This is a genomic window from Microbacterium sp. 67-17, assembly GCF_001898325.1.
GTDB classification, from domain to species: Bacteria; Actinomycetota; Actinomycetes; order Actinomycetales; family Microbacteriaceae; genus Microbacterium; species Microbacterium schleiferi.
Genome location: NZ_MKTR01000024.1, coordinates 57,672 through 114,438, shown reverse-complemented (window position 1 = coordinate 114,438; position 56,767 = coordinate 57,672). Strand labels below are relative to the sequence as shown.

The following is a 56,767-nucleotide window of genomic DNA, read 5'->3' as shown; positions in this document are numbered from 1 at the left end:
GGGAAGGCTTGAACCGGGCCGCATCAGCGGCGCGCAATGCCTAACCCGGGCCGCATCAGCGGCGCGGAATTCCCAACCCGGGCCGCATCAGCGGCGCGGGTTGCTTGATGCCGCGCCGAGCATCTGAGATTCTTCTCGGCCAGCCGCGCTCTGCTCGCTACTCTGGCCGAATGAGCACCCCAGACGCGGCGACGGTCGCCGGCACTGCGCGATCGACGTCCACACGCGCCGCGGTGTTCGCCGCCTACGCGGCTCAAGGACTCGGCTACGCCGTCGTCGTCACCTCCCTCCCGGCGCTGAAGCAGCGCCAGGGAGTCGATGACACTGTCGTCACCCTCATCGTGCTGGGTGTGGCTATCGCCGCAGCCGGCGGGTCCGTGCTCGCCAACGCCCTCGCCGTGCGGTTCGGAAGCCGCACCGCCCTTGTTGTGGGACTTCTCCTTCAAGCTGCGGCCCTCCCCGCGATTGCGCTACCGACACCGTTCCCGCTCTTCGTCTCGCTCTTCGCGGTGTACGGCATCGGCCTCGGCTGCGTGGATGCAGCGACCGCCATGCAGGGGGTCATCGTGCAACGCGCGCACGGCAAGCCGCTCCTCGGCGGCTTCTTCTCGGCCTATACGGCTGCCGCGATCGCCGGAGCCCTCCTCGTATCGGCAATCGCGGCGTCACCCTTCGCCGCGGGCGTGGCGATCGGGACGGCGGGCGTGGCGATCCTCGTGGTGGCTGTTGTCGGCATCCGTCTGTTCGCCCGCGAGGTGCCGATCGAGACCGCTCTCCCGGCGTCCGAGCGCGCTCGGCTCCCCCGGGCAGGCATTTGGGCGTTCGGCTTCGTCATCCTGGCGGTGTTCGTCGTCGACTCCGCCGTGAGCACCTGGAGCACGGTCTACCTGCAGGACGACCTCGGGGCCCTGCCCGCTCTCGCGCCGCTCGGATATGCCGCTTACCAGGTGTGCGTGCTGATCACCCGCTTCGCGACTGACAGGCTCCTGGGCATCATGAGCAGGCGCCGGCTGGTCGCAGGCGCGATCGTCGTCTCGGTGGTCGGTGTCGTGGCTGTCGCTCTTCTGCCGTTCGAGATCGCCGCGATCGTCGGCTTCGCGCTGGCCGGCGCAGCCACCGGCATCCTGATCCCGGTCACCTTCGGTGCGGCCGGCGACCTCGCACCCGCCCACTCCGACCAGGTGATAGCCCGGGTCAACATCTTCAACTACGCGGGAGCGATCCTCGGCGCCGTCATCGTCGGCGTCCTCGCTGACGGTCCAGGACTTGCTCTCGCATTCCTCATCCCGGCGGCGGTGCTCGCGGCATCCCTGTCGGTGGTCCACTGGTTCCGCACGGATTCACGCGCCTCCGCCGAGGCGGATGCTGCACCTGAGGCTCGCTAACCTGAGAACGTGAGTTCGCCCGACCGCAAGAGCCGCGACACCGCACGCGCGGCACAGCAGCAGGAGGAGACCCTGCGTGCGCGGTGGGAGGAGACCCAGGAGCGCCTGCTCACGCGGTTCGAGGAGCCGATCTCATTCGCGACGCGGGTCACCAAGCGAACGCTGGCGTGGTTTCCGGTTCGCGTGTGGCGCCACTTCCTGATCGCCAACGGGTTCCTTCTGGCCGCGGGAGTGAGCTACCAGGCACTGTTCGCGATCTTCGCTGCTGTCTACGTCGCCTTCGCGCTCGCTGGGCTCTGGCTGGGCGGCAGCGAAGAGGCCATCCAGAGCCTCATCGACATGATCAATCGGTACATCCCGGGGATGATCGACCAAGACGGACCGATCACCCCCGACGCGGTATCGGCGATCGCCACCGACTCGGCGAGTCTGTTCGGGATCACGGGTGCGATAGCTCTCGTGACCTTGATCTGGACCGCGATCGGCTGGGTGACGTTCTCTCGACGCGCTGTCCGCGAGATCTTCGTGCTGCCCCCCGACCGGCGGCCGTATCTGTTGCTCAAGAGCGGCGATCTGCTGGCGGCGGCGCTGTTCGGCATCCTGCTGCTGGTCGGCGGCGCGCTGGGTGCCGCTGGGACCTGGGCACTCGACATCGTGTTCTCGCTGCTGGGGCTGGATACGGGGTCGGTGTGGTTCTCGATCGGGGTGCGCGCCGCGACCCTTCTGATCTCCTTCGCCATCAATGCCGCGGCGCTGGCCGCACTCTTCCGGTTCCTCACCGGCACGAGTCTGCGGTGGCGCACGATCTGGCCCGGAGCCTTGCTCGCCGGAGCGGCCGTTACGGTGCTTCAACTCGGCGCCGGATGGCTGCTCAGCTACACGCCGACGAACGCACTGCTGGCGACCTTCGCAATCTTCGTCGGTCTGCTGCTCTGGTTCCGCCTCATCGGAATCATCATGCTCGTCGGGGCATCGTGGATTGCGATCTCTGCCCGCGACGAGAACATTCCGCTGCTGGAGAAGACCGAAGCTGAACAGTTGGCTGAGGAGCACGCGGCGCTGCTCCTTGCCGCCCAGGTGCGCTTGCGCACCGCCCAAGAAGCACGGGATGCCGCGCCATGGCACGCGCGATGGGCAGCGACCCGCAACGTGCGACGTGCCGAAGAGGAACTGCGCGAAGTTGAGGCATCCACGCCGCCCGCGGTACGTGGCCCCAGCGCGATCGACGGCTTCGCCTGACCGGCCGCGCGCCGGTGAAGGAGCCTCGGCGCACCGTGTCGGTCACGACGCCTAGGCTGAAGCTCGTGCCTCGAACCGTCCGCATCGCCTCCATCAACGTCAACGGCATCCGCGCTGCCACGCGCAAGGGAATGCTCGAGTGGATCGACCAGTCGGATGTCGACATCATGGCCCTGCAAGAGGTCCGGGCAAACGAAGAACAGCTGACAGCGGCTCTTCCCGGATGGCGGATCGTGCATCATGAAGCGCTTCAGAAGGGCCGCTCGGGTGTTGCTGTAGCGAGCCGGGTGGATGCCGGGGCCGTCCGGACGGTGCTCGGCCCCGAGCCGCTAGACCAGTCGGGTCGGTGGATCGAGGCCGACTTCGACATCGACGGCGAGACCCTCACTGTCGTGAGCGCATATGTGCACTCGGGTGAGGACGGCACCCCCAAGCAGGACGCCAAGTACGCGTTCCTGGACGCGATGCAGGCACGTCTCCCCCAGCTCGAGGCCCACTCCCCGCTCGCTGTTGTCATGGGAGACATGAATGTCGGGCACCGCCAGCTCGACATCCGCAACTGGAAGGGCAACCTGAAGAAGGCCGGGTTCCTCCCCCGCGAGCGCGCCTACTTCGACCGCATCTTCGCTCCCGCGGGTGCCGAGATCGAGTGCGTCGACGGAACCACCGGCATCGGGCTCGGGTGGGTGGATGTCGGGCGCCGCTTCGCCGGCGAGGTCGACGGACCGTACTCCTGGTGGTCCAACCGCGGACAGGCCTTCGACAACGACACCGGCTGGCGCATCGACTACCACCTCGCCACCGCTGCGCTGGCCGAGCGAGTGGCGGCGTACCGCATCGACCGGGCGCCATCGTGGGACACCCGGTGGAGCGACCACGCACCCGTCGTCGTCGACTACACGATCGGCGGGTGAGCGAGCCGGCCGCCATCTCGCCGCGGCCTAGGATTGTCGGGTGACCAAGCCCCGCCTGTACTCCGGAATGCAGCCCTCCGCCGACTCCCTCCAGATCGGCAACTACATCGGAGCGCTCATGCAGTGGCGGGACCTGCAGGAGGCCTACGACGCGTTCTTCTCGGTCGTCGACCTGCACGCACTCACCCAGCCCAATGATCCGGCTGAACTGCGCGAGAAGACCCGGCGCACTGCTGCCCAGTACATCGCCGCGGGCATCGAACCGTCCAAGTCGACGCTGTACGTCCAGTCGCACGTTCCGGCGCACGCCGAGCTCGCGTGGGTGCTTTCGACGCTCACCGGCTTCGGCGAAGCGGGGCGGATGACCCAGTTCAAAGACAAGTCACAGCGTTATGGCCAGGACGCGACATCCGTCGGGCTGTTCACCTACCCCGTGCTCATGGCAGCCGACATCCTGCTGTACCAGACCGACATCGTGCCCGTCGGTGACGACCAGAAGCAGCACGTCGAGCTCACGCGGGATCTCGCCGAGCGGTTCAACGGACGCTACGGCACCACGTTCCGCGTTCCCATGCCCGTCATCCAGCAAGACACCGCCCGCATCTACGACCTGCAGAACCCGACGGCGAAGATGTCGAAGTCGGCCGAGTCGGATGCCGGCGTGCTGTGGCTCCTGGATGAGCCGTCCAAGAGCGCCAAGAAGGTGATGCGGGCGGTCACCGACAGCGAGGGCTCGGTGCGTTACGACCGCGAGAACAAGCCCGGGGTCTCGAATCTGCTCGTCATCTACGCTGCCCTCACGGGTCGTCAGATCCCCTCGATCGAAGACGAGTACGCCGGCCGCGGCTACGGCGACTTCAAGAAGGGTCTCGCCGACGTCGTCGTGAACGAGTTCGAGCCGGTGCGTGCTCGGGCCCTGGAACTGCTCGATGACCCGGCCGAACTCGACCGGGTCCTGGCCGCCAACGCCGCACGGGCTGAGTCTGTCGCCCGCGCGACCCTCGGCGACGTATACGACCGGATCGGGCTCCTCCGCCGCGCCTGAACAGCCCGCGTCGCAGCGGTCACCAGACCGTCACGCCTCACCACACTCTCTCTCCCCGGATGACGACGTCGCTTCCCCCGTCGACGAAAACCACCTGGCCACACAGGTGGGAGTTCTCGGGCCCCGCCAGCCATGCGAGGAGCCGTGCGACGACAATCGCTTCTGCGAAGCCGTTGAGCGGCATGGGCACAGCCTGCTCAATCATCGAGCGGCCCTCGTCAGTCGCCAGGAGCGGCGCGACCATCGGCGTGAGGATGACGCCGGGAGCGACAGCGTTGAGCGGGATGCCTGCACCGGCCCACTCCGGCAGGGCGGCGTGGCGACGAATCCATCGCGCGAAGCCGACCTTCGTGGAGCTGTAGATGAGATTCGCCGTCTCGGCTCCCGCGGCCAGCTCGGCTGCCCGGGCAAGCGCGGCAGGTTCGTCGCCAGCCAACTCGAGATCGACAAGCCGAGTATCGGAAGGCTGCAGGCTCGCCATCGATGAGACCCCGACGGCTCGAGGGGCGTCGGATTCCAGCAGCAAGGGACGCAGGCCCTCGAGTGTAGCGACCATACCGAAGTAATTGACGCCGACAGTCGCAGGCGCAGGCACGGCAAGGCCGGCGATCGCGAGGACGCCATCAATCGATCCGCCGGAGAGGCGGTTGACCTCCGTGACGAGTCGCTCTCGCCCGTCGGCCGTCGTCAGGTCGACCTCGACATCAGCATCGCGCAGGTCCACGCCGATCACCCTGTCTCCTCGCTCCACGAGGAGGTCGGCGGTTGCCTTGCCGATACCGGAGGCAGATCCGGTGACCACATACGTACGCATTTCAGAGTCCTTTCTCCGACGCCAGAGCGCGGAGCGCTCCGTAACGCTGCGACTGCGACGTTACGCCGACCCGGGGTACCCCGCGAGAGACGAACGTCCCGAGAAGCCGCATAGGGTGGGGCGATGGATGTCGTCGTGCTGCGCACCGAGCGGTGCGAGCTCTCGCCACCGACCGACGCTGACGTGGATGCGATCTTCGAGGCGTGTCAAGACCCGGCGATCCAGCGCTACACCACCGTGCCTTCGCCGTATCTGCGCGAGCATGCCGAGCAATTCATCCCGCGCGTGGAGCGCCACTGGGCCGAGGGCCGCGAGGCGACGTGGGGCATCCGTCACGACGGACAGCTAGCGGGGATGATCGGGCTATACCGCCGCGAGCCCGAGTCGGCGGAGCTGGGGTTCTGGATGTCGCCCTGGGCGCGGCGACGGCGCCTGCTCATCGAGGCCGCCACCGCTGTGGTCGAGTTCGGCTTTCAACGCGTCGGCATGTCGCTGGCTCGCATCGAATGGCGTGCGGTCGTGGGCAACACCGGCTCTGCACGTGTGGCCCGGGCGCTCGGCTTCCGCTACGAGGGGACGCTCCGGCACGCACTGGCGGGCCCGTCGCACCGCGACGATGCCTGGATCGCGGGCCTTCTCGCCGGCGACGATCGCGCGCCGGTCGCCTGGCCGATCCTCGATGGAGGCCTGCCGCCGCTTCCCACCCCGTGACAGGATGTCGCCATGCCCGAGATGCCAGAAGTGCAGGGACTTGTCGATTTCCTTGCCGGACGCCTGCCGGGTCTCACCGTCACCCGCGCGACGGTTGCGAACATCGCGGCGCTCAAGACCTACGATCCGCCGCTGGATGCGCTCGTCCGCACGCAGGTCGTGTCGGTGTCGCGCCACGGGAAGTTCGTCGACATCGAGACGGCGACGGGTGCTGCGTCCTCACTGCACCTCGTCTTCCACCTCGCGAAGGCCGGGTGGCTCCGCTGGTATGACCAGCTGCCGAGCACGATCATCCGGCCCGGCAAGACTCCGATCGCGCTCCGCATCGGCTTCTCGGATGGCTCGGGATTCGACCTGACCGAGGCGGGCACAAAGAAATCCCTTGCGGTGTACGCAGCCCGGAATCCCACAGATGTGCCGGGCATCGAGCGGCTCGGCCCCGATCCGCTGGATCCGCGATTCGATCGTGACGCTCTCGCCGCGCTCCTTGCGGGGCGCCGGACCCAGATCAAAGGCGTTCTGCGCGACCAGTCGATCATCGCCGGGATCGGCAACGCCTACTCCGATGAAATCCTGCACGCGGCACGGATGTCGCCCTACGCCCTGGCAGCGAACCTGACCGACGCCGACATCGACACCCTCTTCACCGCGATGCAGCAGACACTCGCGGAGGCGATTGCGACGGCGTCCGGCAAGCCCCCGGCCGATCTCAAGGACGCCAAGCGACGCGGGATGCGGGTGCACGGCCGTCGGGGCGAGGCGTGCCCCGTCTGCGGCGACGAAGTGCGCAGCGTCTTCTTCGCCGATAACTCGCTCGAGTACTGCCCCACGTGCCAGACCGGCGGAAAGCTGCTCGCCGATCGCCGCCTCTCCCGCCTCCTGAAGTAGCACGCGAGTGAAGCGAACTGCTTACCGCGGGGCAGGCAGAAACTGACGCACGGCATACCAGACCGCCCGATGGTCTACGCAGGAGCGAAGCGAACTGCCCAGCGCGGGGCTGGCACCGGGTCTGGCGGGAGCCGGCGCAGCCGGCGAGGGCATGTCCCCGCGCTGGGCAGTTCGCGTAGCGGCACCACTTACTGCAGCGGCACCACAACAACGGGTCAGTCGCCGAGCGTATCCATCAGCGTCCGAGCATCGTCATCCACCCAATCGAGGGACTTCGTGACGGCCTTCTTCCACAGCCGGTAGCGGCGAGCGCGTTCCTCCTCAGACATCTGAGGTTCGAACCGGCGATCCACTTGCCAGTGTTCGCGCAGTTCGTCGAGTCCCGACCAGACGCCGACTGCAAGGCCTGCCGCGTAGGCGGCGCCGAGCGCCGTCGTCTCGACCACGCGCGGGCGTACGACGGGGATGCCGAGGATGTCGGCCTGGAACTGCATGAGCAGATCGTTCTTCGTCATTCCCCCGTCGACGCGCAGTTCCGAGAGATCGCGGCCGGCATCCCCGACGACAGCCTCGATCACGTCCCGGGTCTGGAAGGCCGTCGACTCGAGAGCGGCGCGGGCGATGTGGGCGCGTGTCACGTACCGGGTGAGGCCGACGATCGCACCGCGGGCATCCGGTCGCCAGTAGGGAGCGAACAGGCCCGAGAAGGCTGGCACGAAGTATGACCCGCCCGCGTTCTCGACGGTCATCGCGAGGGTTTCGACATCCTGTGCGCGATCGATGATCCCGAGGTTGTCTCGCAGCCACTGCACGAGCGATCCGGTGACGGCGATCGAGCCTTCCAGCGCGTAGTGGGCGGGGCCATCCCCCAGCCGATATGCGACGGTGGTGATGAGTCCGTGACGAGACCTGACGATCTCGGTCCCGGTGCCCACGAGCAGGAAGTTGCCGGTGCCGTAGGTGTTCTTCGAATCGCCCACGCCGAAGGCAGCCTGCCCGAAGGTCGCTGCCTGCTGGTCGCCGAGGATGCCGGCGATCGGGAGTTCGCGGGCGGTGCCGGGCAGCGCGAGTTCGCCGACGACATCCGACGATGACCGGATCTCGGGCATCATCGCGCGGGGAATGTTCCACAGCGCGAGCATCTCGTCCGACCAATCGAGCGTCTGCAGGTCCATGAGCAGGGTCCGACTCGCGTTGGTGACATCGGTCACGTGCGCCCCACCGCTGGTTCCGCCCGTGAGGTTCCAGACCACCCACGAATCAGGGGTGCCGAACAGCAGATGGCCGGCTTCGGCATCCGCCCGCGCCCCCGGCACGTGGTCGAGGATCCACGCGACCTTGGATGCCGAGAAGTAGGTGGCAAGTGGAAGACCCGTCACCTCGGTGACGCGATCGCCCACGCCCTCATGGGCGAGCGCATCCAGCCGGGGCTGTGTGCGGGTGTCCTGCCACACGATCGCGTTGAAGATGGGCTGACCCGTGCGGCGATCCCACACGATCGCGGTCTCGCGCTGGTTCGTGACACCGGCGGCCGCGATGCCGGATGCCTGCAGATGGGCCTTGCTGAGAACGCCAGAGATCACCCACTCGGTATTCGTCCAGATCTCCATGGGGTCGTGCTCGACCCACCCCGCACGAGGAAAGATCTGCTCGTGTTCGCGCTGGGCGGTTGCCACCACGGTTCCGGCTCGATCGAAAACGATCGCCCGTGTCGAGGTGGTGCCTTGGTCGATGGCTAGGACGTGTTCGGCCACGATGCCTCCCGAAGTGTTGAGCGCCTCCAGACGATGGATGACGCGCCGCTTAGGCTACCGGTGCCGCTGCGGGCTGCCAGGTCGGATCGGCGGCGTGGACAGCGGCAAGGGCCGCGGCGACCTCTGCCGTGGCGGCATCCTCGTCCCATCCGAGCACGGGCGCGACGGCGTCGGCGATCTCGGCGACGACCTCGGGCGTGGCCTCACCGAGGAACGCGATGCTCGTGCGACGCAGCAGCAGATCAGCCAGGTGCACGACATCCTCTGCGCTCGCGAGGTAGCGCAGCTCGCCGGTGCTGTAGGCGGGAAGGGCCTCCAGTGGCCGGTCCTCGGCATCCTCGTCCACGAACGCGATGATCTCGCGGGCCGTCGTTCCGTAGCGTTCGAGGAGAGTGGCTGCTGCATCCTTGGAGAGCCCGCGGCGGTTCTCAGCCACCCACTGGTGCCGCGCCCGTTCGGTCACCGGGTATCCGGCGCCGCCACCGATGGCGCGGCCGCGGGTCGTGACGACGCGGGGCCGGGCAAGCAACCCGAGGGCGTCGTCGGTCAGGTGGGCGGCGGAGGCACGGAAGGTCGTCCATTTGCCGCCGACGAGGCTGATCACCGTGGTGTCCGCCGACCCGGGGAGCTGCTCGGTCTCGACACGGTAGTCGCGCGAGACGAAACCGGGGGCGAGATCGCCGTGGCCGGGAAGCGGACGCACACCCGAGAAGCGGTAAACGATCTGCGAGCGATCGACGGTGATGTCAGGGAAGACGTGCCCGATGAGGTCGATGAAGTAGTCAACCTCTGGCTCGGTGCACACTGCGGGCTCTGCCATGTCGTGCTCGAGGTCGGTGGTGCCGACCATGACGCGTCCCTTGAGCGGGTAGATGAGGACGATGCGACCGTCGCGGTGCTCGAAGAAGATCTCGCGACCGGCCGTGGCCGCCAACAGCTCGGGGTTATCGAGCACGATATGCGAGCCCTTGGTTCCGCCCATGAAGCTGGTCGGTGCGCCGAGTGCGCGGTTGGTGAGGTCGGTCCAGGGTCCGGATGCGTTGATCACGACCGCCGCACGGAACGGGAACTCAACACCTGTCTCGGTGTCGCGAAGAATGATCGCGCCATCCACTGCCCCCACGGCTTCGACGTAGTTCGCAGCCCGGGCGAGGTCGCCACCGGCGGCACGACCGTCACGGAGCAGATCGAGCGCGAGGCGTTCAGGATCGTGCACCGAGGCATCCCAGTAGGTCGCGGTGTACTTGACGGTCTCGTTCATCGCGGGAAGATCACGCAGTGACGCAGCGCGTCCGCGGAAGGTGTGGCGGGGAACACGGCCGCCGCCGCGCGAGAACGAGTCGTAGATCGTGAGGCCGATCTTGATCAGCGCGGCACCACGCTCGACATGCTTGCCCGCGCCGTGGCGCAGGAAGCGCAGGGGTGCCGAGAACACCCCCGAGAATGTCGAGAAGATCGGGATCGTCGTCTGCAGTGGACGCACGTAATGGGGGGCTGTGGCCAGCAGGTCATTACGCTCGGTAACCGCCTCGTGGACGAGACGGAACTCCCCGTTCTCGAGGTACCGAACGCCACCGTGGATCATGTGCGAGGACGCTGCGGATGCACCACTGACGAAGTCGCCGCGTTCGACGAGCGCGACATCCACGCCCTGGAGCGCGAGGTCTCGAAAAGCTGCGAGCCCGTTGACCCCACCGCCGACGATCAGAACGTCGGCCTGCGGCCGATCGCTCAACTGGGTGACGGTGCCTCGTTCGACGGCGCTCATCGATTCGTGTCCTTCCTCGCTCGGGGATTTCCCGTGTGTTCCCCATCGTCCCATGGCTGATCGAAGTTGCAGGCTCAATGCACATACGTGCACACTGTCTGCGTGAGCGACGACTCGACCCACCTGCGACGGGCACTGACTGCCGCCCATCTCTACTACGTCCAGCTGCGCACGATGGATGCCATCGCGGCCGAGCTCGGAACCTCGCGCTCCACGGTGTCGCGACTGCTGTCGTTCGCCCGCGCCGAGGGAATCGTCGAGGTGCGCGTCCGTTCACCCCTCGATGCCCCCGGACTCGTCGAGACGCAGCTGCGGCGCCAGTTCGGCGTCCGCGCACAGGTCATTCCCGTGCCCGAGTCGGTGAGCGATCTCGAGCGTCTCGACCGCGTCGCGCAGGGGGCAGCCCAACTGCTCGACGAGCTGATCGTCTCAGATCTGGTGGTCGGCATCGCGTGGGGATCGACGCTTGCGGCGGTAGCACGGCGTCTCACTCCCAAGCGCGTGCACGGCACGACATTCGTGCAACTGAACGGCTCCGGAAACGTCAAGACATCGGGCATCACGTATGCGAGCGAACTGCTCAGCAGGTTCAGCACCGCGTATGGCGGAGATGCCGAGCAGTTCCCTGTCCCCGCGTTCTTCGACGACCCTGAAACACGACGCGCGCTCTGGCGAGAGCGCAGCACGCGACGCATCCTCGACATCCAAAGCCGCATGGGTCTCGTGCTGTTCAGCGTGGGAGCTTTCCGGGCCGAGGTGCCCAGCCGCGTCCACGCCGGCGACTACCTCGAACCCGCCGACCTCGAGCAGCTGAAGGCGGAACGCGTCGTGGGCGACGTCGCAACGGTGTTCTACCGGGCGAACGGATCGACCGAGGGAATCGCCTTGAACGACCGCGGGTCGGGCCCCTCTTTCGATCTGCTTCGCGCAGTCCCGCGGCGCTGCTGCATCGTGACCGGCGAGGCCAAGATCCCGAGCCTGCGCGGTGCGCTGGCCGCGGGCCTGATCACGGACCTGGTCATCGATGAGCGCACCGCTCGCGCCATGGTCGACGGGCGCGAAGGGGTGTAACGCCTCGGGAATGAACGCGCGCGCCCCACGTTGACTACACTCGAGAGCAATGAACGTGCTCCGGGGTCGGTGAGAATCCGAACCGGCGGTGATAGTCCGCGACCCGCTGCATCCGTGTTCGAGAGAACGCCGCAGCGGTTGATTCGGTGAAATTCCGGAACCGACGGTGATGCGACGCGAAAGTGTCGTCAGTCCGGATGGGAGGCAGCACAGGTGACGCCACGGCGTCGCCGCCTTCCCTGCCCCGGCGTACCCGACCGGAGTGGGCAGTGAGTCAAGGCACAAGCGAGGAAGCCGCAATGAGGCGTGCGCTCAACGCTGCCCTGCGCGGTCCTCACGGGGTGAACCCCCAGGTCGGGGCCGTCATCCTCTCGCCCGAGGGCGACGTTCTCGCCGAAGGCTGGCACCGGGGTGTTGGAACAGCACACGCCGAAGTCGATGCGATGTCACAGCTGGCGCCCGACCAGCTTCGCGGAAGCACGGCGGTTGTCACCCTCGAGCCCTGCAACCACACCGGCCGCACCGGCCCCTGTGCGCAAGCCCTCATCGACGCCGGTGTGGCCCGCGTGGTCTACGCGGTCGATGATCCCGGCGTCGTCTCGGGCGGCGGTGCCGAACGTCTCACCGCCGCGGGCGTTGCAGTCGAAGCTGGCCTGATGCGGGAGGAAGGCACCGCGCTCCTTGACACCTGGCTCACGGTGCAGCGACTGGGCAGACCCCACGTCACCGTGAAGTGGGCGCAGAGCCTGGATGGTCGCGCGGCGGCCGCCGACGGAACGAGCATGTGGATCACAGGCGCCGAGGCACGCACTGACGTGCACCGGCGGCGATCGGATGCCGATGCCATCGTGGTCGGCATCGGCACCGTGCTGGCCGATGACCCGGCACTGACCGCACGGGGTCCCGCTGGGCAGCCACTGTCCCAGCAACCCCTGCCGGTCGTGCTCGGCGAGCGCTCGATTCCGGATGCCGCACAGGTCCGCAAGCATCCCCGAGCCCTGATCCAACGCCCCGGAACCGACCTCACGGCGGTGCTGGAAGAACTGCGGGATCTCGGCATCCAGCGTGTTTTCGTGGAGGGCGGGCCGACGGTTGCGGCATCGTTCCTGCGCGCCGGACTGGTCGACGAAGTACTGGTATACGTCGCTCCCGTCCTGATCGGCTCCGGCCCGGACCGCGATCGGCCGGCTGTGACCGACATCGGGGTCACGACCCTCGCACAGGCTCACCGGCTCGAGCTGACTTCGCTCGAGCGGCTCGGCGATGACGTGTTGTTTGTCGCCCGCCCCCGCGCCGCAGCCGAGGCCCCCGAATCCCTGTCCCCCGAGACCACCGTCGCTGACGCTTCGTCGGTGTAGTCAGGAGATCGCCATGTTCACAGGACTCGTTGAAGAGATCGGCCGCGTTACCGCCGTCGAGCCGTCGGGCGACGGCATCCGGTTGACGATTCACGCACCGCGATCCGTCGCGGATGCCGCGCACGGCGACTCCATCGCCGTCAGCGGGGTGTGTTTGACCGTCGTCGCCCGCGACGTTGATGGCTTTACGGCAGATGTCATGCGCCAGACCCTCGACATGTCGACCCTCGCGGATGTCTCGGTCGATCGCCTCGTCAACCTCGAACGCGCTACCGCCGCCGGCGGGCGCCTGGGCGGCCACATCGTGCAGGGTCACATCGATGGCACGGGGACGGTGCTCGAGGTTCGGCCCGGCGACCAGTGGCGCGTGATCCGCGTTGCGATCCCACAGCACCTGGCCCCGCTCATCGTCGACAAGGGATCGATCGCGATGGACGGCGTGTCACTGACCGTCAGCGCCGTCAGCGAGCCCGCTGACTCCGAACCGTGGTTCGAGGTCTCGCTCATCCCCGAAACCCTCGAGGCGACCACGTTCGACGCCCTCCAGCCGGGCTCGCCCGTCAATCTCGAGACCGACATCCTTGCCCGTCACGTACAGCGTCTGCTGGCGTTCCCTCCGGCGGCCCCGGCCGCCCCGACCGAAGGAGGCTCGCAGTGAGCCTTGCCCCCATCACCGAGGCGCTCGATGCCCTGCGCGCCGGCCGCCCGATCATCGTCGCTGATGACGAGGACCGCGAGAACGAGGGCGATGTCATCCTCTCGGCAGAACTTGCCACGCCCGAGGCCGTGGCGTGGACGATCCGCTGGTCCAGCGGCCTGCTGTGCGCACCGATGCCCGCCGAGTGGGCCGATCGCCTCGACCTGCCGCCCATGGTCGCGGTCAACGAGGACGCCCGCGGCACCGCCTACACGGTGACCGTCGACGCAGCCGACCGCACCTCGACCGGCATCAGCGCGAGTGATCGGGCACACACGCTGAACGTGCTGGCCGATCCCGCCTCGACGCCCTCGAGCGTCATCCGGCCGGGCCACGTTCTGCCGCTGCGCGCCGTCGACGGGGGCGTTCGCGAACGCGCCGGCCACACTGAGGCTGCCGTCGAGTTGATGCGCCTGGCAGGGCTGCAGCCGGTCGGGGCGATCGCGGAGGTCGTCGCCGAGGACGGCTCCATGATGCGGATGCCGGGACTGCTGGAACTCGGCGCGCGCGACGGGGTGCCGGTCATCACGATCGAGCAGCTCATCGCCTACCTCGACGAGCACGAGCCTCGCACCGTCGCACCGCACAACGTGCATCACCGTCGTGTGAGCCTGCGCGCCGAGGCCACCGTGCCCACGTCACACGGCGTGTTCCGATTCCTGGCCTATAAGGATCGGATCACGGGCACCGACCACATTGCGGTCGTCGCCGGCGATCTGGCCGAGGATGCGCCGCTCGTGCGCGTGCACTCGGAGTGCCTGACCGGCGAGGCGTTTGGTTCCCTGAAGTGCGAATGCGGACCCCAGTTGGATGCCGCACTCGACGCGATCGCGCACGACGGCGGCGTCGTCATCTACATGCGCGGGCACGAGGGACGCGGTATCGGCCTGATCAACAAGCTGCGCGCCTACAGCCTGCAGGAGCGAGGCCTCGACACCGTCGACGCGAACCTGGCCCTCGGGCTGCCTGCAGACGCGCGTGACTACGCTGCCGCTGCCGGCATCCTGGGAGATCTGGGCATCGACCGGATGCGACTGCTGACCAACAACGGCGACAAGGTGGCTCAGCTGCGGGGCCTCGGCCTCGACATCGTCGAGCAGGTGCCGCTCCTCGTGGGCGTCGGCCCCAACAACCACCAGTACCTGGCAACGAAGGCTGAGCGCATGGGGCACACCATCGCTCTCGACGACCTGGATCGCGCCCTCGGAGCCGGGGTCGCGACAGAGAGGACCGACGCATGAGCGGAACCGGCGCACCGGAACGCGAGACGATCGACGGCTCGGGGCTGAACATCGTGATCGTCGCCGGGCAGTGGCACGAGACGATCGCGAACGGCCTGCTGGAGGGTGCCCGCCGGGCACTCGAGGGCGCAGGAGCGTTCTACCGTGTCGTCCCCGTGCCGGGCTCGTTCGAGCTTCCCGTGGTGGCGAAGGCAGCCCTGGATGCCGGCGCTGACGCGGTCGTCGCGCTCGGGGTCATCATCCGCGGCGGAACCCCGCACTTCGAGTTCGTGTCATCGGCAGCCACCGACGGGCTCACCCGCGTCGCCCTGGACACCGGCAAGCCCGTCGGCTTCGGCGTGCTGACCCTGGACGACGAGGCGCAGGGGATCGACCGGGCCGGCCTTCCGGGCTCGCGCGAAGACAAGGGCTTTGAGGCAGCGGACGCTGCCCTGCGTACCGCGCTCGCGCTGCGCGAGCTGCGGGGCTGATCAGCACGCGGGGCTGATCAGCCCCGGGTGAGGCGACCGAGACTCCACCTTCAGTGAGGCATAAGGTACGCTGACGGCATGGAGATTCTTCGTCACGCCGTCCTTCTCGTTCATCTCTCGGGCTTTGCGATTTTGTTCGGCGCCTGGGTCGTCGAGGCCGTGCGCCGCACCGGGGCCGTGACCGCTCTGATGAACTGGGGCCTGCTGATCGCGGGCGTCGCAGGGCTCGCGCTGGCAGCACCGTGGGGCGTGCCCGAGGGCGTCGAGTTCAACTACGCGAAGATCGGCACGAAGCTCGTCATCCTGCTGATCATTGGGGCGCTCCTGGGTATCGGGTCGGCCCGTACCAAGCGGAACGGCTCAGCCCCTGCCGGTGTATTCTGGGCGATCGGCATCCTGACCTTTGTGAACGCGGCCATCGCCACACTCTGGCGCTAGCCGGCGCCGAAGGCGCAGGGGCCGTTATCGTCCGCCTCGTCGACAGGCCCGCATGACCTCCGCAACCGCTGCCCTTCCCGCGCCCGCCAACCCGCGAAGCCGTGTCATCACGGCAAGCCTTATCGGCACGACGATCGAGTTCTACGACTTCTACGTCTACGCCACGGCGGCGGTTCTGGTCTTCCCTACTCTGTTCTTTCCGACGGGAAACGAGACCACGTCGCTACTGGCATCCTTTGCGGTGTTCGGCGCGGCGATGGTTGCGCGTCCGCTCGGCGCCGTGGTGTTCGGTCACTTCGGAGACCGGTTCGGCCGCAAGGCGACCCTCGTCACCTCGCTGCTCACGATGGGGATCGCGACCTTCGTGATCGGTCTGCTGCCCACGGTCAATGAGATCGGGGTCTGGGCGGCGGTATTCCTGCTCGTGCTGCGACTCGCGCAGGGATTCGCGCTCGGCGGCGAGTGGTCGGGCGCCGCGCTTGTGGCAACGGAGAACGCCCCGGCCGGCAAGCGCGCGTGGTACGGCACCTTCCCGCAGCTGGGTGCACCGATCGGCTTCATCATCGCCAACGGCATCTTCCTGGCGATCAATCTTTCGCTCCCCCACCCGGATGGCACCGCGCAGGCATCCGACGCGTTCCTTGCCTGGGGCTGGCGCATCCCGTTCCTCTTCTCGGCAGTCATGGTGATCGTCGGGCTGTGGGTGCGGCTGCGCCTGGTCGAATCCGACTCGTTCACGCGGGCCGAAAGGAAGGGGACGCTCAGGAAGTTCCCGCTCGGGCTCGCGCTGCGTCGCTACTGGTGGCAGCTGATCCTCGGCACCTTCATCATGCTGGCGACCTACGTGCTGTTCTATCTGATGACGAGCTTCACGCTCTCGTACGGAACGAAGGCGACCACGGATGCCGCGCAGGCCGCCGCAGAAGCCGCGGGAACCCCGTTCGACCCGGCCACCTACGTGCCTGGCCTCGGTTTCGGGTACACCGACTTCGTGCTGATGCAGATCATCGGGGTCGTCTTCTTCGGGATCTTCACACTGCTGTCGGGCCCCGTGGCCGACGCGATCGGCCGCCGTCGCCTGCTGCTGTGGGTGACGGCGGCGATCATCGTGTTCGGCTTCACCTTCACGGTGTTCCTGCTCCCCCAGGCTGACCCGAAGTTCACGGGAGCACTCGCGCAGGCGTTCCTCGTGTTCGGGTTCGTCCTCATGGGGTCGACCTTCGGCCCGATGGGCGCGGTGCTGCCCGAACTGTTCCCCACCGAGGTGCGCTACACGGGCTCGGCGGTGTCCTACAACGTGTCGTCGATCCTGGGCGCGGCCCTTGCTCCCCTGGTCGCGGTCGCCCTATGGGCAACCGCCGACGGGAGCCCGGTGCTCGTCGGGCTCTACCTGTCGGCGATGGCCATGCTCACCTTCATCGCCCTCGTGCTGTCTCCCGAGACCAAGGACGTGGACTACGACGAGATCGGGGCGGGCGAGACGGTATCGCTCTAACGAGGGCCTCGACGGCAGAACGCTGTCGCGTCAGTCCAGGAAGAGCTTGCGCAGTCGGGTGGTCGTAAAGACGAGGCCGACGGCGATCATGACCACGTAATACAGGACGTGACCGAGCATCGCGATCGAGAGCGCGCCGGTGGTGAGGCCGCGAATGAGTTCCACGCCGTGCCACAGCGGCAGGGCCATGACGATCGCCTGGACGAACTCCGGATAGACGGTGATCGGGTAGAAAGTCGCCGAGAACAGGAACATCGGGAGCAGCACCATGTTGATCCAGTCCATGTGCTGGAAGGTCTTCATGTAGCTCGTGATCGCCATCCCGAGGCTCGCGAACCCGAAAGCGATCAGCACGACCGCGGGGAGCGCGAGGATAGCCGTGGGCGCGAGATTCAGACCCGCGATCTGCATGATGATCATGAACCCGGTGGCGTAGACAAGTCCGCGCAACAGTGCGTAGAGGATCTCACCGAGGGCGACATCCAGCGGCCCGAGGGATGTCGAGAGCTGCCCCTCGTAGAGTTTGCCGTAGTTGAGCTTGAAGAAGACGTTCCAGGTGGAGTCGTAGATGGCGCCGTTCATCGCCGACACCGCCAACAGCGCGGGAGCGATGAAAGCCGCGTAGGAGACCACCAGCCCCGAGGAGGTCTCGACATCCTCGATGAGGCTACCCAGACCGATGCCGAGCGAGGCAAGGTAGAACACGGGCTCAAAAAAGCCCGAGAGCACGACGATCCAACTCGACGAACGCGCCGCGATGAGACCGCGCTGCACGACGGCCCAGGGGTTGCCCGACCACAGGGCGCGGACGCTCCCGCTGCGACGGGGTTCGATCTCCGATGCCACCGCGGTCATTTCGCGAGCCTCCGGGTGAAGGTGCGGCGAGCGAACGCGTAGCCGACCACGGTCAGGACGATCAGATAGGCGAGGTGCATCGCAGCGGCACCCGGGCCACCCGGTGACCCGTACGTTGCCATCCGACCCAGCTCCGATGCATGCCACAGGGGCGAGACCCACCCGATCCACTGCAGCCAGATGGGCAGGGTCTCGAGCGGGTAGAAGGTGCCCGAGAACAGGAACATCGGAACGAAGAGGAAGCGCTGCACGAGCGCGAACTGCCCCTTGTCATCCTGGATCGAGGCGGCGTATGCCATCAGGGGCACGCCGAACGCGAGGCCCGCAAGCAAACCGACGAACATCGCTACCCAGCCGGTCGCAGGGTCGGGAACAGCGCCGAAGAGGACGATGAACACGTAGTAGGCGACGACGGCGATCAGCATCCGTGCGGATGCGCCGAGGATCACCCCGTTCGCGATCTGCGGGCTCGACAGCGCTGACGCGTTGAACCCGTAGAAGTAGCGGCGCCACTTGAAGCCCGACATCACCGGATAGGTGAACTCCTCGGTAGCCACGCCGATCGCTGCGGTCATGAGCAGCGCCGGGGCGACGAACACGAGGTAGCGGACCTGCTCGCCGTGTACCTCGATCGTCCCGTCCAGGAGCGCAGCAAGTCCCAGCACCAGTCCGAGCAGGTACAGGATGGGCTGTCCGAGGGCCCCGACCACGATCGTCCACCCGTAGGCGCGCATCGCACGCACCATGTGCTCGGCGACGTACCACGATCCCCACCGGCGGGGCTTGCGCCCCCAGGTGAGCGCCTCGGCGCGCAGCTCATCGAGCGAGGGCTGAATGCGCGCATCCGGGACCGGCGTACTCATTCGATCAGCGACCTTCCGGTCAGGCGCAGGAAGACATCCTCGAGGCTCGACCGGCGCACCAGGGAGGTCAGTGGCTGCAGCCCGGCGGCTGTCACCCGTTCGAGCGCCTGTTCACCGTCGTGCGCGTAGACGAGGATGCGGTCGGGCAGCACCTCGACGCGGTCGCCGATCCCCTCGAGCTGCGGCGCCACCTGCTCGTTGCGGTCCGACCCGAAACGCACCTCGAGCACCTCACGGCTGGAGTGCTCGCGGATGAGGGAGGCAGGCGTCCCCTCGGCCATGATCCGGCCCTTGTCGACCACGATGAGCCTGTCGCACAACTGCTCGGCCTCGTCCATGTAATGCGTGGTCAGGACCAGCGTCGTGCCGCGCTCCTTCAAACGGAAGAGGCGATCCCACAGCACGTGCCGGGCCTGCGGATCAAGACCAGTCGTGGGCTCGTCCAGCAGCAGGATGCGGGGGTCGTTGATCAGCCCGCGCGCGATCGTGAGCCGACGCTTCATGCCGCCCGAGAGCTGGTCGACCTTGCTCTTGGCTTTGTCTTCGAGCGCAGCGAACGCGAGCAGCTCGTCGGCCTTCTGGGCGCACACCTTGCCGGGCAGCCCGAAGTAGCGGCCGTAAATGAAGAGGTTCTCGCGGGCGTTGAGTTCCCCGTCGAGGTTGTCCTGCTGCGGAACGACGCCCAGTCGCGAGCGGATCTCGGGCCCGTACTGGTCAGGATCCAGGCCCAGGATGCTGAGCTCTCCGCCCGTGCGGGTCGAGACTGCACCGATCATCTTCATCGTCGTTGACTTACCGGCACCGTTGGGTCCGAGAAGTCCGAAGGACTCGCCGGGGGCGACCTCGAACGATAGCCCGTTCACGGCGAAGAAGTCATCCTTGCCCGCGATCTTGTAGGCCTTGACGAGGTTATGGGCGCGGATCACGGGCTCTGGCACCGTCCTACTGTACGAGCGATCTCCGACATCCTGAGACGTCGGAGTAGCATCCCGGTGTGACCGATACACAGCTTCCGTACCGCGCCGACATCGTCGGCAGTTTCCTTCGACCGGCAGCTCTCGCCGAGGCTCGTGCCGCGCGCGCTGCCGGCGAGATCGACGAGAGCGCCCTGCGCGAGGTGGAAGACGCCGAGATCGCGGCGCTCGTGGCCAAGGAAGCGCAGAACGGTCTGCGGCTTGCCACCGATGGGGAATTCCGGCGGTCGTGGTGGCACTTTGACTTCTTCGGGATGCTCGATGGCGTCGAGGTCGTCGAGCTCGACCACGGCATCCAGTTCCAGGGTGTGCAGACCCGGCCGCTCGGCCTGCAGGTGAGCGGACAAGTCGGATTCCGTGACACGCACCCGTTCGTCGCCCACTTCCGCGCGCTTGCCGAAGCCACTGCTGCAACCGGAGCAACACCGAAATTCACGATCCCCGCCCCCACCGTGTTCGACTTCCGCCTCGAGCCCTCCGGGATCACCACCGACCTGTATGCCGACCGCGACGCGCTCGTACCCGACCTCGTGCAGGCCTACCGCGACGCGGTACAGGCGTTCTATGACGCCGGATGCCGCTACCTGCAGTTCGATGACACCGCATGGGCCTACCTCTGTTCGCCCGAGGAGCTCGAGAAGGCAGCGGCCCGCGGCATCCGCACCGAGGGAATCGGCGAACGCTACTCAGCGATGCTCAACGCGATCCTCGAGGCAAAGCCCGCCGACATGACGATTACAACCCACGTGTGCCGGGGCAATTTCCGGTCTACCTGGATCTCCTCCGGCGGCTACGAGCCGGTCGCCAAGCACCTGCTGGCCGACACGAACTACGACGGTTACTTCCTCGAGTACGACAGCGACCGCGCCGGTGGCTTCGAGCCGTTGCGCTTCCTCCCCCATGGCCACAAGCGCGTCGTGCTGGGCCTGGTGACCACCAAGTCGGGAGAGCTCGAGGATGCCGCCCTGCTGCGCACCCGCATCCAGGAGGCTGCGCAGTTCGCGCCGCTTGAGCAGCTTGCCCTCAGCCCCCAGTGCGGATTCGCCTCGACCGAGGAGGGCAACCTCCTCACCGAGGACGAGCAGTGGGCCAAGATCCGCCTGGTCGTCGACACTGCCGCCACCGTCTGGAGCTGACCCGCACGCGAGCCGCAGCCTTGACGCGAGGGGTCGCAACACGCCGCACAGACGCAGCGGCTTACGGCGTGTTGCGACCCCTCGCGTGGGAGTCCACAGCTTCAGGAGCGCTTGAGGTAAGGACGGCCCTCGAGGGCTGCGCGGTCGATCTCTTCCTGGTCCTCGACGAACGGGGTGCCGTGGGTGTGGAACGTCGGCACCGTCTTCATCCCCCAGGCCTGCCCTTTGGCGCGCTCGGCCTGACTCCACTCGACGACCGGCCAGTCGGGGTCGAGGATGAGACGCCCTTGTGCGGTGGCAAATTCGATGCGGTTCCCGCCCGGTTCCCATACGTAGAGGAAGAACGTCTGGTTGATCGCGTGCTTGTAGGGGCCGTACTCGATGTAGATGCCGTTCTCGAGGCAGATGTCGGCTGCCTTGAGGATGTCTTCCCGAGAGTCCGGGGCGATCGCGAAGCGGTGGAACCGGCCCCGCTGGTGCGTCCAGTCGTCGGAGTACACGACGTCGTACGACTTCTGGTTGAACCGGAACCACCAGGCCCCATACCGGCCGTCGTCGAGGCGCACCCGCTCGGACTCCCGCGACATCATGACATCGCGCCAGAACTCCCCCGCCGCGTTGACATCGCTCGCGAGGTAGTTGATGTGATCCATCCGCCGTGCGTTGATCCCCCGGCCGGGGTACGCGGATGCCTGGTTCTTCAGCGCCGGGCGATCCTCGTCATCCGGAACATAGTGCTCGGTGTCGTAGTACAGCGCCATGAGGTGGCCGTCGGGATCCTCGAACTCGAACGAGCGGCCCACACCGACCTCGGCATCCCGCCAGCCATGCCCGAGGCCGGATGCCTCGATCGCCGCCACTCGTCTCTCCAGAGCCTCCGGGCTCGATGCGCGGTAGAGAGTGCGACCCACGCCGTTCGTGTCGGACGCGGTGAGCTTGAGCGTGTACAGCTGGTACTCGTCCCAACACCGCAGATACGCCGAATCTCCGATGCGGGCGACCTCCCGCATCGCGCAGATGTCGCGGAAGAACCGGAGGCTCTCCTCGAACCGCGGAGTGAACAGTTCCACGGCGCCCAGGTGGGCAAGGTCGAAGTTCTCGCTCGTAGCCATGGGTGTCCTCTCTGACACAGCCTCTCTACCGATGCCTCCTGTCTATCATCGATTTACCTCTGGACATAGGTAAATTTTGCCCGTACGCTCTCGCTGACACCACCCGGACGAGGAAGTCGAGGAGACACCCATGGCCAAGAATCTGCAAGAGCTGCTGGACGAGAAGGGCGATACCGTCCGGATGCTGCGGGACTCGCAGCTCGGCACGTACATCTACCCGGTCGTCCCGGCCGAGTTCAGCAACTGGCGCCGCGAGCAGAAGGCGTGGCGCAACGCCGCCGTGCTCTACGACCAGAGCCACCACATGGTCAACTTCTTCGTGAAGGGACCCGACGCGCTGAAGCTGCTCAGCGAGACCGGCATCAACGGGTTCAAGAACTTCCCCGTCAACACGGCCAAGCAGTTCGTCCCGACGGCCTCCAACGGCGGCGTCATCGGTGACGGCATCCTCTTCCACGAAGCAGAGGGCGAGTACGTGTACGTCGGCCGCGCTCCCGGCGCGAACTGGCTGCAGTTCCACGCCGAGACCGGCGGCTACAACGTCGAGGTCCGCTACGACGACCGCTCCCCCTCGCGCCCCTACGGCCAGGCCGTGCACCGCGACTACTACCGCTTCCAGATTCAGGGCCCCAACGCCTGGGCGATCATCGAGAAGCTCGCCGGCGGCCCCGTCGAGCAGGTCAAGTTCTTCCACATGGGAGAGATGACGATCGCTGGCGAGAAGGTGCGCACCCTCCGTCACGGTATGGCCGGCGCCCCGGGCCTGGAGATCTGGGGACCGTACGAGCAGCACGGCAAGATCCGTGACGCCATCCTCGAGGCCGGCCGCGAGTTCGGCATCGAGCCCTGCGGCTCCCGCGCCTACTCCTCGAACACCCTGGAGTCGGGCTGGATCCCCTCGCCCCTTCCGGCGATCTACTCCAGTGAGGCAGAGCGCGCCTACCGCGAGTGGCTGCCCGCGAACAGCTACGAGGCCATCAACGCCCTGGCTGGATCGTTCGTCTCGGACAACATCGAGGACTACTACCTGAACCCCTGGGAGCTCGGCTACGGGTCGTTCGTCAAGTTCGACCACGACTTCATCGGTCGTGATGCCCTCGAGAAGATCGACCCCGAGACCCAGCGCAAGAAGGTCACTCTGGCCTGGAACGACGAGGACCTCACCAAGGTGCTCGCCTCCGTGCTCGACCGCGAAGGCCCCGGCTACCAGTTCTTCGACCTTCCCAACGCAAACTACGGCTCGAGCAACTACGACGCGGTCATCGACGCCGACGGCAACACCGTCGGACTCTCGCTGTTCACCGGCGTCACCGCCAACGAGAAGCGCGGCCTGTCGCTGGCCACGGTCGACCGTGACGTGCCCGTGGGCGCCGAGGTCCGGGTCGTCTGGGGCGAGCCGAACGGCGGGTCGGGCAAGACGACAGTCGAGCCGCACGAGCAGATCGCGATCCGCGCCGTCGTGAGCCCGGTGCCGTACGCGGTGACCGCACGCCAGGAGTACCAGGGCGGGTGGCGCACCACCGGGGCACTCTGACCCCGACGCGCTACGCGCACCACACGAACGAGGGGGCGGATGCTGCAGCATCCGCCCCCTCGTTCGTGTCAGAACCGACGCATCACGACGCGATGTGGATGCCTTCAAAGCCGCCCGGAAAGCCGCTGACGGCGGCAGAGACCGTCGCAAAGAACCAGTCCAGCGCTCCCGTGTGCTGCGGGGAGCGGCGACGATACAGGTGCAGCTCTACCGGGCCCAGAGCAAACGGCAGATCACGGATCACCAGCGGCCAACTGCGCGACCACCCGACGGCGAGAGTCTCGGGAATCGTGGCGATCAGTGTTGTCGACCGCGCCAGCAGAGGCGGGAGCGACGCGACATGCTGCACGCTGATTGCCGGAGGATCGCTCACGCCCTGACGGGCGTGCACGCCGGCCAGCAAGCTTGCGCTCGAATCGCCTTCGACCCACACTCGCCGCGCCCCCCGGTAGACCTCGAGAGTCATCTCTGTCTCGGCTAACGGGTTCTGGGCCGACATCACGACGCGGTACCCCTCGCGCTTGACGGTCTGCCGCTCAAAGGCGCCAGGCAGCTCCATGGGGGTGATGGCAAGGTCCACGGACCCCCTCGTGAGCAGCTCTTCGAGGTCTTCGCCCCGCAGCGCACTGACGGCGAGCCGGGCGCGCGGCGCCGCGGCAGCCATGGCCTCCCCGATCGCGGGCAACCAGCCGATCTCGCCCAGTTCTGACAGGGCTATCCGAAACGTGCGCTCGGAGGTGGAGGGATCAAAGCCGGTCACGGCAGCCAGCGTCCGATCGATCACGGACAGACCCTCGTGCAGCTCGGGATAGATCGCCTCGGCGAGGGCCGTGGGGCGCATCCCCTGGGCAGTGCGCTCGAACAACGGATCACCGAGCTCCCGCCGCAGCCTCGCCAGCGACTGACTGATCGCCGACTGCGTCACAAAGAGCCTGCGCCCCGCCGCCGTAAGGCTGCCGGACTCGTAGATGGCCACGAAGACCCGTGTGAGGTTCAGGTCCGTGAGCATAGGTGTCCTCGCGGTGCGCTGAGATGAGGACTACTCATAGTGGCATTAGCAGAGCTCATGCTCAGAGGCTATTTGATTCAGTACTGCTTGGGATAGCGTCTCCCCGGATCGGTGCGTATCGCGGCGATCCCGTAACAAAGGAGTTCACATGACCGAGTCCCTTGCCGCCGCGATCGCGCGCGCCGGAGGCCCCGTGCAGCTTCTGCGCAACGCGCAGGCGCGGCCCACGATCTTTCCCGTGACGGCGGAGTTCAGCAACTGGAGATCAGAGCAGCAGTCCTGGCGCAGCACTGTCGCGCTGCTGGACCAGTCGCACCACATGACGGATCTGTTCATCCGCGGCCGCGATGCCCTGCGTCTGCTGAGCGATCTCGGCGTGAACAGCTTCGCCCGCTTCGAAGTCGACAACGCAAAGCAGTTCATTGCCGTCAACAACGAGGGATACCTCATCGGTGACGCGATCCTCTTCTACCTGGCCGAGGAAGAGTTCGACCTCGTCGGCCACCAGATGGTGATCGACTGGGTGCAGTTCCACGGTGAGACCGGGGACTACGAGGTCACCTTCGAGCGTGACGGCAACTCGATCGTGCGCGCGGGCAACCCCACGCTGTACCGCTACGAGTTGCAGGGACCGAACGCACTGGAGCTCATGGAGCGCGTCACCGGCGCACCAGTCCCCCCCACGCGGTTCTTCCACATGGCCACCTTCACGATCGACGGCATCACCGTGCGATCGCTGCGCCACGGGATGGCGGGACAGCCCGGCTTCGAGCTCTTCGGCCCCTGGGAGGACGGCGACCGCGTCCGCGAGGCGCTGCTGCGCGAAGGCGCATCGCTCGGGCTGGTCCGGGTCGGCTCCAAGGCGTACTCCTCGGCGAACCTCGAGTCTGCATGGGTGCCCTCCCCGCTGCCGGCGATCTTCACCGGAGCCCACGCAGAGCGCTACCTCGAGTGGCTTCCCGCCACCAGCGCCGGGTCTTTGGCCGGGAGCCTCAGCTCCGACCGGATCGAGGACTACTACGTCACCCCGTACGACCTCGGCTATGGCCGCAGTGTCGCCTTCGATCACGACTTCCTCGGCCGGGAGGCCCTGGAGCGTATCGCCGAGCAGCCCACCCGCGTCAAGGTGACCTTGATCTGGAACCCCGACGACGTGGCGGCGGCCCAGCGATCCCTGCTCGAGCCGGGCGTGCCGGCAAAGTACATCGACTTCCCGAAGGCGCGCTACGGCCTCTACCAGGTCGACCGCGTCCGGGCGAACGGTCAGGATGTCGGAATCTCGCACGATGCCGGCTACATCACGAACGAGCAGGTGTTCGCATCCCTGGCGAGCCTCGTTCCGGATGCCGCGGAGCCGGGCACCGAGGTCGTGGTGGTGTGGGGTGAGGAGCCCAACTCCGCCAAGCCCGCCGTCGAGCCACATCGTCAGGTCGAGATCCGCGCGACGGTTGCTCCCGCGCCCTATTCGTCGTACGCCCGCGAGAACTACCGTCGGGACACCTCAGCAGCATCCAGCTGACCTGCGGGAGGTCATCGCCGCCGCGCGCTAAGCCACACCGCGCGGCGGCGATGACGCACGACGCCCCGGGTCGGGGTGTGTCTCGAGGTAGGCCAGCGAGCGCAGCGAGGTCGAAACGAGCGGATGAATGCCGTGCGGCTCGTCGCGACCGGTGGTTCCCGCGTCCGGGAGATAGGCATCCCGCAGCGCCTCGGTGATCTGCCGAGCGGCAACCGACAGCAGTTCGACGATCCCCTGAATCGGCGCCCCGTCGTTGGGTACGACGACTCCCAAGCCCGCGTAGACCACCCCGTGAGGTCCTACGACCGGCACGGCGATGCCGCGGGACTCCTCGTGGATGAACCCCTCTGCGCACACGTAGCCCTCTCCGCGGACGCGACGCAGCAGGTCGCGCAGACTCGCCTCGTCACGAGGAGTGCTCGCGGTGTAGCTCGGCCATCCGGCAGCCACGACCTCATCGACAAGCCCCGGCTCGGCATGGGCGAGCAGAACGAGGCCGCTGGAGCTCACGGGGAGCGGGATCCGGCCGCCGATCAGGGTGGCGTTCACGACCGCGTCGCGCGTCGACATCCGTTCGACGAACAGCACGTCGAGCCCGGCGAGCACTCCCAGCTGTGTGTGCTGGCGCACCCGCGAGTGAACGGCGGCCAGCCACGGCTTTGCCAGCTCCCGCAGCCCGATCGCTCCCGGGGTGCGCGATGCGAACTCCCACAGGCGCACGCCGAGACGGTAGGACTTGTCGGGGAGCCGCTCGAGCAGCCCCTCCCGCTCGAGTTCGCCGACGAGGCGGTGCGCTGTCGAAGCCGACAGGCCCGCCGCGTCGGCGATCTCGGTGAGCGTGAGGAAGGGTCGCCTGGCTTCGAAGGCGTCGAGGATCTTCAGGTGCTTATGCAGCACCGACTCTCCGGCCGATCCCCGCGCCATGGCATCCTCCTCGATGACGCCACGATGCTACTCGCGTTGCTCAATCGTCGGCGCGATAGACCGTACGCGCGTACTCGTGGTACGGCGCCGGCGCGACCGTGGCACGGATGCGTACCTGCCGGTGTTGCGCGTCGACGCTGTGCTTCTGCGAGATGGGGTCTTCCCCCCAGACGACCTCGACGACCTCACCGTCGGCGATGTCGACATCCAGGGTCGCGAGCGACATGTAGAGCTGGTCGTAAGCGATATAGCCCGCATCGGTCGAAATGCCGACGCGGCGACCATCCAGCAGCACCTCGTCCATCTGGTAGAGGCCGTAGCGGGCCTTCGGGAAGTCGAGGAACTTCGCGGGGATGCCGGGCTCCATCTGCGAGCGCACGACATCGGCGACATCGTTCGCATTCCACAGCAGGGTGACCTTGCGGCGCGTCGGATTCTCGGCGAGCTTCTCGAGGGCTTCGCGACCGTGGAAGTCGTGATCGAACCGGACCGAGCGACCGAGCCCCAGGTCGTAGGGCGTCATGTAGTAGTCGTGGATGTCTTCGCTGAAGAGCGATCCGCCGATCGAGCCGGCGCGGTCGGCAGGAAGCCACTCCCGATACTCGGCGAAGTCCTCGTCGAAGATGGCGGGGAAGGGCGTGGGGACCCATCCGGATTCGAGCGGGGTGGCCGAGTAGGCCTTCGCACCGACGCGACGGATGCCGTGCTCAGCACCTGCCTCCATGAGCGCGTTCAGGACGATCTCGTTGTCGTCCCAGGGACCGTAGAACTCGAAGCCGGGCTGACCGGCCATGCCGTGGCGCAGCGCCTTGACGGGACGCCCGGCGATCTCGACATCCCCGATGTGGAAGAACTTGATGTCGGGGGCAGGTCCGCCGAAGACCTTCTCCATGACGAGGTCCGCGTTCGGCCCCTGCAGCTCGTAGCGGTAGAACGTCGGCGGACCCTGACGCATGTGCGAGTTGCCCTCGAGCCGGTGGTGAACGTCTTTTCCGGCCGCCTGGGCCTTCTCGGCGTTGAATCGAACCCAGTCGATGAGCAGGTGATGTCCGATGAGCACGAGTCCCTCGGGCGCATCCTCGTTGTAGAACAGGATGCCGTCGCCGATGAGGTAGCCGTCCTTGTTCACGGAGATCAGCTGCTTCGCGACCCCGGGACGGAACGTGCCGAACGTGTTCGGGGAGATGCTCGAGAGCAGCGGAATGAGATCAGCACCGCCGAGGAACAGCTGGGTCATGTGGTGCGACTGGTCCATGAGCGCCACCGTGCTGTTCCACGCACGCTGTTCATCACGCCAGTTCGTGAACTCGGGTGCTACCGGGAACGTGAACGCCGGCCAGTTCTGATTGCGCATCAGAGTTACGGGGCTCCCGGCGCCAGCAATGGCCACGGCAAGGGATTCGGATGTCATCGTCGACCTTTCCTATCGATGTGGCGCCATGCTAGGTCGGCCTCGTTACGCCGACGGTGATGACTTCCATTGAACAGAATCGGGATCGATGGGGCTCGTGAGCGGCGCCAAGATGGGGGCGTCGGACGTTTCCTCGTCACGATCTGGGCACACCCGCGGTGGCGTGCAACCAAAATCGTTGACAATCCTGAGGTTGGGTCGTAGCGTCCGAGACAGGTCGTGGCACTGGCGCCACGGGGAGGGATGGGCGATGGCCGCTCGACTGACACTGCGAGACCTGACTCTCCGTTTCGGCGGAATCAGCGTGCTCGAAAACGTCAGCTTCGACGTGGAGCCCGGCCTCATCTTCGGCCTCGTCGGCCCGAACGGCGCGGGCAAGACGTCCCTGTTCAACTGCATCAGCGGTCACTACAAGCCAAGCTCGGGGTCCATCCTGATCGACGACGAAGAGGTCATCGGATCCTCGCCCGCGACGCTCGCGCGGCATGGGCTCGCTCGGACGTTCCAACACCCTGCCCTGCAGCTCGAGTCGACCGTGTTGGACAACGTCATGCTCGGAGCGCATACCCGGATGCCGGGCGGGCCGATCGCATGGTCTCTGCGGCTGCCCATGACGGGACGTTCCGAGAAGCAGATGCGATCGGAGGCACGCGAGGTTCTTGCGAAGGTCGGCCTCGACTGGGCGGCGGACATGCATGCCGACGAGCTCTCGCACGGACTGCACAAGGGAATCGAGCTTGCCCGAGCTCTGATGTCACGCCCACGGCTGCTGCTGCTGGACGAACCCGCAGCCGGACTTCCGCATTCCGAGGTCGAGCATCTCATCGAGCTCATCCGCGCGATCCGCGCCGAGGCCGACATCACGATCGTCGTGGTGGAACACCACATGGGACTGATCGCGGCCCTCACCGACCGCGTCGTCGTCCTCGACCATGGCAGGAAGCTCGTGGAGGGTACTGCGGCCGAAGCACAGTCCGATCCTCGCGTCATCGAGGCCTACATCGGGAAGGAGGCGGGCGATGACGCTGCTTGAACTCGAAGACGTCACCGCGTTCTACGGACCCGTCCAGGTGCTCGAAGGCGTCTCCTTGAGCGTTCCCGACGGCGGCGCTGTCGGCATCCTCGGGGCGAACGGGGCGGGCAAGACGACGACGCTGCGCGCGATCACGGGGGTGGTGCGCGCCGGCGGACGAATCATGTTCGATGGCACAGACATCCGCGGAAAGCGCCCGGAGCAGGTAGCCGCCCTCGGGATCGCGCATGTCCCCGAGGGCCGCGGAACCCTCGCAGATCTGACAGTTCGCGAGAACCTGCGGGTGGGCGCCTACCTGCGTAAAGACCGCAAAGGCATCGAGAAGGACATCGACTACCTGCTCGAACTCTTCCCGAACCTCAAGGAGCGGATTCGCTCGCACGGCGCGGCCCTCTCGGGCGGCGAACAGCAGATGCTCGCCATCGCACGCGCCGTCATGGCGAAACCTCGCCTCATCCTGCTCGACGAAGCCTCGCTGGGCCTGGCTCCCAGCACTGCCAAGAGCGTCTATGAGGCGATCGCGCGGCTGCGGGCCGAGTCAGGTATCGCCATGGTCGTCGTCGAACAGAACGCAAATCTTGCTTTCACCGTCGTTGATTCCGCAACAGTTCTCGAGACCGGGCGCAACGCGCTGACCGGCACCACGTCCGAACTCAAGGGCATGGACGAGATCCGACGCGCATACCTGGGGGGCTGACGGATGGGAACCTTCGTCCAACTCGTCGTCGACGGGCTCTCGACGGGCTCGATCTACGCAGCGCTCGCGCTCGCGATCGTCCTGGTTAACCAATCGACGGGACTCATCAACTTCGCCCAGGGCGGGATGGCGGTTCTGGCCGCCTACGTCGCATACACGCTGACGCAGGTCGGCCTTCCGCTGATTCTGGCGATCCTCGTCTCGGTACTGTTCGCGTTCGTCTTCGGAGCGATCGTCGAGCGGTTCCTCATGCGCCGCTTCGAGGGCGGCGATCCAGACACCGCTGTGGTCGTCACGATCGGCCTGCTGACGCTGATCACGGGGTTCGTGGGGTGGATCTGGTCGTACAACAACCTGCTCTTTCCCTCGCTGTTCCCGCTCGATACGGTGAGCTTCCTCGGCGCGGTGATCAGCGTTCGCTCCCTCGGCACGATCTTCGTCATCGTGGCGATCATGGGTCTCCTGCAACTGCTGTTCGTCGGCACGAAGCTCGGCCTGGCCTTGCGCGCCGTGGCGATCAACCCGCAGTCGGCCGCGTTCTCGGGGATCGCCGTCGGCCGGATGCTGATGGTCGGATGGGGTCTGGCGGCAGGGCTCGGAGCCGTAGCCGGAGCGCTCGTGGCGCCGCAGCTCACGCTCACGCCCGGAATGATGGACTCCGCGCTGGTCTACGCCTTGGCGGCCGTCATCCTGGGTGGTCTTTCGAGCCCGATCGGAGTCGTCATCGCCGCGTGGCTCATCGGAGTCCTTGAAAACCTCGCGGCAGTGTACGTGCCTTTCATCGGCCACGACATGAAGATCGCGGTGCCCTTCATCCTGATCTTCGTGGTGCTGCTCGTGCGACCACAGGGACTGTTCGGACGCAAGACGGTGGTGCGCGTGTGATGACCTCGACAACCGATTTCACGATCCCGGCTCGCGGCACAGCGCGACCCTGGGTGCGCTGGGTCATCATTGCAGCGATCGCTGTCGCCCTCATCGTGGGACCGCTGATCCTCCCCGAGTTCGCGAACCAGACCGCAGCCCGCATCGGCGTCTTCGCCGTCGCGGTACTCGGCCTCAACGTCGTGATGGGCTACGCCGGGCAGGTCTCGCTCGGTCAGATCTTCTTCGTCGGCCTCGGAGCCTACGTCACGGCGTACGGCGTCACGCAGGACTGGAACATCATCCTGGTCTTCGCGCTCGCGTGCATCCTGCCCGGCGTCGTCGGGCTCATCGTGGCCCTGGCGGCAAGCCGTCTCGGCGGGCTTGCGATCGCGATGGTCACGATCGCGCTCCCGATCGTCGGTGTGCCCTTGGCCAAGCGCCTCTCGGAGTTCACCGGCGGATCGCAAGGGATCTCGGCGCGCTTCTCGGCAGCGCCCGAGTGGACGGGGCTCTACAACGACCAGTGGCAGCTCTACATCGTCATCCTGATCACGGTGATCGTGTTCCTGCTCACGCGAAACCTCGTGCACGGCAAGTTCGGTCGCGCGCTGGCCATCGTCAAATCCAACGAAGCCGTCGCGGCATCCATGGGAATCTCGCCCTACTGGTACAAGGTGCTTGCGTTCACGATCGCGTCGGTCATCGGTGGCGTGGCGGGATTCATGTACATGGTGGTGGTGCAGTACACCTCGCCCGAGACCATGAGCTTCGCGCACTCCATCTCCCTCCTGGCGGCGATGGTGATCGGCGGGGCAGGAAGCATCGTCGGCTCCCTCCTCGGCGGCGCCTACTACGTGCTTGTTCCGCAATGGACGAACCTCATCAACCCCAGCATGACGGCGTTCTTCCAGGGAATCATCCTGCTCGCGATCCTCTTCGTTCTGCCCGGCGGCCTCGCCTCGCTCCCCCGCACGGTGCGGCGCCTGACCAGGCGCGCCTCCGGATCGGGGAGGCCCTCCGAATCGGCGGGCACGCCACCCACCCGTTCTGACACACCCTCCCAACCAACACCAGAAGAAAAGAGGCACAACACATGAGCACTCTGCGCACCAAGGCGCGGGTCACCTCCGTCGTCGCGGGCATCGGCATCGTCGCCCTGCTCGCGGCCGGATGTTCCCGCGGCGGGGATTCCGGTGGCGGCGAGAGCACCGATGGTGCCGTCGCCAACAGCCCCGGCATCACCGACACAACCCTCACGCTCGGCGTATCGACGCCGCTCTCGGGCGCCACAGCCGGCCCCGGCACCTGCACTGTCGCGGGACTTGCCGCATATATGGGTGCCCGCAACGCCGAAGGCGGCATTGAGTTCGGCGACGGCAAGACCCGCACCATCGAGGTCAAGTCGTACGATGACGCCTACGACCCGCAGAAGGCACTGGCGAACTTCCAGCAGATGGTGGCCGACGACGTGTTCGCAGCCACCTCGGGCCTCGGGACTCCCACGAACCGTGCGTGGCGCGAGGCCGCGATCGACGAGGAGTTCCCGCAGGTGCTGATCATGACCGGCGATCCACTCTTCTCCGACCCCGAGGAAAGCCCGTGGCAGCTCGGCTTCGTGCCGGTCTACCAGAACGAGGGCGCGGCATTCGGTGAACTGCTCGCCGAGTCGGGTGACCACAAGGTCGCGATCCTGTATCAGAACGACGACTACGGCCAGGGCTACGTCGAGGGCTTCAAGGAGGCCGTGGCGGGCGCCAGCAACATCGAGATCGTCGGCGAGCTGAGCTACGAGGCCACCGACACGTCGGTCGATGCTCAGCTCACCGAACTCGCTGCCACCGGCGCCGATGTCTTCTTCAACGCGATGTCGATCACCCCGCTGGTGATCTCGTCGCTGCAGAAGGCCCAGGAACTCGGATGGCTCCCCAGCTGGTTCCTGCCCTCGAACACCTCCAGCCCGACGGCGATCCTGCAGCCGGGCAACGCGGTGGCCTTCCCCGGCGTCTACTCCGTCTCGTTCTCGAAGGCACCGGCAAGCCCGGCCTTCGCCGAGGACGAGGATGTCGTGACCTTCCTCTCTGACCTCAAGGAGTACGGCAACTACCCCGACCCGCCGGCGTTCCCGCACTGCATGTGGAGCTACATGATCGGTGCGACGCTCGAGCAGGTGTTCCAGAACATGACCGAGCCCACGCGCGACGACTTCATGCTGCACCTGCGTGAGGTCACCGACTTCGAGGCGCCGCTCATGCTTCCGGGTACCGCGGTCACCACGACAGTCCCCGGTGAGCCGGCGGTCTCGAGCGTGATCGTCCAGAAGTACAACGGCACCGGGTACAGCGACGCCGACAGCATCGGCTGACCTCGGTATCTGGAAGGGGCGGTCCGGGCTCTCCGGGCCGCCCCTTCCTGTCGGGTCAGTCAGTCCGTGAGGCGTGGCGCAGTCAGTCCAGCGTCCGCAAGACCTCGATCACACCGGCCAGGTGAACGCGCATTGCCGACTCGGCAGCGTCGGGATCTCGGGCGACGACGGCGTCGATGATCGCAGCGTGTTCATGAACGGAATCCAGCCCACGCCCCGGATGCAGGGCAAGGCGGAACTGATGGCGCGCCGACTGCGCACGAAGGCGTTCGAGGAGGAGGACCGCCGTGTGATGCCGACTGATCTGCTGCACACTCTGGTGCACCGCGTTTTTCAGTTCGGAATAGGTCAGGTGGTTCCCGGACTCGGCGGCGGCAAACATGTCAGCGCGCAGTCGTCGCAGACTGGCGATCTCATCGTCGTCGACGAGCTCTGCAGCCTTACGTGCGCAGAGGGCTTCGAGTCCCATCCGCACCTCGGCGATTTCCACCGCCTCGTCGATCGTGACCGAACGCACGCGGGCGCCCTTGTTCGGCATCCGTTCGACGAGCCCCTCGCTTGACAGCGTCAACAGGGCGTTGCGGACGGCGGATCGCGACGCGCCGAACTGATCGCTGATGTCGGCTTCGATGAGGCGCTGGTGCGGCGCATAGCGTCCGGTCTGGATCGCCTCGCGGATCTGCCCGGTAACGTCGGCGCTCGAAGCACCCTGGACTGACATCGTCGTCATCGACGCATCCTCCTTGAGTCGACAATAGTGTCTGCGCAGGAACTGTCGACGATTTCTTTCACGATCTCGGTGCGGATCCTCACCCGACGTCATCCGCCGGGTGAGCAGAACAACCAGCGCGGAGTACGGTCGTAGTTAGCCCCTCCCCCGAATCGAGGTCTCGATGTCGCGCGCTGATTCGCGTCCCGCCCGCCGTGGTCGTCGCACCCCCGAAGAAGGCCCGCGCGCGACGTTCCGCCAGCTGGTGCCCTTCCTTCTCGAGCATCGGAACGTGCTCATCGTGGTCGCGATCCTGAGCATCATCGGCGCAGTCGCCACTCTCGCCCAGCCCGTGCTGGTCGGCCAGGTGATCACCCGCGTTCAGGATCAAGTCCCCCTCGGATGGCTGGTGTGGGGAATCGTCGCGCTCGTGGTCGCGGCGTCCCTCATCTCCGGGTTCCAGCACTACCTGCTGCAGCGCACCGGGACTGCCGTGGTCTACTCGAGCCGGCGACAGCTCGTGGCCCGCATCCTGCATCTTCCCATCCGGGAGTTCGATGCCCGCCGCACGGGCGACCTCGTCTCCCGTGTCGGTACCGACACCACGCTGCTCTACGCGGTCCTCACGCAGGGACTCGCGGATGCCGTCGGCAACTCGCTCCTCTTTATCGGCGCCCTGGTCGCGATGGCCCTGATCGACCCGCTCCTGCTGCTGCTGATTGTCGTCGTCATCGGTCTGTCGGTCACCGTGGTCGTGATCCTCAGCGGCAGGATTCGCCGCGCCACGGGTGAGCAGCAAGAGAAGGTCGGCGAGCTCGCGTCGTCAGTGGAGCGCGCTGTGAGTTCGATACGGACGGTGCGCGCCGCCGGCGCCACCGACCGCGAAGTCGCAGACATCACGGGTGTCGCGACGGAGGCTTACGGCGTCGGCGTGCGGATCGCGAAGGTCTCGGCGCTCGTCGTTCCTGTCGCGGGTATCGCCCTGCAGGTCTCGCTGCTGGTCGTCCTGGGCGTCGGCGGGTTCCGCGTGGCATCCGGCGCGATCGAGATCGCGAGCCTGGTCACCTTCATCATGTTCCTCTTCCTGCTCGTCGGCCCCCTCGGGAGCTTCTTCGGCGCCATCACCTCGGTGAACCAGGCCCTGGGGGCTCTCGGCCGCATCCAAGAGATCCTCAATCTGCCGGTCGAGGATGCCGACGACGCGCGGCTCGCGGCATCCGTCACGGAGTCCTCCCCCGCCCGTTTGCCGCAACACGCCGCAGGCTCAGACGCCGACGATCAGTTTGCGGCAATCGAATCGCCGGCGATCGAGTTCCGGGATGTCTGGTTCCGCTATCCCGAGGCCGTTGTCGCCGCGCGCCGGAAGGCCGAAACTGAAGCACGTGCGGTGCTCGAGAGTGCGCATGTCGACACCTCGGTGATCGCACTCCCGGGTGACGGCGAGGGCGACGCGGATGCCGAGTCCGGCGCGCAGGCGCAGTCCGAGGCATCCGATCATGCTGGCGAGGTGCTGCGCGGCGTCTCGTTCCACGTCCCCCGCGGGTCGCGCGTGGCGATCGTCGGCCCGTCAGGAGCCGGTAAGAGCACGACGCTCGCGCTCATCGAGCGGTTCTACGACCCGACAGCCGGCGCGATCCTGCTGGGCGGCGCCGATATCCGGACACTCCCGCGCGAACAGCTGCGCGCGCAGCTCGGCTACGTCGAACAAGATGCGCCGACCCTCGCCGGGACGATCGCGCAGAACCTGCGCCTGGCCTCTCCCGAGGCGACGGATGCTGATTGCGAGCGCGTCCTCGACGCGGTGAACCTGACCGAGGTGCTGGAGCGCAGTCCGTTGCGCCTGGAGGCTCCGGTGGGCGAGAACGGCGTCATGCTCTCGGGCGGCGAGCGTCAGCGGCTGGCGATCGCGCGTGCCCTGCTGGCAGCTCCCCCCATCTTGCTGCTGGACGAATCGACATCATCTTTGGACGGTCTCAACGAGCAGCGGATGCGGGATGCCATCGACGCCGTCGCAGCAGAACGGACCCTCATCGTCATCGCCCATCGCCTGTCGACGGTCGTGGACAGTGACCTGATCGTCGTCATGCAAAACGGCGAGGTGATCGGCCAAGGGACCCATGGTGAGTTGGTCGAGTCGACACCGCTCTATCGCGACCTCGCCCGCCACCAACTGCTGGTCTGACCCGCGTGCGCTGCGGTCAGGCTGATCTGAGGCGGTACCGAAGCGCCGCGAGCTCGGCGTTCAGCTGAGCCGGGACGCGGCCATCGAAGACGCCGTAGAACTCTTCGGTGAGGTCAGCCTCGTGCAGCCACGAGGCCGGATCGACCGCGAACAGCTCATCGAGGTCTTCCTGCGGAACCTCGATGCCCTCGAGGTTGAGGTCCTCGACGCGCGGCAGGCGCCCGATGGGGCTGTCGAGCGCCGGCACCGTCTCGTCGACGCGACGGATGATCCACTCGATGACACGCGAGTTGTCGCCGAATCCGGGCCAGAGGAAGCGGCCATCCGCCCCCTTTCGGAACCAGTTGACCTGGAAGATCCGCGGCGCGCGATCGAACCGCAGCTGCTGGCCCATCTTGACCCAGTGGCCGAAGTAGTCGGCCATGTTGTAGCCGCAGAAGGGCAGCATCGCGAACGGGTCGCGACGCAGTTCACCGACCGTGCCCTCAGCAGCCGCGGTGCGCTCGGACGAGATCGTCGAGCCGAGGAAAACCCCGTGAACCCAGTCGGTTGCCTCGACCACGAGCGGAACGTTCGTGGCGCGGCGTCCGCCGAACAGGATTGCGTCGATCGGCACGCCCTGGGGCGCATCCCAGTCGTCCGCGATCTGCGGGCACTGGTCTGCGCGAACGGTGAAACGGGAGTTCGGGTGCGCGGCGGGACGCCCGGATGCCGGGGTCCAGGGGTTGCCTTCCCAGTCGATGAGTTCGGCGGGAGCTTCGTCGGTCAGTCCCTCCCACCAGACATCGCCATCGGGCCGGAGCGCGACATTCGTGAAGATCGTGTTACCCCACAGCGTTTCGACAGCCGTGACATTGGTGGACTCGCCGGTCCCGGGTGCCACGCCGAAGAAGCCGGCCTCGGGGTTGATCGCCCAGAGACGCCCATCCTCGCCCGGGCGCAGCCACGCGATGTCGTCGCCGAGCGTCTCGACGCGCCATCCGGGAATCGTCGGGCGCAGCATCGCGAGGTTGGTTTTGCCGCACGCCGACGGGAACGCGGCGGCGAGATGGTACGCCTTGCCCTCGGGGCTGATGACGCGGATGAGCAGCATGTGCTCAGCCATCCACCCCTCGTCGCGGCCGATGACCGATGCGATACGAAGCGCGAAGCACTTCTTGGCGAGGATGGCGTTGCCGCCGTATCCGGAGCCGTACGACCACACCTCGAGGGTGTCGGGGAAGTGCACGATGTACTTCTCGTCGTTGCACGGCCAGGCGACATCCTCCTGACCGGGCGCGAGCGGCGCACCCACGGAGTGGACGGTCTTGACCCACGGCGACCCGCCTGCGATCTCGCGCAGGACGTCGGTGCCCACACGCGTCATGATGCCGATCGAGGTGACCGCGTAGGCACTGTCGGTGATCTGCACACCGATGTGCGACAGCGGTCCAGCGACGGGTCCCATCGAGAACGGCACGACATACATCGTGCGCCCGCGCATCGAGCCGTCAAACAGCGGAGTGATGGTGCTACGGATCTCGGCGGGGGCCACCCAGTTGTTGGTCGGGCCGGCGTCTTCTTCCCGCCCCGAGGCGATGAAGGTGCGCGCCTCGGTGCGGGCGACGTCGCTCGGGTGAGAGCGGGCGAGGTACGAGCCCGGGCGCCACTCGGGGTTGAGCTTGATGAGCTTGCCCTGTTCGACCTGCTCGCGCAGCAGCGCCTCGTTCTCGGCACGGGAGCCGTTCACCCAGTGGATGCGGTCGGGCTTGGTCAGCGCAGCGATCTCATCCACCCACTCGATCAGAGCGTCCATGCCGGGCCCGGAGATCGACGGCAGCTCGCCGGATGCCGACGCGGGCGCCGAAATAGTGGGGCGAGTAATGTCAGCGATGGCCATTGTCTCTCCTGTGGGCGACGTCGTCAGGGTTCATTCTCCACTTTCCCGCACGCGAAGCGGGGTTTGAAGCCGTCTACCCCCATAAGAACCCCGATTCTTTCGCTAGCATCAAGGAATGGCACCCACGAACCTCGAACTGGTGACACTCGGGCACCGCATCCGTCACGAACGGGTGGCTCGCGGCTGGACGCTCGATGAGTTGGGTGCACAAGTGGGGGTCGCGGGCAGCCAGCTGAGCCTCATTGAGAACGGCAAGCGCGAGCCGAAGCTCTCGCTGCTGCAGGCAATCGCCCACGCGACGGGCCTGGAGGTCACCGATCTCCTGGCCGCTGAACCCCCGAATCGCCGTGCGGCGCTGGAGATCGAGCTGGAGCGCGCACAGGCAAGCCCCGTGTTTCGCAGCCTCGGCATCCCACCGGTCAAGGTCACCAAGGGGATGCCGGACGAGACGATCGAGTCGATTCTCGGACTGCACCGGGAGCTCGATCGCCGCGAGCGGGAAGCGATCGCGACGCCCGAAGAGGCGCGCCGAGCCAACACTGAGCTTCGCCTGCGGATGCGGGAGCGCGACAACTACCTTCCCGAGATCGAGAAGCTTGCCGAGAAACAGCTCGCTGCGGCCGGACACGTCTCGGGCGCGCTCACCCACCGCACTGTGAGCATCATGGCCGAGCGCCTCGGGTTCGAACTGCTCTACGTCAACGACCTTCCCCGGTCCGCGCGGTCGGTCACCGATCTCGAGAACGGCCGCATCTATCTACCCCCCGCATCGATCCCCGGCGGCCACGGGTTGCGCTCCATGGCTCTGCAGGCGATGGCGCACCGGCTGCTCGGACACCAGCGGCCCACCTCGTATGCCGACTTCCTGCAACAGCGCCTGGAGATCAACTACTTCGCCGCCTGCTGCCTCATCCCCGAGACCAATGGCGTCGCGTTCCTACAGCAGGCCAAGAAGGACCGCAACCTTGCCGTCGAGGACTTCCGTGACGCATTCGGCGTGACCCACGAGGCGGCTGCGATGCGGATGACGAACCTGATGACGCAGCACCTCGGCATCCGTCTGCACTTCTTGCGCGTCGACGGATCCGGGGCCATCTCGCGCGTCTATGAGAACGACGACCTTCCCCTGCCCATGGACGTCACAGGGGCGGTCGATGGGCAGATCGCGTGCCGCAAGTGGTCGGCCCGCGCTGCCTTCTCGGAGCAGAACCGCACGACCGAGCATTACCAGTACACCGACACTCCCGCCGGGACGTTCTGGTGTGCCACACAGACCGGCACCACAGCCGACGGCGAGTTCTCGATCAGCGTGGGCGTTCCGTTCGACGACGCCCGCTGGTTCCGCGGTCGCGAGACGACCAAACGCGCGGTCTCTTCGTGCCCCGACGAGGCGTGCTGCCGCCGGGCGCCCTCGGAGCTCACCTCTCGCTGGGAGGGCAAGGCGTGGCCGAGCGCCCGCGTGCACATGCAGATGTTCACCCCGCTCCCCCGAGGCAACTTCCCCGGCGTCGACGACTCCGAGGTGTACGCCTTCCTGGAGCGCCACGCCTGACGCGGCATCCATCCCTGGGATCCGCCCCAGGACTTGTGGGCGCGGATTGTCGTCTCGACTCGATATATGGGCGCAAACTGTCGCCTCAAGCCCCGTAAACGACAATGCGAGCCCACTCTTCGCCGCTGGGACCGCGCGCGGGGACTAAGCAGTGATGCTCAAGAGGCCGGCATGGGCTCCTCCCCACATCCAGGTTCGGCGCAGGATGACACGAGTTGCCCGAGCGGCCAGCCACAGGCGCGGCCCGCCCCGGATGCTGATCGGATGCCGCGCCACCACACCCCGCTTCCTCCGACACTGTCCGGCCCATTCGCCTACGCCGAGGCACGCGTGATGGGTGTGAGCCCTCGGCGACTGCGTGCGTCCGATCTCGAGCGCCCGTTCCACGCCACTCGGATTCGTCCCGAGGCCGCGCCACGCTCCGCGTTCGAGGGTCCGCAAGCGATCGATGGCCGAGCCCGCGCCCGGGTAATAGATCGGGCCCGCGCATACAGCCGCGTGATGAGTCGACACGGGTTCTTCACGGGGATGACCGCAGCGGCGCTTCTCGGGTGTCCGCTTCCCAACGGCTTCGACGCTGACGCTGACCTGTCGGTTGGCATCATGCACCCGCATCGGGCAGCGCGAGCGCGAGGCGTGGCCGGCCTTCAGACGCGCGAGCACCTTGCGTACGTGATGGATGTCGAGGGCTTGCGTGTGACCACTCCAGCCTCGACCTGGGCGATGCTCGGCGGAGAGCTGTCAGAACGGTGGCTCGTGATCATGGGGGACCACTTCGTACGCGTTCCTCGCGACCATAGGGGTCGCGCCATGCCGAACGCGCGACTGGCCACGCCCGCCCAGCTGGAGGCAGCAGCACTCGCGCCAGGGAGGCGGCACCGCAAAACGCTCCTTCGTGCCCTGACGCTGGTGCGTGTCGGCAGTGCCTCTCGGCTCGAGACCGAGTATCGACTGGATGCCGAAGCCGCGCGACTGCCCGACATGGAGCTGGATGTCGAGCTCCGCGATGCAGGCGGAGCGCTGATAGCGATTGTCGACGGCATGCATCGAGCATTCGGCGTGATCGTCGAAGTCGAAGGCGATCACCACCGGACCGATCGCGCCCAGTGGAATCGCGACATCGACAGAACGGCGGCACTGGCGGCGCAGGGGTGGGAGGTCGTTCGCCTGACCTCTCGACGCATTCGTGACGGGAGCGCGACGTCGGTCGTGGCAAGCGCTCTCCGCCGCCACGGCTGGGTGGGACCGCGGGACCGCTAGCAGCGACGTATCCCGGCTGACCCGGTTGCGGCATCCGTGGCAGGGTGGATTCGTGCGCGCCTGGCTGATCCGCTTCGTGACTCTCTACGTTTTCGACGTCGTCGTGCTGCTCGTGATCGGTCTGATCATGCCGCAGGTCTCGGTCGGGTGGTCGGTGCTGTGGGCGGCGGTGATCCTCGCCCTGGCAACGCTCTGGGTCAAACCAGCCTTACGACGATGGTTGGGAGGCCGCGCCGAACGGTCAAGCCGAGACCTCACACGGACTGGCGCAAAGCTCGTTCAGGGCACCATCGTGCTCATCGTCGCAGCAGTCGTGTGGGTGCTCGTGGTCGTGCTCTCCGGCGTAAGCGTCGCTGGCTTCTTCTGGGGCTGGGTCATCCCGCCGGTGCTGTTTGTCATCGCATGGCTCATCTACGACGCCATCGATGACCGCCTCGAAGCGCACGCTGGCCGTCTCTGGGACGGCGCCCGCGGGCGCGACTCCCACGGCGGCTAGGAGTCCGCGCCACCATCTGATCCGGCATCCGCGTCGGATCTGTCGCCCTGCACGTGGGCGCCGCTCGCAGACTCGGCAGCGGCAACGCCAGCCGGGCCGCTACGGAGCCACGCGAGGATGAAGATGACCAGTCCAGCGATGAGCGCAGCGATCACCCAGAGCACGATGAGGTAGTCCACCCACGAGCCGATCGGCGGCGAGCCGGGGAGGAAGTTGCGCAGCGGGATCGTCGCGAACAACATCGCGCCGAACCAGCCGAGCATGGTCGCCTCAATCTTGCGGCGGCCCCGGTAGACGGTGATCGCTGCGGTCAGGACGAGAACAGGTGCGATCACCATCAGCGTCAACAGCACGACGCCGAAAGCGATCGTGGATGCCGCGCGCGTGATGGTGAACTGCACCCCGAGGGTTGTGATCAGCCCGTCCTCGGTGGCCATAGCGGGCAACTCCACCGCCTGGGCGGTGACATTCCAACCCGGGACTCGACCATCGACCGCGAGTTCGTACGGGATCGGCACGCCCTCACCGTCCGCAGCTTCGCGCAGCGGCACGATCATCGTGTCAGTCGTGTACCTGTCAAACGGCCACTGCTCGATGAATCCGTCGAGCGTGAGCGTGACGGTCTCGGCACCCACGACCTCGTCCGCGCCGTATGTGATCGTGCGCGACCCGTCGGTTCCGGTGACCAGGACGTGCACCGTTTCGTCCATCGAGAACTGGTCGGACGAGTAGGACCCGAGGTCGGGACCGGGCGTGATTCGCAGTGTGAGGTGGCTCGCCGCACCGTCAACGTCGGCAGGAGTCAGGGTGAGCACGAGCGGTTGCCCAGAGCCGCCGCTAGCCACAGACGCACGCTCGATGCGTCCACCTGATGCGTAGAGCAGAACCACGACGACGTACAACAGAACGAGGGCGAGGATGCCGCCCACCATCGCCGCACGGCGGCCGCGGCGTCGCGCAGGAGTCGAGGACGTCACGGCGTCATTGTGCCAGAGCGAGGAGGCCGCCGCGCCTCGCCCCGGCGGTCCAATTCAGCGGGCCAAGCGTTCGGCGGTCTCCACGACGTTCGCGACGAGCATCGCGCGGGTCATGGGTCCGACGCCGCCCGGGTTCGGCGAAAGCCAGCCGGCGACCTCCGCAACGGCTGGATCGACATCCCCGGCAAGCTTCGCGCGCCCGGTCTCGGTAGTTCCGACGCGGGTCACGCCGACATCCAGCACTGCAGCGCCCGGCGCAATCCACTCGGGCTTTACCAGGTGCGGCTGCCCGACGGCGGCCACCACGATGTCGGCTCGGCGCACCTGCGCCTCCAGGTCAGGAGTGCGTGAGTGAGTGAGGGTCACGGTCGCGTCGGTGCCCTTGCGGGTCAGCAGAAGCCCGAGTGGGCGACCGACGGTGATTCCGCGCCCGATGACGGTGACGTGCTTGCCTGCGATCTGCACGCCATGACGGGTGAGGAGTTCGATGATCCCGGCGGGTGTGCACGGCAGAGGTGCAGGTACGGCCGTTGCGGGGTCAACGCCCAGGACGAGCCGGCCGAGGTTCGTGGGATGCAGGCCGTCGGCATCCTTGTCGGGATCGATCAGCTCAAGGATGGCGTTCTCATCGATGCCCTTCGGCAACGGCAGCTGCACGATGAACCCGGTGACGGCAGGATCCGCGTTGAGCGCACGGACGGCATCCGCGATCTCGTCCTGTGTGGCGGTAGCGGGCAGTTCGATCGCGATCGAGGCGACGCCGACTTCCGCGCAGTCGCGGTGCTTGCCGGTGACGTACGAGCGCGAGGCACCGTCATCGCCGACGAGTAGTGTCCCGAGGCCCGGCACGATGCCCCGCGCCGCGAGGGCAGCGACGCGGTCACGAAGCTCCCCCTTGATCGCAGCGGCGGTCGCGGTGCCATCGAGTAGTTGTGCAGTCATTCGCGTCTCCTGTCGTCATCCCGTGACCTCCGCGTCCGGGACGGATAACTACGTCCATAGGTATTCTACGGGCGCAGGGTCGCGTCATCCAGACCCGGATGCCGCGCCCGGGCCCGCGTACGGTCTCTACTGCGACAGGCCCGGGTAGAGCGGGAACGCTGCGGTGAGGGTCGCAACCCGCGCACGCAGCGCATCGATGTCGGGGTTCGGCAGCAGCGCGAGCGCGATAATGTCGGCGACCTCGGCGAACTCGGCGTCCCCGAAACCACGCGTCGCCAGGGCCGGCGTCCCGATACGCAGGCCCGACGTGACCATCGGCGGCCGCGGGTCGTTGGGTACGGCGTTGCGGTTGACGGTGATCTGGATCTCGTGCAGGAGATCCTCCGCCTGCTTGCCGTCGATCACCGCGTTTCGCAGGTCAACGAGCACGAGGTGCACATCGGTGCCACCCGAGCGAACAGCGATGCCGGCATCGGCCACATCGCGCTGCGCGAGCCGGTCGGCGAGGATCTTCGCCCCGCGCACGGTGCGCTGCTGCCGCTCACGGAACTCCGGGGTCGCAGCGAGCTTGAACGCTGTCGCCTTCGCCGCGATCACGTGCATGAGGGGGCCACCCTGCTGCCCCGGGAAGACCGCCGAGTTGATCTTCTTCGCGAGCGCCTCGTCGTTGGTCAGAATGAACCCCGAACGCGGGCCGCCGATGGTCTTGTGAACCGTGGATGAGACGACGTGCGCGTGCGGCACGGGCGAGGGGTGGACGCCACCAGCAACCAGACCCGCGAAGTGAGCCATGTCGACCCACAGCAGCGCGTCGACCTCGTCGGCGATCTCGCGGAACCGCGCGAAGTCCAGCTGGCGCGGGTACGCCGACCATCCCGCGATGATGACCTGCGGACGGTGTTCGAGCGCGAGGCGACGCACCTCGTCCATGTCGATGAGGCTCGTCTCGGGGTCGACCCCGTAGGCGACGATGTCGTACAGGCGACCGGAGAAGTTCGCCTTCATGCCGTGCGTGAGGTGTCCGCCGTGGTCGAGTGACAGACCGAGGATTGTGTCACCGGGGCGGGCGATCGCGTGCAGAACAGCCGCGTTCGCGGTGGCACCGGAGTGGGGCTGCACGTTCGCGTACGCGGCCCCGAACAACTCCTTTGCCCGGGCGATCGCAAGCTCTTCGGCGACGTCGACTTCTTCGCACCCACCGTAGTAGCGCTTGCCCGGGTATCCCTCGGCGTACTTGTTCGTGAGCACCGAGCCCTGCGACTGCAGGACCGAGACGGGCACGAAGTTCTCGGACGCGATCATCTCGAGGTAGCTCTGCTGACGGGCGAGCTCCCGGTCGAGGACCTGAGCGATCTCGGGATCGACTTCGGCAAGGGGGGCGGTGAAGAACGAGTCGCTCATGGCGTTGTGCTCCTTGTGCTGCGGGGCGGGGACGACGGCTTCGGCAGGGGTTCCGTCTCGACCCAGGCGTACGGTCGAGTTCCGTGTCGGTCGCTCCCCGGTGGTCATCCACCTCAACGCCAGTCGCGACACCCTGAGCATACCGGATTGAACTCAGCCCTCGATCCGCGACAGGGCGGTTGATAGAGTGTTTCAACGCTATTTGTTAGGACTCTTTACATGACCGGGACCCAGCCCCGCGATGCAGCCGCCTCCGCCTGGCCTGTGCCGCTCCCCCGCGACGTGGTAGCGGGCGAGGGACCGGGTTTCACGCTGCGAGCGCGGACCGCTGTCACCGGCGACCGGACCGTGATCGGCATCCTCACGAACCTCGTGTCTGCGCGAACGAACGGCGAGGTCAGCCTCGATTCCACCGCGACAGGTCCCGGCATCTCGCTAGCGGTCACGGATGCCGACACTCCCGAGTCCTACCGGCTGATCGCCTCGGCAGATGGCGTCGAGGTGACCGGTTCTGACGCTGCGGGACTGTTTTACGGCATCCAGACACTGGCGCAGGTGATCGAGCAGATCGACGACGTATGGCGCATCCCGGCCGTGGAGATCGCCGACGCGCCGCGCTTTGCGTACCGGGGCGTCATGCTCGATGTCGCGCGCCACTTCTTTCCCGTCGAGGTGGTGCTCGGTGTTATCGACCGAGCCGCGCAACTCAAGCTGAACCACCTCCATCTGCACCTGAGCGATGACCAGGGGTGGCGGATCGAGATCCCCTCGCGCCCGGAGCTGACCATGCTTGCATCCGGTAGCGCCATCGGTGGGGATGCCGGCGGCTTCTACACTGCCGAGGACTACGCCCAGATCGTGGCGTATGCCGCCGCCCGCCACATGACCGTCGTCCCCGAGATCGACCTCCCCGGACACACTCACGCGGTCGGCCTCGCCTACCCCGACATCGTCGAGGCTCCCGTGCTCTCGGAGCACATCAGCGAGGTCGTCGAGGCCTACGGCAGCACCCTTCCGGTCGCGGGCCAGCCCTACGAGGGCATCGCGGTCGGCTTCTCATCGTTGCGGATCGGCACGCCTGCCACCGAGGCTTTCGTGACGGATGTCGTCGCCGACCTCGCCGCGATGACTCCCGGACCCTACCTTCACGTCGGAGGGGATGAGGCCCTCGGCACGGATCCAGGCGACTACGCCGCGTTCGTGAGCCTCGCGTCGCGCATCGTCGCGGATGCCGGGAAAGTGCCCGTGATGTGGCACGAGGCCGGTGCGGCCAGTGACCTGCATCCCGGAACGATCGGCCAGTATTGGGGATTCGTCTCGCCCATCGACGGTATGGACGAGAAGGCCCGGGGGTTCGTCGCGCGCGGCGGGCGCCTGATCCTGTCGCCTGCCGACGCGGTCTACCTCGACATGAAGGATGCCGTGGACTCGGAGCTGGGCCTCACCTGGGCGAACGGTGTCACAAGCGTCGAACGCGCGTACGCGTGGGAGCCGGGAGCGGTGCTCGACGGGGTGGCCGAGCGCGACATCCTGGGTGTCGAGGCCGCCCTGTGGACCGAAACCGTGCGCAGTCCCGACGACATCGACACACTGATGTTCCCGAGGATCGCTGCTGCAGCCGAAGCCGCGTGGTCGCCGGCAACCGGCGAGCACCCCCTGCGTACCTGGGAGTCGTTCCGCGAAAGGGTCGGCGGGCTCGCTCGGTTGTGGGCCGCCCTCGGCATCCATTTCCGCCGCTCGCCCGAGATCCCGTGGCACGACGAGGAGGCATCGTGAGCGCCACGATCATCCACAGCGCGCGGCTCGTCTCGGACGGCGCTGAGACCCGCGACGCCTGGGTCGAGATGCAAGGCGGCACTGTCGCGGCGGTGGGAGAGGGAGCGACCTGGCGGGCGCGCGCCGCCGCGGCGACGGTCATCGACGCGCGGGAGCTCGCCGGTCGGGGCGCCGTGCTGGTGCCGGGGTTCGTCGACATCCACGGTCACGGCGGCGGCGGATACTCGTTCGAGGGCGGTGAGTCAGACATCCGGGCAGCCCGCGCGCTGCATCTGGCACACGGCACGACGCGGGCCGTTCTCTCGCTGGTTTCGGGCTCGCTCGAGCACCTGACCGCACAGGTCGCGCGGATTGCAGCGATGACACAGACGGATGCCGGCATCCTCGGCTCCCACCTCGAGGGCCCGTTCCTGGACCCGGGCCACCGCGGCGCGCACGACCCCGCCGCTCTGCGCACGGCAACGCCGGACGCCGTCGCCACGTTGCTGGCGGCCGGTTCCGGGACGATCCGGCAGGTGACCCTGGCGCCAGAGCTGCTGGGAGCATCCGGGGCGATCCTCGCCTTTCGGGAGGCTGGTGTCGCGGTCGCCGTCGGCCATACCGATGCCGATCTCGAGGCAACTCGCGAAGCGTTCGAGGCCGGCGCGAGCATCCTGACCCACGCGTTCAATGCGATGCCTCCCCTGCACCATCGCACGCCGGGGCCGGTCGGTGCGGCCACCGCCGACCCTCGCGTGACGCTCGAGGTCATCGCCGACGGCGTACACGTGCATCCCGAGCTCATCCGGATCCTGTTCGCCGCGGCGCCGGGACGGATCGCGCTCATCACCGACGCCATGGCCGCGGCGGGCGTCGGTGACGGCCGGTATGGGCTCGGTGAACTGGATGTCGAGGTCGTCGACGGGGTGGCACGCGTTGCGGGAACCAGCACAATCGCGGGGTCGACCCTCACGCAGGATGCCGCGCTTCGCGTGGCCGTCAAGGCTGGCGTCGACCTGCCCTCGGCCCTCGATGCGCTTACCCGCGCCCCGGCGGCTGCGATCGGTGTGGCGGATCGCCACGGCAGCCTGCGCACCGGTCACGCGGCCGACGCCGTGCTACTGAACGCCGGACTCGATCCGTGCGCAGTGTGGCTCGATGGCCACCGCATGCGCTGAGGCACGGGAGAGTGGGCGCGAACTGTCGCATCCCAGCCCAGAAGCGACAATTCGGGCCCACCTTTATGCCGTCGTAGCGACCACACGCGCTCACGCTGCGCACAGGACGACGCGCGGGGCACGACAGGAGCGACCAGATGCGCCCAACCCACGCGGCCTAGACTGGAATCATGCCCGAATCAGCGACCCCGTCCAGCGCGCCCGCAGGTACCCGCCCGGCGCTCAGCGTGGTCGACGTGCTCGCCGTTTTGTGCGAGCTCTTCGCGTTCGGGACGCTCGCGTTTTGGGGCTTCGCGGCCTGGCCCTTCCCCTGGAACATCGTCGCGGGCATCGTGGCGCCGGTGCTCGCCATCCTGCTGTGGGCACTGTTCGTCTCGCCCCGAGCGGTGATCGTCGTGCATCCGTTCCTGCGGGCGGTGGTTGAGCTGCTCGTGTATGTCTCGGCGACGATCGCGTGGTGGAGCGTAGGCCTCGTGTGGGTCGGCCTGATCTTCGGGGTCATCGCCGTCACCGTCGGCGTGATCGCCGGGCGGCGCCGGCTGGCATGAGCGACCGGGAGGTCCTCGCGCGGTTGCGCGCCGAACTCGGCGACGCGCTCGACACGACGGATGCCTCGCTCGAAGCTGCCCGCGCCGACAAGTCCGGGCACGCCAGCGCGGGTCGACCCCTCGCCGTCGTGCACGCCCGCAGCGTCGAAGACGTGCAGACGACGCTGCGCATCGCATCTGCCACGGGAACTCCGGTCGTGACCCGAGGAGCGGGGACGGGCCTGGCCGGCGGCGCGAACGCCGGACCCGGCGAGATAGCCCTCTCGGTTCGGGCGATGGACCGCATCCTGGAGGTGCGACCCGACGACCTGCTGGCCGTGGTCGAGCCCGGCATCCTGAACGCCGACCTGAACCGCGCGCTCGCCGAACAGGGCCTGTGGTGGGCACCGGATCCCGCAAGCCGCGACGTCTCCACCGTCGGTGGGAACATCGCCACCGGCGCCGGGGGCCTCCTGTGCGCCAAATACGGTGTGGTGCGGGATGCCGTCCTCGGCATCGACCTCGTCCTCGCCGACGGGCGCCTGCTGCACCTCGGCCACCGCACGGTCAAGGGCGTGACGGGGCTCGACCTCACCTCCCTCGTCATCGGTTCCGAAGGCGTTCTCGGTGTCGTGGTGGGTGCGACCCTGAAGCTCCGGCGGCTCGTGCCGGGCGAGGTGTGCACGATCGCTGCGACCTTCACGGATGTCGGCACCGCCGCGAGCGCGTGCAGCGCTGTCACCGCCGCGGGACTGCAACCGGCGATCATGGAGTTGCTGGATGCCGCAGCGCTGACAGCCATCCACGAGTTGCTCGGCCTCGCCGCGCCGACCCCGGGCGCCGCGCACGTCACGATCCAGACCGATGGCGCTGCGGCGGCAGCTGACGCGGTGGCGATCACCGCTGTCCTCGAGGCAGCGGGAGGCGTCGTCGCCCTGTCCACCGACCGCGACGAGGGCGAGCGACTTCTCGCGATCCGCCGGTCGGTGCATCCCGCCATGGCGCGCCTGGGTACGACTCTCATCGAAGACGTATCGGTGCCTCGATCGCAGCTCGCGACGATGTTCGCGCGCATCGCCGACATCGAGCGCCGCTACGGTCTCGTGATCCCCACTGTCGCGCATGCGGGCGATGGAAACCTGCATCCGAACTTCATCTTCGACGGTCCCGACGTACCCGCAGCGATCTGGGAAGCCGCCGACGAGCTGTTCCATGCCGCGCTCGATCTCGGCGGAACCCTCACCGGCGAGCACGGCATCGGGGTACTCAAGCGCCGGTGGCTGGCCGACGAACTCGGCGACGACCAGTGGGAGCTGCAGCGCCAGATCGCGCGCGTCTTCGATCCGCAGGGGATCCTCAACCCCGGCAAGGTGTTCGCGCCGTGAGTAGCACCGTGCCACGGCCGAAGACCTCGTCCCGTTCGGCCTACAAACCCTGCCAGGCCGGCTTGTTCGCGTAAGCGTAGCGGTAGTACTCCGCGCGGGTGAGCTCGCTCGCGGCATCCTCGTCGACAACCACCGTGACGTGCGGATGCAGCTGAATCGCAGAACCCGGAACGGATGCCGACACCGGGCCCTCGACGGCTGCCGCGAGGGCCGCCGCCTTGGACCTCCCGAACGCGAGGAGCACGAGGTGGTCTGCCTCGAGAATCGTGCCGAGCCCCTGCGTGATGCAGTGCATCGGGACCTCGTCTGGCGAGGCGAAGAAGCGCGCGTTGTCAGCCCGCGTCTGCTCGGTGAGTGTCTTGACGCGCGTGCGGGAGGCGAACGACGAGCCCGGTTCGTTGAAACCGATGTGACCGTCGGTGCCGATCCCGAGGATCTGCAGCGCGATGCCACCGGCATCCATGATCGCCGCCTCGTAGACCTCGCCGGCGTACGCGATCGTCTCCAGACGCCCATCGGGGACCCGGATGCGCGCCGGGTCCAGCCCCAACGGCTCGACCACCTCGCGCGTGATGACCGTCCGGTAACTCTGCGGGTGCGCGGGATCGAGCCCCACGTACTCGTCGAGGGCGAAACCGCGAACCGCTGACAGGTCAACACCGGCCAGCGCGGGGCGCAGTGCCTCATAGACGGGGAGCGGCGTCGAGCCCGTCGCGAGACCGAGCACGAAATCGGGCGTCGCGCGAATCCGCCGCGCAATCTCGCTCGCTACCAGCTGCCCGCCAGCCTGAGGGCTGGGGACGATGACCACTTCAGCCATGGGAAAGAACCTCTCTCTCGTCTGCCGCTTCAGCTCCGATGAGTGCCGCGCCGAGCGCCGCGGCGGGCGCGCCGACGGGAAGGATCTCAACGCGATCGACCAGCTGCAGCGATCGCAGGAACGCCGACTCGTGGGCACTTGTCTCCAGCTGCGCGGCCACCTGCGCCTCCAGCCGAGTTCCCAGAGCCGTGATGCCGCCGCCGAGAACGACAGTGTCGACATCCGCCGTGAGCACGAGCACCCGGATGGCGGCAGCGACACCTCGGGCGAGGTCGGTACGCAGGCGCACGGCCGCCGCATCACCCGCATCTGCCGCGTCGAAGATGTCTCGAATCGGAAGCGCACCGGGCTTGCCCCACCGGGCTGACACGGCGCCACCGCCGGCAAGAGCCTCGATGCACCCGCGTTGGCCGCAGCGACAGACGGGACCTGCCGGATCGATCGACAGATGCCCGATCTCTCCCGCTCCGCCTCGCGCGCCGCGCCACAGCACCCCGTCTGTCACAACGGCAGCTGCCATGCCCGTCCCGAGGTTCAGATACCCCATCGACTGCGTCCCGCCCCGCAGCGAGGCGGCGCCGAGCGCGGCGGCCTTCACATCGTTCTCGACGCGCACGGGGACGCCGAGCGCCGGCGCAACAGCGGCTGCAAGATCGAGCGTCTCGACACCGAGGTTGACGGCGTGCTCGACCCGCCCCGACCCCGGTTCGATCCGGCCGGGGATCCCGATCCCCACAGACCGGATGTCGGCCGTAGCGAGCGCGGGGTCGGCGCACAGACCGGAGACCGCGGCAAGGATCGTCTGAACGACGGCATCCGGTCCCCACCCCGTCGCCAGGCGCGTGCGAGCGACGATGGCGCCGTCCGGGGCGACGGCGACGGCATCCGTCTTGGTTCCTCCGACATCGAGGCCGAGTCTCATCGCCCGCCTCCGATCCAGAGCGGGTGGGTGGTGCACATGGTCATCAGCCCTTGACCGCTCCGGCGACAAGCCCCCCGGTCATGCGGCGGTTCACGAGCAGGAAGAACACGATGACGGGGATGGCCATGATCGTGGAGGCTGCCATCACGACTGCCCAGTCTGTGGCTTTGGTTGCCTGCACGAAGGCGCGAAGCCAGATCGGGAGGGTGAGAGACTCCGGGCGAGTCATGATCACCAGCGCGAACACGAACTCGTTCCACGCCTGGATGAACGCGAAGACACCGGTGGCGATGAGTCCGGGCGCCAGCAGCGGGAACGTGACCCGCCAGAACGCGCCGGCGCGGCTGCATCCGTCGATCATCGCGGCCTCTTCCAGTTCCACCGGGACTCCCGCGACGAACCCGCGAAGCGTCCAGATCGTGAACGGCAGGACGAAGGCGATGTAGACGAAGCTCAGACCGATGATCGTGTTGATGAGGTACCAGCCGTCGAGCATCCGAAACACCGAGATGATCATCGCTTCGGCAGGGATCATCTGCACGACCAGGATCGCGATGATGAACGACCGCCGACTGCGGAATCGGTAGCGCGAGACGGCGAGCGCCGCGAGGAAGGCGAACACCAGTGCCGCGACCAGGGTTATCGCCGTGACCGCAACCGAATTTCCGAGCGCCGTCACCAGACCCTCATCACCAAGGGCGGTCTGATAGTTCGAGAGTGTGAACTGGTCGGGCCACCAGTGCGGCTCCGCCGAGCGCACGGCGGATGCCGGCAGGAGCGACGTGTTGACCATCCAGTAGACGGGGAAGACCGAGAAGACGATCACGACGAGGGCCGCGATGTTCAGCAGGATGCGGGCGGAGCGCCGCCGGGGCCGGGCGTTCATGCCTGTTCCTCCTGTCGCAGCATCGTGCGAATCCAGGACCCCGAGATCAGCAGCAGGATCGCGACCAGGATGACCGAGATGGCACCGCCTGCCCCGAGATCACCCGATGCCATCGAGACGCTGTAGATGTAGACGCCGATCGTGTTGGTTTCTGCACGCACCCCGCCGATCGACTGGAGGGCGTAGATCTGGGCGAACACGCGCAGATCCCAAATGATCTGCAGGATCAGCAGCACCAGCAGGATCGAGCGGACGTACGGGACGACGATGAGCCGAAACCGCGCGAACCCCGATGCTCCGTCCAGCGACGCAGCCTCCATCACCTCATCGGGAACCTGCGTGAATCCCGCGTAGGCGGTGAAAGCGACGAAGGGAACTGCACCCCACGTGATGATGATCGCGGCAACCGCGTAGAAGCTCACCGGGTCGATGAGCCAGCTGTGGCCCGTCCAGTCCGTTCCCGTGACACGGGTGAGAACCCAGTTGACCAGGCCGTACTGGGTGTCGAAGATCCAGCCCCACACGATCGTGGCGGTGAGGGCCGGCATCGCCCAGGCAAGCAGCAGTGCGACAGAGACGGCAGTCCGCATGACGGCACCGAGCTTGGTCAGGAGCACCGCGACGAGGATGCCGAGCACCATCGTGGCGATAACGCTGACGATGCACAGCGCGATGCTGCGAGCAAGGACCGCCCAGAATTCGGCATCCGTCAGAACAGCGACGTAGTTGTCGAGTCCGACGAATCCGGGCGGGGCGCCGAAGATCTGAGCCCGACCGAACTCCTGGAACGACATCACGATCAGCTGCACGAGCGGCCAGCCGATGAAGACCACGAGCATGATGAGCGCCGGCGTCAGCAGCGCCAGCGGTGCCCAGGGGAAGCGCCGACGACGCGGGGACTGCTCGCGAGCGCCGGGACCCGCTGTCTCCGGCGACGCCGAAGCGGCGGGTGCGGTGACGGTGGTCATGAAACGTCCTTTGACAGAGAGGGAGACGTGACGCGGGGACGCCCTGACGGTGCAGAGCGTCCCCGCTCGAGGTGTCAGCCGTTGAGGATGTCGGTGATCTTCGCGTCGGCGTCGGTTGCGAGCGTCGCGATGTCGCCGCCGTTCGCGATGTTCACGAACAGGTCCTGCATGATGCCCTGAGCTTCGACATCAGCCCAGTTCGGCGATGCCGGGGTGAGCTTCGCGTTGGCCGCAGCCTCGGCGATGACGGCAGCAAGCTCCGGCGTTGCGGCAGCTACCTTGTCGCCGAGCGAGACCTTCGCCGGCACGAGCCCGGCACCGGCGAGGATGGTCTGGTACTCATCCGAAAGCATGATTTCCAGCGCCGACTTCGCCAGCTCCGGGTTCTGCGACTTCGCCGAGATACCGACGTTCGAGCCGCCCGCGAAGACCTGAGCGGCCCCGCCCTCCGTGCCCGGCAGCGCGAAGTAGCCGGTGATGTCGGCCACGGGAGTCGCCGCCTGGTCCTCATCCGCGATGATCGACCAGTACGCCCAGCTCGGCGCCGAGTACGTGGCCGACTGCTCCGTGCGGAACGGCACCCAGCCTTCGGCCTCGTCGCCGTCCTTCGGAGCCAAGGATGCCTTCGTCATGAGCTCCTGCACCTGAGCGAGGCCCGCCTGCGATTCCGGGCTCGACAGCTGAGCCTCCCAGGTGCCGTCGCTGCCCTGTACGGCGATCTCGCCACCGTTCTCCCAGATGAAGGGCAGGGCGTTGTACCAGTCCTTGCCTGGGAAGTAGACCCCCGAGACGCCCGGCAACGCTTCCGCGAGCGCGACGCCGTTGGAGACGTACTCATCGAGCGTGGTGGGCACGGCAACGCCAGCCTGCTCGTACATGGCCGTGTTGTAGAACACGACGCGCGAACCCGAGTAGTACGGGGCGGCGTAGAGGGTGTCATCCCAGCTGCCGGCCTGGACGAAGCCCGGGAGGAGGTCCGAGCCGCCAAGCTGATCCTCGATGTCGGACAGGCTGAGCAGCGCGCCACTGGACGTGAACGCGGGAGCCTGGGTGTTACCCATCTCGACGATGTCGGGGCTGTCGTTGCTCGACAGGCTCGTCGTGAGTTTGTCGACGAGGCCGGTCCACTGCTGCTCTTCGATGACCAGGGTGCTGCCGGGGTTCTCGTCTTCGAAGGTCGTCACGAGGTAGTCGCGGGCCTCCTGCGGGGTATCGGCGCCGACCAACCAGACGCGCAGTTCCGCTGCTTCGGGGGTGTCGTTCGGGGTGCCACCGCCGGCACAGCCGGCGAGGACCACAGCTGAGGCACCGACGAGGGCGACGGCTCCGAGCTTTCTGTTCATGGTGTCTTCCTTCGTGTTTCTCTTGGTTTCGGAAGAGGTCGGGCGACCTATCCGGTGGGGGGAATTGTTGGGGCGACGGTCACGACACCCCGAGCTGGCCTGACAGGACCATGACGGCTGCGCCGCGCAGGACGATGTCCTGGCCTTGCGCCGTCATCCGAACGCGCACGCCGTCATGGAACCGGGCGAGCGTGCGGGTGCGGATCGTCTCGACCGTTGCCTCTGCGAGAGGACCGGCGAGAAGTTCGTCGGGGCCCGAGAGCACGATCTCCGACACGTCGAGGGCGCCGACGATCGGGGCGAGCGCAATGCCCAGGCGTTCACCGGCATCGCGCAGCTGCTGCTCGCGGTCGCCGGGTGTCTCGGCATCGGCCATGCGTGCGGTCAGCGCGGGTACCGACAGCCATGCCTCGAGGCATCCGACTTTGCCGCACGCGCACTGTGGGCCGCCGTCGGTACCGACGGTGACGTGTCCGATCTCACCCGCAGCGAAGTGCGCACCGCGCATGGGCTGGCCAGCCGAGATCAGTCCCGACCCGACGCCGCGTCCGACCTTCACGAGCACGACGTCGTCTCCCGCACCACCGAACGTGTACTCGGCGAGGACGGCGGCATTCGCGTCGTTTGCCACGAGAACCGGCAGAGCGAGCGCGTCCTCGAGGATGCTGCGAAGCGGCAACTGCGTCCAGCCGAGACCGGGAGCACTGAGCACGACACCGTCGTTGTCGACGACACCGGGTGACCCGACGCCGATCCCCAGGATCGGCGCGTGGGCATCGGCGACGAGGCGCCGAGCCAGCTCGATCACGGCATCCCGCGCATCCTCCGCCCCGCGCGGGGCCGGGATCTCGTGACGGGCGACGATGTCGCCGTCAAGGGTGAGGATGGCGCCGAGGAACCTGTCGGGACCAGAGAGGTCCATACCGAGGATCCGGTGACCTGCGCGGTCAAGATCGACGACCATCGCGGGCTTGCCCGGACCAGAAGCTTCGCGGATGCCGAGTTCGGCGACCAAGCCGTCGCCGATGAGTTCGGCGACGAGGTCGGAGATCGTGACGCGCGTCAGCCCCGTCTCCCGGGAGAGGTCAGCTCGGCTCATCGCGCCGTCATGGAACAGTGTCTGGAGAACGAGTGAGCGGTTGTGCGCGCGGGCGTGCTCAGGAAGCACCTTCACCCGGCGAAGACCGCGGCGCGGCACCGCGTCCGAGGCGCCTGGGGCCGTCTGGGTGTGCGCAGGCCCCGTGGAAGAGCCGCGCTGCACTTCCGATGCAGTCATGTTTGTTAGTAGACCTTACGAACAAAAGAACTGCAAGCGGGTTCCCGGATTTGAACGGACAGTTTACAAAACCGTTACATCCGTCCGACGGCGCAACCTCGGCTTTCCCCGGGCCTTCCAGCCCACGCCTGCGCGGCAAGAGCCGTAACATGCGATGGGCGATCCCCCGCCCGAGGAAAGGAACACGCGTGCCCTACTTCGACCTCTCCCCCACTGAGCTCGAGGCGTATGCCCCGCAGATCAGCGAGCCGTCGGATTTCGATGCCTTCTGGAACGCCACGATCGAGGAGTCTCGCCTCGCGGGATGGGAACCGCGCCTCACTCCTGTCGATTCGGCGCTGCGGTCAGTCGACGTGCTCGATGTCTCGTTCGCGGGTTTCGGCGGTGACCCGATCAAGGCCTGGCTGCTGCTGCCGACCGGCACGACCGAGCCGCTTCCCGCGGTGGTCGAATACATCGGCTACGGAGGCGGACGCGGCCTCCCCTCCGAGCGCCTCGCGTGGTCATCAGCCGGCTACGCGCACCTCATCATGGACACGCGCGGCCAGGGCTCGACATGGGGGGCGGGCGGAGAGACTCCCGACCCGCACGGCACCGGGGCAGCCACCAACGGATACATGACCCGCGGCATCCAAGACCCCGCCGACTACTACTACCGCCGGGTGTTCACCGATGCCGTCCGCGCGGTCGACGCCATCCGTGCTCTTCCCGAGATCGATGCGGCT

At 67.2% G+C, this 56,767-nt stretch carries 52 protein-coding genes and 1 riboswitch (2 of these 53 only partly in view); of the genes, 31 read left to right on the top strand and 21 right to left on the bottom strand.

Features of this window, described 5'->3' with window-relative positions:
* From BGO47_RS10325 to trpS, 5 genes are all read left to right on the top strand, one after another.
* On the top strand, positions 1-12 hold the end of the coding sequence (locus BGO47_RS10325; RefSeq protein WP_292711631.1) for a succinate dehydrogenase iron-sulfur subunit. Its footprint begins 783 nt before the window's first position; only the last 12 of its 795 coding nucleotides appear in the window; its start codon lies beyond the left edge, outside the window; its stop codon occupies positions 10-12.
* 158 nt (positions 13-170) lie between these two features.
* Positions 171-1,385: an MFS transporter gene (locus BGO47_RS10320; protein ID WP_292711629.1), complete on the top strand. Its 1,215-nt coding sequence runs from the start codon at positions 171-173 to the stop codon at positions 1,383-1,385.
* Positions 1,386-1,394: 9 nt separating this feature from the next.
* Positions 1,395-2,624: a YihY/virulence factor BrkB family protein gene (locus BGO47_RS10315; protein WP_292711626.1), complete on the top strand. Its 1,230-nt coding sequence runs from the start codon at positions 1,395-1,397 to the stop codon at positions 2,622-2,624.
* Positions 2,625-2,689: 65 nt separating this feature from the next.
* Positions 2,690-3,538, top strand: a complete 849-nt coding sequence (locus BGO47_RS10310; RefSeq protein WP_292711623.1) for an exodeoxyribonuclease III — start codon at positions 2,690-2,692, stop codon at positions 3,536-3,538.
* Between the two features lie 40 nt (positions 3,539-3,578).
* Positions 3,579-4,583, top strand: a complete 1,005-nt coding sequence (gene trpS, locus BGO47_RS10305; RefSeq protein WP_292711620.1) for a tryptophan--tRNA ligase — start codon at positions 3,579-3,581, stop codon at positions 4,581-4,583.
* 37 nt (positions 4,584-4,620) lie between these two features.
* Here the strand turns inward: trpS and BGO47_RS10300 are convergent, their stop codons facing one another.
* The gene (locus BGO47_RS10300; protein ID WP_292711617.1) at positions 4,621-5,397 is read right to left on the bottom strand and encodes an SDR family oxidoreductase; all 777 of its coding nucleotides are present in this window, start codon (positions 5,395-5,397) and stop codon (positions 4,621-4,623) included.
* A 123-nt stretch (positions 5,398-5,520) separates the two neighbouring features.
* On the opposite strand from BGO47_RS10300, the gene BGO47_RS10295 reads away from it, so the two are divergent.
* Both BGO47_RS10295 and BGO47_RS10290 read left to right on the top strand, forming a co-directional pair.
* Positions 5,521-6,108 (top strand): GNAT family N-acetyltransferase, encoded by a 588-nt coding sequence (locus BGO47_RS10295; protein WP_292711613.1) that lies wholly within the window; start codon positions 5,521-5,523, stop codon positions 6,106-6,108.
* 12 nt (positions 6,109-6,120) lie between these two features.
* The gene (locus tag BGO47_RS10290; protein ID WP_292711610.1) at positions 6,121-6,996 is read left to right on the top strand and encodes a DNA-formamidopyrimidine glycosylase family protein; all 876 of its coding nucleotides are present in this window, start codon (positions 6,121-6,123) and stop codon (positions 6,994-6,996) included.
* Positions 6,997-7,211: 215 nt separating this feature from the next.
* Here BGO47_RS10290 and glpK read toward each other — a convergent pair whose 3' ends face one another.
* Together glpK and BGO47_RS10280 are read right to left on the bottom strand one after the other, a co-directional pair.
* Entirely contained in the window at positions 7,212-8,750 is a 1,539-nt protein-coding gene (gene glpK / locus BGO47_RS10285; RefSeq protein WP_292711607.1) for a glycerol kinase GlpK, read from the bottom strand.
* A 49-nt stretch (positions 8,751-8,799) separates the two neighbouring features.
* The gene (locus BGO47_RS10280; RefSeq protein ID WP_292711604.1) at positions 8,800-10,518 is read right to left on the bottom strand and encodes a glycerol-3-phosphate dehydrogenase/oxidase; all 1,719 of its coding nucleotides are present in this window, start codon (positions 10,516-10,518) and stop codon (positions 8,800-8,802) included.
* Positions 10,519-10,620: 102 nt separating this feature from the next.
* Here BGO47_RS10280 and BGO47_RS10275 point away from each other — a divergent pair, with 102 nt between their 5' ends.
* From BGO47_RS10275 to BGO47_RS10245, 7 genes are all read left to right on the top strand, one after another.
* Positions 10,621-11,589, top strand: a complete 969-nt coding sequence (locus tag BGO47_RS10275) for a sugar-binding domain-containing protein (RefSeq protein ID WP_331790553.1) — start codon at positions 10,621-10,623, stop codon at positions 11,587-11,589.
* A 299-nt stretch (positions 11,590-11,888) separates the two neighbouring features.
* The gene (ribD, locus tag BGO47_RS10270) at positions 11,889-12,947 is read left to right on the top strand and encodes a bifunctional diaminohydroxyphosphoribosylaminopyrimidine deaminase/5-amino-6-(5-phosphoribosylamino)uracil reductase RibD (RefSeq protein WP_292711602.1); all 1,059 of its coding nucleotides are present in this window, start codon (positions 11,889-11,891) and stop codon (positions 12,945-12,947) included.
* Between the two features lie 13 nt (positions 12,948-12,960).
* A complete protein-coding gene (locus BGO47_RS10265; protein WP_292711600.1) occupies positions 12,961-13,605 on the top strand; it encodes a riboflavin synthase in 645 nt (214 codons plus the stop codon).
* Positions 13,602-14,885: a GTP cyclohydrolase II gene (ribA, locus tag BGO47_RS10260; protein WP_292711597.1), complete on the top strand. Its 1,284-nt coding sequence runs from the start codon at positions 13,602-13,604 to the stop codon at positions 14,883-14,885. The genes BGO47_RS10265 and ribA overlap by 4 nt, the downstream gene beginning before the upstream one ends.
* On the top strand, positions 14,882-15,355 hold the full coding sequence (gene ribH / locus BGO47_RS10255; RefSeq protein WP_292711594.1) for a 6,7-dimethyl-8-ribityllumazine synthase: 474 nt from the start codon (positions 14,882-14,884) through the stop codon (positions 15,353-15,355). Before ribA ends, ribH begins: the two co-directional genes overlap by 4 nt.
* 78 nt (positions 15,356-15,433) lie before the next feature.
* Positions 15,434-15,793: a Fe-S protein gene (locus BGO47_RS10250; RefSeq protein ID WP_292711591.1), complete on the top strand. Its 360-nt coding sequence runs from the start codon at positions 15,434-15,436 to the stop codon at positions 15,791-15,793.
* A 52-nt stretch (positions 15,794-15,845) separates the two neighbouring features.
* Entirely contained in the window at positions 15,846-17,288 is a 1,443-nt protein-coding gene (locus BGO47_RS10245) for an MFS transporter (RefSeq protein ID WP_292711589.1), read from the top strand.
* Between the two features lie 30 nt (positions 17,289-17,318).
* Here the strand turns inward: BGO47_RS10245 and BGO47_RS10240 are convergent, their stop codons facing one another.
* The 3 genes from BGO47_RS10240 to BGO47_RS10230 are packed head-to-tail and all read right to left on the bottom strand — an operon-like array spanning position 17,319 to position 19,944.
* Positions 17,319-18,143 carry an ABC transporter permease gene (locus tag BGO47_RS10240; protein ID WP_292711587.1) on the bottom strand — a complete coding sequence of 275 codons (825 nt, stop codon included), beginning with the start codon at positions 18,141-18,143 and terminating at the stop codon, positions 17,319-17,321.
* Positions 18,140-19,006: an ABC transporter permease gene (locus tag BGO47_RS10235; RefSeq protein ID WP_292711584.1), complete on the bottom strand. Its 867-nt coding sequence runs from the start codon at positions 19,004-19,006 to the stop codon at positions 18,140-18,142. Before BGO47_RS10235 ends, BGO47_RS10240 begins: the two co-directional genes overlap by 4 nt.
* Positions 19,003-19,944, bottom strand: coding sequence for an ABC transporter ATP-binding protein (locus BGO47_RS10230; protein ID WP_228179165.1), 942 nt, complete (start codon positions 19,942-19,944; stop codon positions 19,003-19,005). The genes BGO47_RS10235 and BGO47_RS10230 overlap by 4 nt, the downstream gene beginning before the upstream one ends.
* Before the next feature lie 56 nt (positions 19,945-20,000).
* On the opposite strand from BGO47_RS10230, the gene BGO47_RS10225 reads away from it, so the two are divergent.
* A complete protein-coding gene (locus tag BGO47_RS10225) occupies positions 20,001-21,116 on the top strand; it encodes a 5-methyltetrahydropteroyltriglutamate--homocysteine S-methyltransferase (protein ID WP_292711580.1) in 1,116 nt (371 codons plus the stop codon).
* A 101-nt stretch (positions 21,117-21,217) separates the two neighbouring features.
* Here the strand turns inward: BGO47_RS10225 and BGO47_RS10220 are convergent, their stop codons facing one another.
* Positions 21,218-22,228 (bottom strand): VOC family protein, encoded by a 1,011-nt coding sequence (locus BGO47_RS10220; RefSeq protein WP_292711577.1) that lies wholly within the window; start codon positions 22,226-22,228, stop codon positions 21,218-21,220.
* Positions 22,229-22,358: 130 nt separating this feature from the next.
* Here BGO47_RS10220 and BGO47_RS10215 point away from each other — a divergent pair, with 130 nt between their 5' ends.
* Positions 22,359-23,762 carry an aminomethyl transferase family protein gene (locus BGO47_RS10215; protein ID WP_228179162.1) on the top strand — a complete coding sequence of 468 codons (1,404 nt, stop codon included), beginning with the start codon at positions 22,359-22,361 and terminating at the stop codon, positions 23,760-23,762.
* An 82-nt stretch (positions 23,763-23,844) separates the two neighbouring features.
* Here the strand turns inward: BGO47_RS10215 and BGO47_RS10210 are convergent, their stop codons facing one another.
* On the bottom strand, positions 23,845-24,771 hold the full coding sequence (locus BGO47_RS10210; RefSeq protein ID WP_292711574.1) for a LysR family transcriptional regulator: 927 nt from the start codon (positions 24,769-24,771) through the stop codon (positions 23,845-23,847).
* Positions 24,772-24,919: 148 nt separating this feature from the next.
* On the opposite strand from BGO47_RS10210, the gene BGO47_RS10205 reads away from it, so the two are divergent.
* The gene (locus BGO47_RS10205) at positions 24,920-26,290 is read left to right on the top strand and encodes an aminomethyl transferase family protein (protein WP_292711571.1); all 1,371 of its coding nucleotides are present in this window, start codon (positions 24,920-24,922) and stop codon (positions 26,288-26,290) included.
* Between the two features lie 27 nt (positions 26,291-26,317).
* On the opposite strand, the gene BGO47_RS10200 is transcribed toward BGO47_RS10205, so the two are convergent.
* Together BGO47_RS10200 and BGO47_RS10195 are read right to left on the bottom strand one after the other, a co-directional pair.
* Positions 26,318-27,214 carry an IclR family transcriptional regulator gene (locus BGO47_RS10200; protein ID WP_292711568.1) on the bottom strand — a complete coding sequence of 299 codons (897 nt, stop codon included), beginning with the start codon at positions 27,212-27,214 and terminating at the stop codon, positions 26,318-26,320.
* Between the two features lie 40 nt (positions 27,215-27,254).
* Positions 27,255-28,625 carry an aminomethyl transferase family protein gene (locus tag BGO47_RS10195; protein ID WP_292711566.1) on the bottom strand — a complete coding sequence of 457 codons (1,371 nt, stop codon included), beginning with the start codon at positions 28,623-28,625 and terminating at the stop codon, positions 27,255-27,257.
* A gap of 250 nt (positions 28,626-28,875) precedes the next feature.
* On the opposite strand from BGO47_RS10195, the gene BGO47_RS10190 reads away from it, so the two are divergent.
* The 5 genes from BGO47_RS10190 to BGO47_RS10170 are packed head-to-tail and all read left to right on the top strand — an operon-like array spanning position 28,876 to position 33,584.
* Entirely contained in the window at positions 28,876-29,658 is a 783-nt protein-coding gene (locus BGO47_RS10190) for an ABC transporter ATP-binding protein (protein ID WP_292711564.1), read from the top strand.
* A complete protein-coding gene (locus BGO47_RS10185; protein WP_292711561.1) occupies positions 29,645-30,355 on the top strand; it encodes an ABC transporter ATP-binding protein in 711 nt (236 codons plus the stop codon). Before BGO47_RS10190 ends, BGO47_RS10185 begins: the two co-directional genes overlap by 14 nt.
* Before the next feature lie 3 nt (positions 30,356-30,358).
* Positions 30,359-31,240 carry a branched-chain amino acid ABC transporter permease gene (locus BGO47_RS10180; RefSeq protein ID WP_292711558.1) on the top strand — a complete coding sequence of 294 codons (882 nt, stop codon included), beginning with the start codon at positions 30,359-30,361 and terminating at the stop codon, positions 31,238-31,240.
* Positions 31,240-32,319 (top strand): branched-chain amino acid ABC transporter permease, encoded by a 1,080-nt coding sequence (locus tag BGO47_RS10175; RefSeq protein WP_292711556.1) that lies wholly within the window; start codon positions 31,240-31,242, stop codon positions 32,317-32,319. The genes BGO47_RS10180 and BGO47_RS10175 overlap by 1 nt, the downstream gene beginning before the upstream one ends.
* Positions 32,316-33,584, top strand: a complete 1,269-nt coding sequence (locus BGO47_RS10170; protein ID WP_292711553.1) for an ABC transporter substrate-binding protein — start codon at positions 32,316-32,318, stop codon at positions 33,582-33,584. The genes BGO47_RS10175 and BGO47_RS10170 overlap by 4 nt, the downstream gene beginning before the upstream one ends.
* An 82-nt stretch (positions 33,585-33,666) precedes the next feature.
* Here the strand turns inward: BGO47_RS10170 and BGO47_RS10165 are convergent, their stop codons facing one another.
* Complete coding sequence (locus tag BGO47_RS10165) at positions 33,667-34,314, bottom strand: GntR family transcriptional regulator (protein ID WP_292711550.1); 648 nt, start codon at positions 34,312-34,314, stop codon at positions 33,667-33,669.
* Between the two features lie 163 nt (positions 34,315-34,477).
* Between BGO47_RS10165 and BGO47_RS10160 the strand changes: the two genes are divergently transcribed.
* Positions 34,478-36,475: an ABC transporter ATP-binding protein gene (locus BGO47_RS10160; RefSeq protein WP_292711547.1), complete on the top strand. Its 1,998-nt coding sequence runs from the start codon at positions 34,478-34,480 to the stop codon at positions 36,473-36,475.
* A 16-nt stretch (positions 36,476-36,491) separates the two neighbouring features.
* On the opposite strand, the gene BGO47_RS10155 is transcribed toward BGO47_RS10160, so the two are convergent.
* Positions 36,492-38,354, bottom strand: coding sequence for a phosphoenolpyruvate carboxykinase (GTP) (locus BGO47_RS10155; RefSeq protein WP_292711544.1), 1,863 nt, complete (start codon positions 38,352-38,354; stop codon positions 36,492-36,494).
* A 115-nt stretch (positions 38,355-38,469) separates the two neighbouring features.
* Between BGO47_RS10155 and BGO47_RS10150 the strand changes: the two genes are divergently transcribed.
* The 3 genes from BGO47_RS10150 (at position 38,470) to BGO47_RS10140 (ending at position 41,662) form a co-directional block, all read left to right on the top strand.
* A complete protein-coding gene (locus BGO47_RS10150) occupies positions 38,470-39,906 on the top strand; it encodes an XRE family transcriptional regulator (RefSeq protein WP_292711541.1) in 1,437 nt (478 codons plus the stop codon).
* Positions 39,907-40,170: 264 nt separating this feature from the next.
* Positions 40,171-41,166, top strand: coding sequence for a DUF559 domain-containing protein (locus BGO47_RS10145; RefSeq protein WP_292711538.1), 996 nt, complete (start codon positions 40,171-40,173; stop codon positions 41,164-41,166).
* A gap of 52 nt (positions 41,167-41,218) precedes the next feature.
* Entirely contained in the window at positions 41,219-41,662 is a 444-nt protein-coding gene (locus BGO47_RS10140; protein WP_292711535.1) for a hypothetical protein, read from the top strand.
* On the opposite strand, the gene BGO47_RS10135 is transcribed toward BGO47_RS10140, so the two are convergent.
* The 3 genes from BGO47_RS10135 to glyA all read right to left on the bottom strand — a co-directional run bounded on the left by BGO47_RS10135 (position 41,659) and on the right by glyA (position 44,982).
* Positions 41,659-42,639 (bottom strand): DUF4436 family protein, encoded by a 981-nt coding sequence (locus BGO47_RS10135; protein ID WP_228179156.1) that lies wholly within the window; start codon positions 42,637-42,639, stop codon positions 41,659-41,661. The genes BGO47_RS10140 and BGO47_RS10135 overlap by 4 nt on opposite strands.
* 54 nt (positions 42,640-42,693) lie before the next feature.
* Positions 42,694-43,581, bottom strand: coding sequence for a bifunctional methylenetetrahydrofolate dehydrogenase/methenyltetrahydrofolate cyclohydrolase (locus BGO47_RS10130; RefSeq protein ID WP_292711528.1), 888 nt, complete (start codon positions 43,579-43,581; stop codon positions 42,694-42,696).
* 126 nt (positions 43,582-43,707) lie between these two features.
* Positions 43,708-44,982: a serine hydroxymethyltransferase gene (gene glyA / locus BGO47_RS10125; RefSeq protein ID WP_292711526.1), complete on the bottom strand. Its 1,275-nt coding sequence runs from the start codon at positions 44,980-44,982 to the stop codon at positions 43,708-43,710.
* Between the two features lie 53 nt (positions 44,983-45,035).
* A riboswitch (ZMP/ZTP riboswitch) is annotated at positions 45,036-45,119 on the bottom strand.
* Positions 45,120-45,201: 82 nt separating this feature from the next.
* Here glyA and BGO47_RS10120 point away from each other — a divergent pair.
* From BGO47_RS10120 to BGO47_RS10105, 4 genes are all read left to right on the top strand, one after another.
* Positions 45,202-46,758, top strand: a complete 1,557-nt coding sequence (locus BGO47_RS10120) for a family 20 glycosylhydrolase (RefSeq protein WP_292711523.1) — start codon at positions 45,202-45,204, stop codon at positions 46,756-46,758.
* On the top strand, positions 46,755-47,915 hold the full coding sequence (locus BGO47_RS10115; RefSeq protein WP_292711521.1) for an amidohydrolase family protein: 1,161 nt from the start codon (positions 46,755-46,757) through the stop codon (positions 47,913-47,915). The genes BGO47_RS10120 and BGO47_RS10115 overlap by 4 nt, the downstream gene beginning before the upstream one ends.
* Positions 47,916-48,085: 170 nt before the next feature.
* Entirely contained in the window at positions 48,086-48,463 is a 378-nt protein-coding gene (locus BGO47_RS10110) for a YrdB family protein (RefSeq protein ID WP_292711519.1), read from the top strand.
* Positions 48,460-49,827 (top strand): FAD-linked oxidase C-terminal domain-containing protein, encoded by a 1,368-nt coding sequence (locus BGO47_RS10105; RefSeq protein ID WP_292711516.1) that lies wholly within the window; start codon positions 48,460-48,462, stop codon positions 49,825-49,827. The genes BGO47_RS10110 and BGO47_RS10105 overlap by 4 nt, the downstream gene beginning before the upstream one ends.
* A gap of 40 nt (positions 49,828-49,867) precedes the next feature.
* Here the strand turns inward: BGO47_RS10105 and BGO47_RS10100 are convergent, their stop codons facing one another.
* The 6 genes from BGO47_RS10100 to BGO47_RS10075 form a co-directional block, all read right to left on the bottom strand.
* Entirely contained in the window at positions 49,868-50,647 is a 780-nt protein-coding gene (locus tag BGO47_RS10100) for a glucosamine-6-phosphate deaminase (protein ID WP_292711513.1), read from the bottom strand.
* Positions 50,640-51,569: an ROK family protein gene (locus tag BGO47_RS10095; protein ID WP_292711510.1), complete on the bottom strand. Its 930-nt coding sequence runs from the start codon at positions 51,567-51,569 to the stop codon at positions 50,640-50,642. Before BGO47_RS10095 ends, BGO47_RS10100 begins: the two co-directional genes overlap by 8 nt.
* A gap of 43 nt (positions 51,570-51,612) precedes the next feature.
* Positions 51,613-52,455 (bottom strand): carbohydrate ABC transporter permease, encoded by an 843-nt coding sequence (locus tag BGO47_RS10090; protein ID WP_292711508.1) that lies wholly within the window; start codon positions 52,453-52,455, stop codon positions 51,613-51,615.
* Positions 52,452-53,423, bottom strand: coding sequence for a sugar ABC transporter permease (locus BGO47_RS10085; RefSeq protein WP_292711506.1), 972 nt, complete (start codon positions 53,421-53,423; stop codon positions 52,452-52,454). Before BGO47_RS10085 ends, BGO47_RS10090 begins: the two co-directional genes overlap by 4 nt.
* 74 nt (positions 53,424-53,497) lie before the next feature.
* A complete protein-coding gene (locus BGO47_RS10080; protein WP_292711503.1) occupies positions 53,498-54,766 on the bottom strand; it encodes an extracellular solute-binding protein in 1,269 nt (422 codons plus the stop codon).
* Positions 54,767-54,845: 79 nt separating this feature from the next.
* On the bottom strand, positions 54,846-56,042 hold the full coding sequence (locus tag BGO47_RS10075) for an ROK family transcriptional regulator (protein WP_292711500.1): 1,197 nt from the start codon (positions 56,040-56,042) through the stop codon (positions 54,846-54,848).
* Between the two features lie 188 nt (positions 56,043-56,230).
* Between BGO47_RS10075 and BGO47_RS10070 the strand changes: the two genes are divergently transcribed.
* Positions 56,231-56,767, top strand: partial view of an acetylxylan esterase gene (locus tag BGO47_RS10070; protein ID WP_292711497.1) — the 5' portion only. 438 nt of this gene lie beyond the right edge of the window; 537 of the gene's 975 nt are visible here — the first part of the coding sequence; it begins with the start codon at positions 56,231-56,233; its stop codon lies off the right edge, out of view.

What these genes read in the sequence shown, in the direction of transcription:
- BGO47_RS10295 (WP_292711613.1), top strand. Translation starts at nt 5,521, where the DNA reads ATGGATGTCGTCGTGCTGCGCACCGAGCGGTGCGAGCTCTCGCCACCG.
- BGO47_RS10175 (WP_292711556.1), top strand. Translation starts at nt 31,240, where the DNA reads ATGACCTCGACAACCGATTTCACGATCCCGGCTCGCGGCACAGCGCGA.
- BGO47_RS10205 (WP_292711571.1), top strand. Translation starts at nt 24,920, where the DNA reads ATGACCGAGTCCCTTGCCGCCGCGATCGCGCGCGCCGGAGGCCCCGTG.
- BGO47_RS10080 (WP_292711503.1), bottom strand. Translation starts at nt 54,766, where the DNA reads ATGAACAGAAAGCTCGGAGCCGTCGCCCTCGTCGGTGCCTCAGCTGTG.
- BGO47_RS10075 (WP_292711500.1), bottom strand. Translation starts at nt 56,042, where the DNA reads ATGACTGCATCGGAAGTGCAGCGCGGCTCTTCCACGGGGCCTGCGCAC.
- BGO47_RS10160 (WP_292711547.1), top strand. Translation starts at nt 34,478, where the DNA reads ATGTCGCGCGCTGATTCGCGTCCCGCCCGCCGTGGTCGTCGCACCCCC.
- BGO47_RS10300 (WP_292711617.1), bottom strand. Translation starts at nt 5,397, where the DNA reads ATGCGTACGTATGTGGTCACCGGATCTGCCTCCGGTATCGGCAAGGCA.
- BGO47_RS10190 (WP_292711564.1), top strand. Translation starts at nt 28,876, where the DNA reads ATGGCCGCTCGACTGACACTGCGAGACCTGACTCTCCGTTTCGGCGGA.
- BGO47_RS10110 (WP_292711519.1), top strand. Translation starts at nt 48,086, where the DNA reads ATGCCCGAATCAGCGACCCCGTCCAGCGCGCCCGCAGGTACCCGCCCG.
- BGO47_RS10105 (WP_292711516.1), top strand. Translation starts at nt 48,460, where the DNA reads ATGAGCGACCGGGAGGTCCTCGCGCGGTTGCGCGCCGAACTCGGCGAC.
- BGO47_RS10195 (WP_292711566.1), bottom strand. Translation starts at nt 28,625, where the DNA reads ATGACATCCGAATCCCTTGCCGTGGCCATTGCTGGCGCCGGGAGCCCC.
- BGO47_RS10090 (WP_292711508.1), bottom strand. Translation starts at nt 52,455, where the DNA reads ATGAACGCCCGGCCCCGGCGGCGCTCCGCCCGCATCCTGCTGAACATC.
- BGO47_RS10265 (WP_292711600.1), top strand. Translation starts at nt 12,961, where the DNA reads ATGTTCACAGGACTCGTTGAAGAGATCGGCCGCGTTACCGCCGTCGAG.
- BGO47_RS10250 (WP_292711591.1), top strand. Translation starts at nt 15,434, where the DNA reads ATGGAGATTCTTCGTCACGCCGTCCTTCTCGTTCATCTCTCGGGCTTT.
- BGO47_RS10145 (WP_292711538.1), top strand. Translation starts at nt 40,171, where the DNA reads ATGCCGCGCCACCACACCCCGCTTCCTCCGACACTGTCCGGCCCATTC.
- BGO47_RS10130 (WP_292711528.1), bottom strand. Translation starts at nt 43,581, where the DNA reads ATGACTGCACAACTACTCGATGGCACCGCGACCGCCGCTGCGATCAAG.
- BGO47_RS10170 (WP_292711553.1), top strand. Translation starts at nt 32,316, where the DNA reads ATGAGCACTCTGCGCACCAAGGCGCGGGTCACCTCCGTCGTCGCGGGC.
- BGO47_RS10215 (WP_228179162.1), top strand. Translation starts at nt 22,359, where the DNA reads ATGGCCAAGAATCTGCAAGAGCTGCTGGACGAGAAGGGCGATACCGTC.
- glyA (WP_292711526.1), bottom strand. Translation starts at nt 44,982, where the DNA reads ATGAGCGACTCGTTCTTCACCGCCCCCCTTGCCGAAGTCGATCCCGAG.
- BGO47_RS10095 (WP_292711510.1), bottom strand. Translation starts at nt 51,569, where the DNA reads ATGAGACTCGGCCTCGATGTCGGAGGAACCAAGACGGATGCCGTCGCC.
- BGO47_RS10220 (WP_292711577.1), bottom strand. Translation starts at nt 22,228, where the DNA reads ATGGCTACGAGCGAGAACTTCGACCTTGCCCACCTGGGCGCCGTGGAA.
- BGO47_RS10290 (WP_292711610.1), top strand. Translation starts at nt 6,121, where the DNA reads ATGCCCGAGATGCCAGAAGTGCAGGGACTTGTCGATTTCCTTGCCGGA.
- BGO47_RS10150 (WP_292711541.1), top strand. Translation starts at nt 38,470, where the DNA reads ATGGCACCCACGAACCTCGAACTGGTGACACTCGGGCACCGCATCCGT.
- BGO47_RS10085 (WP_292711506.1), bottom strand. Translation starts at nt 53,423, where the DNA reads ATGACCACCGTCACCGCACCCGCCGCTTCGGCGTCGCCGGAGACAGCG.
- BGO47_RS10320 (WP_292711629.1), top strand. Translation starts at nt 171, where the DNA reads ATGAGCACCCCAGACGCGGCGACGGTCGCCGGCACTGCGCGATCGACG.
- BGO47_RS10100 (WP_292711513.1), bottom strand. Translation starts at nt 50,647, where the DNA reads ATGGCTGAAGTGGTCATCGTCCCCAGCCCTCAGGCTGGCGGGCAGCTG.
- BGO47_RS10235 (WP_292711584.1), bottom strand. Translation starts at nt 19,006, where the DNA reads ATGAGTACGCCGGTCCCGGATGCGCGCATTCAGCCCTCGCTCGATGAG.
- BGO47_RS10210 (WP_292711574.1), bottom strand. Translation starts at nt 24,771, where the DNA reads ATGCTCACGGACCTGAACCTCACACGGGTCTTCGTGGCCATCTACGAG.
- BGO47_RS10280 (WP_292711604.1), bottom strand. Translation starts at nt 10,518, where the DNA reads ATGAGCGCCGTCGAACGAGGCACCGTCACCCAGTTGAGCGATCGGCCG.
- BGO47_RS10200 (WP_292711568.1), bottom strand. Translation starts at nt 27,214, where the DNA reads ATGGCGCGGGGATCGGCCGGAGAGTCGGTGCTGCATAAGCACCTGAAG.
- BGO47_RS10240 (WP_292711587.1), bottom strand. Translation starts at nt 18,143, where the DNA reads ATGACCGCGGTGGCATCGGAGATCGAACCCCGTCGCAGCGGGAGCGTC.
- BGO47_RS10155 (WP_292711544.1), bottom strand. Translation starts at nt 38,354, where the DNA reads ATGGCCATCGCTGACATTACTCGCCCCACTATTTCGGCGCCCGCGTCG.
- ribH (WP_292711594.1), top strand. Translation starts at nt 14,882, where the DNA reads ATGAGCGGAACCGGCGCACCGGAACGCGAGACGATCGACGGCTCGGGG.
- BGO47_RS10120 (WP_292711523.1), top strand. Translation starts at nt 45,202, where the DNA reads ATGACCGGGACCCAGCCCCGCGATGCAGCCGCCTCCGCCTGGCCTGTG.
- BGO47_RS10245 (WP_292711589.1), top strand. Translation starts at nt 15,846, where the DNA reads ATGACCTCCGCAACCGCTGCCCTTCCCGCGCCCGCCAACCCGCGAAGC.
- BGO47_RS10180 (WP_292711558.1), top strand. Translation starts at nt 30,359, where the DNA reads ATGGGAACCTTCGTCCAACTCGTCGTCGACGGGCTCTCGACGGGCTCG.
- BGO47_RS10185 (WP_292711561.1), top strand. Translation starts at nt 29,645, where the DNA reads ATGACGCTGCTTGAACTCGAAGACGTCACCGCGTTCTACGGACCCGTC.
- ribD (WP_292711602.1), top strand. Translation starts at nt 11,889, where the DNA reads ATGAGGCGTGCGCTCAACGCTGCCCTGCGCGGTCCTCACGGGGTGAAC.
- BGO47_RS10165 (WP_292711550.1), bottom strand. Translation starts at nt 34,314, where the DNA reads ATGACGACGATGTCAGTCCAGGGTGCTTCGAGCGCCGACGTTACCGGG.